Source organism: Bacillus sp. FSL K6-0073 (assembly GCF_038006085.1).
GTDB lineage: Bacteria > Bacillota > Bacilli > Bacillales > Bacillaceae_G > Bacillus_A > Bacillus_A cereus.
This window is the reverse complement of sequence record NZ_JBBOUN010000001.1, coordinates 742,501-800,171: the sequence shown is the minus strand read 5'-3', so window position 1 is coordinate 800,171 and position 57,671 is coordinate 742,501. Positions and strand designations below refer to the sequence as shown.

Here is a 57,671-nt window from a genome sequence, read left to right as displayed (position 1 = left end):
GCGATAACATCAATACGTTTATCTACACCGTCACACCCTAACGCCTGCGCCCCATACATTTTTCCGCTTTCTTTATTAAAAATTAATTTTATTAGCACTGGCGTAGCATTCGGATAATATCCTGCATGCGAATTCGCCTGTACATGTACTACCTCATAGGGTATATTTAATCGTTTTAATATTTTCTCATTTACTCCAGTCGAAGCAACTGTTAAATCAAAAACTTTAGCTACAGAAGTTCCCATCGTACCTTTATATAAAGAATCTGTATGGCCATGAATAATATCTGCTAACATGCGACCTTGACGATTAGCTGGCCACGCTAAAGGAATCATTGTCTCTGTTTCTGTAACAAAATCTTTCACTTCAATCGCATCACCAATTGCATATATGTGCGGGTCCGACGTTTGAAAACGCTCATCTACCTTTATCGTTCCTTTAACTCCTAGTGCTAACCCTGCATCCTTCGCTAAACTACTCTCTGGTTGCACACCAATTGCTAAAATAATCATATCTGTCTTTATGATTGAACCACTTTTTAAACGTACAACAGTCCCGTGCTCTTCTAACGCATCTACACCGTCTTCTAAAACAAGCTCAACATTGTGATTTCTCATATGTTCATGTACGTATGCTGCCATTTCATAATCGATTGGTGGCATTACTTGATTCGCCATCTCTACAAGAGTAACATCAATTCCTCGTTCTCTTAAGTTTTCAACCATTTCCACTCCAATAAATCCGCCACCAATAACCGTCGCATGACGTGGTTTCTTCTCATCAATATACGCTTTTATACGATCTGTATCAGGTACATTTCGTAACGTAAACATCGCCTTCGCTTCTTCAATACCCGGAATAGGTGGAACAATTGGTTTTGCCCCTGGTGAAAGAATTAAAATATCATATTCCTCGTTGTATGTTTCATTTGTAGTTACATTCTTTATCGTAATTGTTTTCTCTTCTTTATTAATCTTTACTACTTCACTCAATACACGTATATCTAGATTAAAGCGCTTTGACATTCTTTCAACAGTTTGTACTAATAACTTTTGTCTTTCTGTAATAACACCGCCAATATAGTATGGTAAGCCACAATTTGCAAATGAAATATATTCACCGCGCTCCACCATAATAATTTCATCTTCTTCACTTAAACGACGAAGCCTTGCAGCTACTGATGCCCCGCCAGCAACTCCGCCTACTACAACAATTTTTCTAGACATATTTCAAACCTCCATGTTATTTATTATTTGATTTCCTCATGCATTAAACAAAAACCTATACCCGTATGGGTATATGATAGAGTATAAAAAATTTAATTTCAATCAATATGTCTTTCTTTCACAAATTTGAAACAAATAAAGTGAAACTTTAATCATCCCTCACCAATCGGGCTTTTACGGACAGTTAATCCCCCACCTAACTTCTTTGCTTCCGCTGAATTTTGAGGTGGGGGTCTTACTGCCCGGCAAATAGCGAGATAAAAAAGAACTTAGATATCTCCAAGTTCTTTTACGTATAGTTCTATAACTTTCTGTACGATTAAACCAATGTATAAATACGTGTTTTGAAAATTTAAATACACCTGTATTTAAATTTTCAAAATCAATAGCTTCTTCACATAAGGTTAGATCCATTCCACGTAAAATTCTTTAATGCCACAACCTGAGAAAACGAATCCCAATGGACTCTTTTTCTACAATGATATATTTATTTTTTTCGTTGCACCTCTATCATTAATCATAACCATCTGTATCTCGTTATTTGGCAAAAATACGATATATTTTCCCGTTCTCACATTCCTCCAAATAACTTTTCCTTCTTCGTCTGTTTTCCCTATTGAGATCCCAATTTCTTTACTGGGTTCAGGTGATTCGTCTTTCATAAGTATAATTTCAAAATCTTTTATTGGCTGTTTTTCTTTATTTTTTACGTGAAAAGTTACAGAATTAACAACCTTACTAAACTTCTTTTCATTATTTGCTATAGAACTAGACATTATGATTATGACCAGTACACAACATAAAATCCATAAAAGCTTATTATATTTATTCAGACCATTTTTTAAGATTATTAAAAACATCGTCTGTCACCCGGTTTCCAGAATTCCAAGAATTACTTCCTACTGTATGGGTAGCTATTATTGTTACACCCGTGCGAGAATAGTCATGATATACGGGTGCTCCACTTTGACATCCATAAGTGTCCATCCTATATGTTAAAATTCTAGGACTAGTGCCTTCAATTGGTCCATAATCTGTCCACATAGTATATTTTTCATTTCCTACTTTATCACACGGATACCCTGGAACTACTGCGAGTAACCCCTTTGGAGACTCTACATTAGTAGTTCTATATCCTAACCACCCTGTATAATCTCCAGGAGATCCATTTAATTTAATGGCTCCATAATCAAATTCCGAATCTCCATCATCAGTCCATCCACTTACTGAATAAAGCTTTGTCCAACTATAAGGCAAATACGGTGCTTGGTTTCCATTTCTACCAGGAGTCACAATAACATTTTTTGCCCATCCACCAAGCTTTTTATTGTAAACACAGTGCCCAGCTGTAAATACTGTATCTTTACTAATTAGCGCTCCTGTACACCCATAAACCTCTTGTCCATTAAATTGAATTACTATGTGTACTATAGCCCTATAAGGATACAAAGTTGTATCAGTAACTCTAATTCGATCATCTCTTCCTATTATAGAATGTGTAAGGATATTAGATGGATAATTAAAATTACTGTCTCTTAATAAGTATCCCCAATCTTCCCCACCATGTTTACGCCCTTCAAATGAAGGTGAAACAAGATCTTCTCCCCTTCGATCATTACTATACAAAGATTGTTCTTGAAAAAGTACACGTTCTCCCTCATTTGAAACTGATGTCCACGGTACATCTTCTGCATACACCTTCTGATTCACCAAAAATACTATACAAAAAAAGATAAAAAGAACACCAAAACTATAAAGAGCCAACCTACATCTTATAGAAATAAAGCTATACAACATAACTTACCTCCTATACAAATGATAGCGAACAATTGAAGATCCCTTTATAAATTCTAGTTTTTCTTTTTTTTAAAGTCAACGTAATTAATAATGATAATCATTATTAATTACGTTGACTTAACAAAATCACACAATTAGTCATATTCTTTACTCTGCGTTCAAAAACCTGTCTCATTAAAGTTTCACCATATTACATAAATCCATAACCTTTTTCACAATCAACTCCGCAGTATTCTCTCCCGGTGGCATTAACAAATTTGTAACTGTTCCATACACAATAGGACTTAATTCTACTTCATATCCGCCATATGCATATTCGTCTTTTGTCGGTAAATAACCAAGATATCCGTTCATATATCCACCAAAGAAAGCCAATTCATTTTGAAGGCTCTCTTTCATTTCTAAGGCAGTTTCTGAAAAAGGTTCCATCGGTATACCTGAAAACATACCATCATTAACTTGAAACAGTTGCACTTCTAAATCAATACTTAACCGCCGAATACCTTGCCTATATTTCTCTAAAACGATAGTAAGCCATTCTTCCGTATTTACGCCCCACTGCTTCTCAGCTAATCGAGCCATGCTTCGTATCTCATCAATTTCAGGAATATCATTCAACTTCATTTGCACCGTACTTGAAACTGTCCTTAAATTTAAAATTGGGCTATATGTAACTGCTGGCAACATCGTTAATATATGTCCACTAAGTATGTAAGCCATTTGTTTTAACGCTTCACTTGAACCGCGATACTTTGCATTTACATTACCAGCAGCTCCTTGCACAATAATAACAGGACAGTTTACGATTTTCTCAAGAATCTCTCTCGTCATTCCAGGATAATCTGCTGATAATACATCGCTATCACCTTTTAAAACATTCGGATGCGCAGTACAAAATACTAAAACCCCAGATAACTCCTTCGTTTCAGCATCTCTTATTGCTAACATACCAATTCGTTTATCTACAACACCATCTATATTTGTTCCCATCTTCGCTTTTCCATCAGATGTTCTCTCTCTTCGATTGACCCCAATATCACCTGTCGTAACACTCCAGCCAACTTCACATCGCTTCAAGTTTTTATTAGCAGTAACAGCACCTTGCACCACATTATTTACTAAAATCGTTTTATACGACTGTACGAGCGAATTATCACCGACCGTTTCTGGACCAGAGTGGGTATGTGTATAAACAACTGTTATTCGCTCAAATGGAACATGAAGCCTACTTGCTACTCGCTCACGAATCATATTCGTATCTTCTACTAACATTCCAATATTATCAATACTTATAAACACAGTTTTCATTTCATCTTTTTCAAATACAAAAACTGTCCCATAAATACGCTCTTCAATATTATTTATTCCTGTCTCTCTATGATATCCGACAAAATCAATACCTACAGGCGGCGTAATATCAACCTTGCATACCCCTACTTTGCTCATTTTAATCGCTCCATTTCTCTATATAACTCCCTTTTTTCAAGAATAGCATATTTTTCCTATTTTAAATAAAAAAGAACGGACACAGTATCCTATGTCCGTTCTTCCCCTCACACATACTTCCGATGCACCATCTTCCCATCATAAGAAAACACAACGCCCTTACTCTCCACAATGGACTCCATATGCACCGTTCTTCCCCATAATTGATGAAGATATGGCAGTACTTTTTCTAAGTATTTTAAATCGAGTTCGATTCCTTCGTAACTATGTTTAATGTATAATTCTCCGTTCTTTAAGTAGTCTCCATCTTCTACTACTAAGTACGGGAACCCACCATTTGTCCGCATATTTACGAGTTGATCACGCACATTCTCCCATTCTTTATCTATTACTTTATATTCTTTTCCTTGGCGCTGGAATAAGTACATATCTTCTCGCATAACAAGATCTTTATTTAAGTAGTTTCTTAAGAACGATACGTCCCACTCAATTTCACGTACTTCAAAAATTTTGTCTCGACCAGATCCTGGTTTTACACCGCGTCGTTTCATTTCTTCTGTCGGGTTGTTGTAGCGCTCCTCTATATCTTCAAACATTTTAATACCGAGGTAGTATGGGTTAATGCTTGTTTTTGATGGTTGAACTACACCTGCATTAAGCTTTGCAAATTCAATCGCTTCAGAAGATGTTAAGTCCATTTCACGGAGTATGCGTTGATGCCAGAAGGAAGCCCAGCCTTCATTCATAATCTTCGTTTCAAGCTGTGGCCAGAAATATAACATTTCCTCGCGCATCATCGTTAATATGTCGCGCTGCCACTCTTCTAGCTCACGGCTATATTCTTCAATAAAGAGGAGTAAATCTTTTTCTGGCTGCGGTGGGATTTTCTTCTTTTTATGCATATTAGGTCGTTCCCTCTTTTTGTTTCGATCATCTAAATTCCATAAATCATCGTACTGTGATATCTTCTTCTTTTCTACATCCTCTTCTAAATCTCCAATACTCCAAGCAAGTTTCGGACGCATAAGCGATGGATCAATATGTTCTTGAATGGCAAGTACTGCATCCAAGAACGTTTCTACCTCTTCTCTTCCATACTTATGTTCATACGCCTTCACACGATCTGCTGTCGCTGCCATACTCTCCACCATATCGCGTTTCGTATTAGAGAAACGAATATTATTTTTGAAGAAATCACAGTGCGCTAAAACGTGCGCTACAATTAATTTATTTTGAATTAAAGAATTCGTATCTAATAAAAAGGCGTAACATGGATCAGAGTTAATAACGAGTTCGTATATTTTACTAAGACCTAAATCGTATTGTAATTTCATTCTGAAAAACTGTTTTCCAAAACTCCAATGTGAAAACCTCGTCGGCATCCCATATGCACCGAATGTATAAATAATTTCCGCTGGACATACTTCATAACGCATCGGATAAAAATCAAGCCCAAATCCAGTCGCAATTTCCGTAATTTCCGCAATCGCATATTGCAGTGCTTTATCGTCACTTGCTCTCATTATTTTCCCTCCTTACACTTTCCCTTAAGAAAGTGTATGATGAAGAACAAGCTTTCATGAGGATTGATTGCATAATAAAAAGACACCCCCGCAAAAACGAGAATGTCTCATCTATTAACCTTCAATAATCTCCATCTTCTCCGTAATCGGAGTACGAGCTTTTCCTTCTGGCGCTTTATCGAAATAGCCCAGGTGAAGAATTCCAACGATACGTTGACCTCTTGTTAAACCGATTCCTTCTATAAATAATGGATTGTAGTTTAATCCGCCTGATTTCCAAACGCAACCTAATCCGCGTTCCCAAGCAAGAAGTTGGAAGTTTTGCATAAATGCACATGTTGCAGCGTAATCTTCATCACGTTGAATTTGACGCGGATCTTCATTTATATATACAACGATTTGTGCAGGCGTGTTTAAGAAACGATCTGATAAAATTTTACCGCGTTTCGCTCTTTCTTCTTCTGTGAAAGAGTTTAATACTGCATCTACTAATTTCTTGCGGCCTTCTCCGATGTATAGTTTACAATTCCATGGTTCACGGTGCTTATGATTTGGTGCCCATGTTGCATCGTTTAATAGTTCAATTAATAGATCTTTTTCTACTGCTTTGTCTGTAAATGTACGAACAGAGCGCCTTTCTTTAATCACATTAGCGATGGAAGTATATGTAGTCATATTTATCTCTCCCTTATTTTTATCTATATGTATAATTTTATCTTCATTATTGATATTGATTTTCAATTTCGATTATACCTTAGTTTTTTACTATTAATCAATGTTTTATGTTGGAAAACTTCTAAAAACGTCATTCCATGCTGTGAATAAAAAAACTTAACTTGTTCACAAGTATTTCACATTTTATGGAAATGATATGTGTACAGTTTTCCACACTATCCATCTAGGAGGAGTTTACATGTACAAAAAAATCGCGGTAAGTATGACTATGACAGCATTATTATGCGGAGCAATTATCTTCCCGGCTTCCGCTGCCACACCGAAAGAAGTAACAATGCATCACCATAAACCAATTTCAGAAGAAGAAATGCAGTCGCTAGAAAAGCTCGGCTATAACAAACATGAAATTTGGAAAGCTGCTCACATTGCAAGAATCAGTAAACAAGAAATAAAAGATGTTTTATCTTACTATAAGCAAAATAAATCTTGGGAGAAAACAGCCGAGCATTTCGGTGTAGATCCAAGTAAGCTGAAAAAGCATCATATGAGTAAAGAAACAAAGCAAGCACTGCTACAACAGTTAGCAACTATGCAAAAATCCACACCGGATCAGCTAAAGCAAAAAATGAAAGAATATAACATCAAATTGCGTCATCTTACTGTGTTAACAATCATCTCTCAAAAAAGCAATACCCCTCTTGATGATGTATTAAAAATGAAAAAAGATGGAATGGACATTAAACAAATTGCCGAAAAATTAAATGTAAAAAGAGAAGATATACGAGCGGAAATGATGAAATTAGTGAAGTCTATTAAAGAACAAAAAACAAATTAAAATGCTAAAAAGGAAGAGCCATTCACCACTCTTCCTTTTCTTTATGAACTTTCAATTTTTAAGTATAAATTCCCGTCTTTCCCAAAAACTAACACAAGTAAATGATGTAAGTTAGGGGTGAGAAAATGTTCGGTTTATCATCTAAGAAATCAAAAAAGACTAATACAAAAACACTTTGTTCTATCCCAGAATTTATACAAACCATGAAAGAATCAAGCGATTTTGTCTCTTATAACATACTTAAAGATGAAACGTTGTGCTTATTTTATTATAAATCTGTCGTGGAAGCACTTATTATTAAACAATTCATTTTAACTCCTATAAAAAAGGAATCGGAACAAATCCAAAACATCTCTGATTTATGTAATATCATCTCTATTGAAGACATTATTACCTCCCCTTCTATTGATGATATTCGTGAAAAATTATTAGGTGGATATATTTTAATACGCTTAAAAAACAATTCGAATCCTGATCAATATGCTTTAATTCGTGCCGAAAGTACTGTTTTAGGAAAACGATTATATAACGATACAGAAAATGAGTATAGCGTAATCGGGCCTAAAATCGGTTTCGTTGAAAACCTTGATACAAATATCCACTTATTACGCCGAAATATCGTAACGGAGCAACTCATTTTTAAAGAAGTTACCGTCGGATCTATATCAAAAACGAAAGTAGCAGTTGCTTATATAGAAGGAATTACAAATGAACAATTTGTCAACACCGCACTTCAACGGCTAGAAGACATTGACTTTGATGTCCCATTTGATTCAACTATGATTGAGCAATTTATTAGTGATAATAGCAATTCACCTTTTCCTGTTCTATTACCTACAGAACGATTAGATCGAGCTGTATTTGCATTAATTAACGGGGAAGTTTTAATTTTAACAGATGGCTCTCCATATGCTTTATCAGGACCAACAACGTTACTGGATTTTTTCATTTCACCAGAAGATTATTATTTACCGTGGATGATTGGATCGTTCTTTCGTATTATTCGTTTTTTCGGAGCTATATTTTCTCTTTTTTCCTCCGCTATTTATACAGCGGCTTTAACATATCATTATCAAATGATTCCTGCCGATTTACTAGGTCCTATTATTTTCTCGAGAGCTAACGTACCTTTCCCTCCTATTCTAGAAGCACTCTTTTTAGAAATTACAATTGAATTGCTTCGTGAAGCTGGAGCGCGTTTACCGACAAAAGTCGGACAAACGATTGGGATTGTTGGGGGGATTGTAATTGGACAAGCATCTGTTGAAGCAGCTTTAACAAGTACAATTTTATTAATTGCAGTTGCTTTATCCGCCCTTGCATCTTTCACAACACCGACTGTAAAGATGTCTTCTACTATCCGGTTGTTACGCTTTCCGCTTATTCTTTTAGCTGGTGCATTCGGAGGATTAGGCCTCGCTGTCGGATTTGTATTTATTTTAGCTCATTTAATTAAATTAAAATCACTTGGATCACCTTATTTATTACCTTTATATCCATTTCGTGGTTTAGGTACAGCAGAAGGTTTTCTTCGATTACCATTTAGCCAAACGGCTCAAAGACCTTCTTTTCTTAGACCAAAATCAAAATGGCGCTACAATCCAAACAAATCGAAGCAAAAACGTGATGGTGAGAATGAATGAAGAAAATTTTATTGCACCTTATCATTATCTTCTTCGTTTTACAAACTGGCTGTACACAAACGTATATAGTGGATGCACAGCGTATTATTCATATTGCTGGATTTGACATCACAAAAAACAAAGGATTCCAAGGAACTATTCTGTTCCCAGAGTACACACATGGTGTAAAGTCTAAGCCAGAGACTCAAACAACATCTGCCCGTTCACTTGAAACAATTGCTTCACGATTGAATGCGAAATCTCCTCACAATGTTGTTGTAGGTCAAATGCGTGTCGTCCTATTTGGAAAGGCTCTAGGAGAACGCGGAATGGGAGAGATTATTACTAACTTACAACGTGACCCAAATATCGGGCGTGATGTACAACTAGCAATTGTAGATGGATCGGCTGAAGAGCTTTTAAATTACGGAAAAAAAAATGGGTCTTTATATATTGCTGATTTACTCGAGCAAAATATAAGAAATGAGAACATTCCACAAACTGAATTAAACATTTTTTTATATAATTATTACTCTTCTGTATGTGATGCCTATGTTCCTTATATTAAAATGGACGATAATCATTCCGTCGCTGTCAAAGGACTTGCCTTTTTAAAAGGCGATAAAGTCGTCATGTATACGGATAAAAGACATTCTGTTTTAGCAAAATTACTTATTAATCCTACGAAAAATGGACGTTACGAAGCAGCAATAAAAAAGGATAAGCATAAAGGTATGGTTGTTATACAAAACTTAGCCGGAGAAAATAAGTATGATATAGATCAAACTGGCGACATACCAAAAGTAAAAATCAATTTAAAATTAAATGGATTAATTAAAAACTCTCCTAATTGGATTGATCTAAGAAAAAAAACAAATATCAATTATATAAAAAAACAAATTGAACGAAATGTCGAAAAAGACTGTGAAGATTTAATAAAACAATTTCAAGAAAAGGAAATTGATCCGTTAGGAATACGAGATGAAATTAGAAGCCATACGAGAAAATGGAATATAAAACAAATTCGAAATATGTATAAAAATGTAGCGGTAGATATAAATTTAGATCTTAATATTGTACAATCTGGAATCGGAGAATAGTGAGGTGAAATGAGCAATGAATACAATGAATAAGACAAAAACTGTCTCTCCATATTTTGCATTTATTTTATTGCATTCTCTCCAAATCGGCATAGGAATTCTCGGATATCAACGTGTAATTTTGAAAAATGCAGGTTATGATGCTTGGATTTCTCTTATTATTGCGGGGATTGCAACTCATATTGTACTATTTTGTATGTTAAAAATGCTTGAAAAAGACGGAGATTTAATTAGCATTCATACAACAACTTTTGGAAAATGGGTTGGCTCTATATTTTCTGTAATTTTCACTCTTTATTGCTTATTATTTTGCCTTACTGTTCTTCGGACATATATGGAAGTAATACAAGTTTGGATTTTCCCTACCATTAAGTTATGGAAACTTACGCTTATGTTTTTATTAGTCACTTACTACATTATAAAAGGCGGCTTTCGCTCTGTGACAGGGATATGCTTTTGGGGTATTGTGCTGCCTATTTTCGTTGTGTTCTTTTTAATCTATCCGATGAAGTATGCACATTTTCGTAATATTTTACCTATTTTTACGCATTCACCTTTTGACATGCTTATATCTGCAAAACACTCCGCATTGGAATTTCTGGGATTTGAAACAATTCTTATCTTTTATCCCTTTATTGAAAAAGGAAAATCTTTAAAGCGATGGGCCCATGCTGGAATTGCTTTTAGCACTTTAATTTATGTGATTTTAGCTATCGTATCTTTTATGTATTATAGCGAGGGACAATTAAACCGTACTATTTGGCCTACTTTAACGATGTTAAAAATAATTAAAGTTCCTTTTATTCAGCGCTTTGAATATATTATTATTTTCGTTTGGTTTTTAATTATTTTACCAAACCTTTGCTTAACCATTTGGTCATCATGTCAAACGATGAAGCGTTCCTTTCATATTTCATTTAAATTTACATTACCGTTTTTTATTTTCATCATATTTTCAGCTTCTCTGTTTTTCACAAACCGTGAAAGTATCAATACATTAAATACCGTACTATCTCAAGCGGGTTTATATATTGTATACGCTTATATCCCGATTTTATTTTTGTTTCATTCACTAAGATGGCACTTCAAAAATCGTTCAAAAAAAACTTCTCCCTAGGTGTCCCTTAGTCTGATACAATTTGATTAATACATTTGTAAAGGGGACAAGCGAATGAAAAAGTATGTATTTTCTTTACTTGCAGTACTAAGCTTAATTCTTGCTGGATGCGGAAGTACAGGTACAAATGACCAAAAATCTTCTGAATCAAAACAAGAAGAACATGACCACGCATCGCACACTCAGCAAGCTGACATTCAAGAGAAAACAAAAGGAATCGACACACTTCCAACCTTCCTAGATAAGCTTGATCCACAAATGAAAGATATCTACACCGTCGCTGGACAAAATGCAGAGCTATTAGATTGGATTCCATGCTATTGTGGTTGCGGTGAAAGTGTAGGACATAAAAATAATAAAAACTGCTTTATCCGTGAAATTAAAAAGAATGGTGAAGTTGTTTGGGATTCCCACGCAACGACTTGCGTCAATTGCCTAGAAATCGCAGTTGAATCTGCTTCCATGAAACAAAAAGGAAAATCAACGCTTGAAATTCGCAACTATATCGATAATAAATACAAGGAAGGCTATGGCAAACCAACACCTACGCCAATGCCAAAAGCTTAAAAAACGAGGAAACTCCTCGTTTTTTCTTTTCATTCACTTTTTTTCTTAACAAATTCTTTCAAGTGTATTTCCCCTTACTTATCACACACTATATATAACTCTCGGTAAGGAGGGTATACAGTGCAAACATATAACGACTATGATAAAGCTCTCTATTACACGTATTGCTGTAATTGGGATAAATTACTCGTTCTCATGGTTCAAACGAACGATCAATTATTTTCTAAGCGTATTGAGCATTTTTTACACGCTTATCAATACAGTAAAGAACTACCAGAAGTTGATAAACAATTGCAGCTCCTATTTCAATATATTGACCACGCATCCCAAAAGTCGCATGTAGAAGAAGTAGAACAAATTCAAATGTAAAATATAGCGCTATTCTCTTTAGGAGGGTAGCGCTTTTATTAATATTAATACTAATAAAAGTTCCCTCTTATAAAACTTTTATTGATAAACATATTTTTTCTTTCTTTTCCATACCACTTCATACTATAATTTAGTATGTAACTATTATAAGAGAGGTATAAAATATGGGACGAGAAAAAAAGCAAGAATATGCTTTACTTACCGCATGGGGAGCTTCTTTTATCGCTACACTAGGAAGTCTGTACTTTTCCGAAATCATGAAATTTGAGCCTTGTGTTCTTTGTTGGTATCAACGTATTTTTATGTATCCATTCGTTTTATGGCTCGGTATCGCTGTAGCAAAAAAAGATTATCGCATCGCAAGTTATTCTTTACCAATTGCAAGTATTGGTGCTTGTATTTCTTTATATCACTATGCAATTCAAAAAGTCCCAGCGTTTTCAGCTGCTGGAGCAGCTTGCGGTCGTGTACCCTGCACCGGAGAATTTATAAACTGGTTTGGTTTTATTACAATCCCGTTTTTAGCACTTATCGGCTTTATTACAATCGCTGTTTGTAGCTTTATTGTCATCAAAAACAAATAAGGAGATGAAAGAATGAAAAAAATGCTTATATTTGGTGGTATTATTATCGCCTTGTTCGTAGCAATTTTCGCGGTCACACAAATGGAAGAAAAAAATGCTACTAGCCAAAAGATTGATAATCCTACTGAAAGTAAGACAAACGGTCCTGACTACTACACAAATAAAATTTCTCTTTCAGATCTTCAAAAGAACTTAAAAGAGAAAAAAGAAGAAACAGTATACTTTTATCAAACATCCTGCGTTCATTGCCAAAAATTATCTCCTGTCCTAGTGCCAATGGCTAAAGACTTAAACGTTGATATGAAAGTTATGGATATTGAAAAATTAGATGCTCCTTGGGATGAATATAAAATTCAAGGAACACCAACAATCATTCATTTTAAAGATGGCAAAGAAGTGAGCCGTATTAGCGGTGAACAGCCGAAAGATAAATTAAAAGAATGGCTTGAGCAAACGAAAAAGTAACGAGAAAAGGAAACTCCTTCTACACATGAAATGGGTGTAAAATCCCACACTAATGTATAAGGAGGGGGTTTTATGCCAGAAGTAAGATGTTCTGTTTCCAACTGTTCTTTTTGGGGACAAGGTAACTTTTGTCAAGCAAGTGCGATCATCGTTCAGCCTGATGCAGATGAAACTGGTCAAACTGAAAATGATTCATATACAGCTGCTGTTTTAACAAACGAGACACTAGAAAGTTCTGTAGCAACGAGTGTAGAGACTTGTTGTCATACATTTAAGCCTAAATATTAACAATTATTCCACCTCATATACGTGAGGTGGTTTTTTCTTTCCCTCTTCTTGTTTACGTCATCTCTAATTCTCCCTATAATAAAGTTAACATTTTTATGAATACGAAGGTGAAATACTATGGCTAAAACAATTGCAGATATCGCCAAATTGGCTGGAGTTGCAAAAAGCACAGTCTCTCGTTACTTAAACGGCGGATATGTAAGTGATAAAACAAAACTTAAAATCGAAGGTATTATTCAGGAAACAAATTTCTCTCCCAATACATTTGCTCAAAGTTTAAAAGCAAAAACAACAAATTTAATTGGTGTCATCATCCCCCGATTAGACTCCTTCGCTACAATGAAAACACTTATCGGGATCGATAAAACATTACAGGAAAATAACTATCAAATGCTTGTAGCAAATGCAAATCAAACAACCGAAACTGAAATACAAGCAATTGAAAACTTTATAAAACAAAAGGTAGCTGGCATTATTTTATTAACAAAAACATTAACGAATGAACATCAAAAAATTATGGCTAATTCAAACATCCCTATTTTATTCGTCGGGCAAGAATATAAAAATCAATATTGCCTCGTTCACGATGATTATGATGCAGCGTATGAGTTAGGGGCATACGTTTTATCACAAGGCCATCGACATATTGCCTATTTAGGGATAGGAAAAGATGATATTTCTGTTGGAATAAATCGAAAAAATGGTTTTCAAAAAGCAATTGAAAATTTAGAACCAACTTGCAACGTTTCATATTACGAAACAACTTTCCGCATAGAAGATGCCATGAAACAAGTACAACATATTTTAGATAATAATCGCCCAACTCTTATCGTATGTGCTACAGATAACATCGCTCTTGGCGCAATGAAAGTCATTCACTCCCACTCCCTTTCTGTACCAGGTGATATTTCTGTAACAGGATTCGGTGGATATGATATTTCAGAAATGGTACACCCTAGTTTAACGACAATTGCGTTTGACTATGAGTATGCTGGAAAGCTTGCTGCCACTTCTCTTTCACAGCTTGTTGAAAACAAAACTATACCAAAAATATTACACTCTCGTTATACATTAAAAATCCAAGAAAGCGTTGACAAAATATAAAGGCGCTCTATAATAAAATTAAAACCGGTTCCACATTTTAAAAACAGGATTTTCAACATCATTTCCCTGTTTTTTATTTTAGTTCCTTAAGGAACCGGTTCCATATAAGAAAATTTATAGTAAGGGGGAATTTTTATGGATATGAAACAAATTGCAACTCAAGTAATACAGAACATTGGTGGAAAGGAAAACATTGTCCGTGCCACACATTGCGCGACTCGCCTTCGTCTTATATTAAAGGATGATACGAAAATAAACGCTGCAGAAATCGAAAACATCGATGGAGTAAAAGGTGCTTTCGCAACGACCGAGCAATATCAAATTATTTTTGGAACTGGCATAGTAAACAAAGTATATGATGAATTCTCAAAACTAATTGGAATAGCCGAACTAGATTCTACAACATCAAACGATATACCTAAGAAAAAAATGAATCCTATCGCCCGCCTAGCAAAGACACTATCTAATATTTTTGTTCCAATTATTCCAGCTATCGTCGCAAGCGGTTTACTTATGGGTCTACTCGGAATGTTGAAAGCGTTTAAATTAGTTCCTGGAGATCACTCACTTATCCAATTACTTGATATGTTCTCAAGTGCAGCTTTCATTATTTTACCTATTTTAATTGGAGTTAGTGCCGCTAAAGAATTTGGTGGAAACATTTTCTTAGGTGCAGTTGTTGGTGGTATATTAACTCACCCAAGCTTAACAAATCCTTGGACTCTTTCAAATGCAAAACCAACTGTTTTACATTTCTTTGGTATGGATATTGATATGATTGGCTATCAAGGTACTGTTTTACCTATTTTATTATGCGTATATGTTATGAGTACAATTGAAAAAGAACTTCGAAAACGTGTTCCGAACTCTTTAGATTTATTAGTTACACCATTCTTAACAATTATTATAACTGGCTTTTTATCACTTATTATTATCGGACCAATTGGATATAAAATCGGTGACGGCATTACGTACCTTTTAAATACAATCTATCAATTTGCAGGACCAGTAGCTGGACTTATATTCGGCGGATTGTATTCAACAATCGTTCTTACTGGCTTACACCATAGCTTCCACGCTATTGAAGCAGGCTTACTCGCAAATAAAGATATCGGTGTCAATTTCTTACTCCCTATTTGGTCAATGGCGAACGTTGCACAGGGCGGTGCTACTTTAGCTGTCTATTTCAAAACAAAAAACAAAAAAACGAAAGAAATTGCAATTCCGGCCGCAGCTTCAGCATTTTTAGGAATTACAGAACCAGCTATTTTTGGTGTCAATTTAAAACTTGGTAAACCATTTATTGCAGCAGCTATTGGCGGCGCAATTGGCGGCGCTTACGTTGTTTGGATGCAAGTGGCGGCTAATGCATACGGTTTAACAGGTATTCCGATGCTTACAATTGTTGCACCTCTTGGCATGATGAACATGATTCACTATATAATTGGTTTCACTATTGCAGTTATCACTGCTTTTGTTGCCACATTCATTTTATATAAAGAAAGTAAATAATAACGGGGTGAAAACCTATGTCAAAATATAAAACAATACTGCAATCTAATAAAGACGAATTACATTCTTTATATGAAATTGCAAACCAAGATTCATGGAAACCAATTTATCATATCCACCCACCATTTGGATTAATGAATGATCCTAACGGTGTATCCTACTACAATGATGAATATCACGTTTTTTATCAGTGGTATCCATTTGGTCCCATTCATGGAATGAAGCATTGGGGGCATGTGAAGTCAAAAGACCTTATTAACTGGGAGCGTATGCCTGTAGCCATCATCCCTACTGAAAGCTATGAATCACACGGTGCATATTCTGGTAGTGCTATCGTAAAAGATGGCCTTCTTCATTTACTTTATACAGGGAATATAAAAAAGCCTGATGATTCCCGTGATGCAAAACAATGTATGGCAACAATGGATTCACAATATACGATGACGAAATATAGTAATAATCCTGTTATTGATATAATTCCTGACGGATATACAAAACATGTACGTGATCCAAAAGTCTGGAAACATAATGATATGTACTATATGTTACTCGGTGCCCAACGTGAAAATAAAACAGGAACTCTATTACTATACAAATCACAAGACCTATACAATTGGCATTTCCAAGGCGAAATTACAACAAATTTAAAAGAATTCGGATTTATGTGGGAATGCCCCGATTACTTCCAATTATCAGGGAAAGATGTACTTCTCTTTTCACCGCAAGGAATTGAAAAAGACGGCGAAAACTTTCACAATATATACAATGTCGTTTATGCCATAGGCCATTTCGATATTAAAAATTTATATTTCCATGTTGATTCCTATTACGAAGCTGATAAAGGATTCGATTTTTATGCCCCTCAAACTTTAGAAGACTCTACTAGTCGTCGCCTATTGTTTGCTTGGGCAGGATCAAGTGAAATCACATATCCTTCTGATGATTATATGTGGGCTCATTGCCTAACACTTCCACGTGAATTAACATTAGAAGATAACATCTTAAAACAAAAACCAGTTTCAGAATTAACAAAACTACGAACAACAAAAAAAGAAATTTCAGGAGATATAACAGCTGGATTAAATGTATTATCAACGCTTGATGATAAAGGCTCCTATGAATTAATTGTTACACTTAAAACAGAAGATGCAAAGCGTTTTGGGCTTTCTCTCTTCCACAATGAGGAGGAATGTTTCCCCATTACATTTAATCGGGAACAAGGTACTATTTCTATAGACAGGGGCAACTTCTACCATCAATTTGGCGGAGAATATGGATTTGAACGCTGTAAAAAAATCGATATTCAAGATACGATAGAACTACAAATATTTGTAGATAAAAGCATCGTGGAAATTTTCTTATACGATGGTTCAACAGTCTTTACGTCCCGAGTTTTTCCTCGAAAAGACATGAAACATCATATCGCAATCTTTTCAGATGCAAAACTAAACTTTATCATCACACAATATAAGCTGAAAAGAGGGATTGTATGAGAAATGTCTTTTGTATAGGTGAACTATTAATTGATTTTGTGTGCCGAAATACTAACGTTTCTTTAGTAAACGGTTCAGATTTCGAAAAAAAAGCTGGTGGAGCACCCGCTAACGTTGCTGCTGCGATTACAAAATTAGGTGGACACGCTACATTTATGGGGCAAGTAGGAAATGACCCATTTGGTGAGTTTCTTGAACAAACTTTACAGCGTGCGCAAGTCGATACATCCATGCTCATAAAAGATAAACAAACAACACTTGCATTCGTATCCATCGATCAAGATGGCGAACGTGATTTTACTTTTATGCGTGGTGCAGATGGTGAATATCAATTCAATAGCATTGATTTATCAAAAATACAAACGAATGATTTAATACATTTCGGTTCAGCGACAGCTTTACTATCAAGCCCATTAAAAGAAACGTATTTTCAGTTGTTACAATATGCGAAAGATAACGGCCATTTTATTTCTTTTGATCCAAATTATCGAAGTGCACTCATTACAAATACAGAACAATTCTCTCAAGATTGTCTAACCTTTATAAAACATGCACACTTCGTAAAAGTAAGTCAAGAGGAAGCTACTATGCTCTCTAAAGAGAGTGATTTACAACAAGCTGCACTCAAATTATTAAATTATGGCGCAAAAGTAGTAGCTATTACACTTGGAAAAGACGGTACACTTCTTGCGACAAATGAAGGTCAAACCATTGTCTCTTCTATTTCCATTCAACAAGTCGATACAACTGGTGCTGGTGATGCTTTCGTTGGAGCAATGTTATATCAGATTGCCCAAAGTGAACATACACTTTCGTATCATTTCAAAGACTTAACAGCGTTTATCTCCTTTGCAAATAAAGTAGGCGCTATCACATGTACAAATTACGGTGCAATTGCCTCTCTTCCATCATTAACAGATATAAAAGCATACGATTAATCGTATGCTTTTTTACATTCCCCTCCAAAAATCATGCATAATAAAAAAGTACAAAATAACGAGAACGGCCGTCCCGCATAAGGTAATGCGCCGATATATACTCTTCTCTCCTTCCCTCGCTTTCACAAACGCCCAAATAAATCCGAAGAACAATATTAAATCAACATATGGAACATAAAAAGAAAAGACGAGAAACGCATATAAATACACGATAAATAAACAGGTCGTTACTAAAAAAACTTTAAACGCAAATTCACTTTTCATAATATAACCGCCCCCTATCTGTACTGTATTATATTCAGCAAAATACAATAGTTGCAGTTAAACTCCAAGTATAAATAAGCTACCGTCTATAATACGGTAGCCATTACGGAACATTGTATTTCCGTTTATATATATTACTTAAAATCGAAGAAGGAATTTGCTCGTAACGAATTTTCTCTCCTGTTTCATCTATAATATACGAATTGTTTCCTATATAATATATTCCATCTTTTCGTTTTGAGTACACTGGATATCTTTCATTTGGCAATACCGTTTTCACTTTCGTTAACTGTCCATTTGGTTCTTGCCAATATATATCCGCGCGGTCTACTAGCGTTAGTACTCCAATTTGTTCTTCTTCTATTTTTCGACCATTCCAGCTCACAACGCGATAACCAAGCTTATTCGCTTCATATTCGGGGCTCGTATGAAAACGAGAAATGATTACTTTTGTTTGTAATTGTACTCTGTCATATAACCATTGTATATCCCTGTCATGCATGCGAATACAACCATTTGATTCCCTACTTCCAATCGTCCATTCCCGGTTCGTCCCGTGAATCGCATATTCATTCTTATCTAGTCCAAGCCACCTCGTACCGAGAGGGTTATTCGGTGCACCCCCAGGTATTTTTTTTCGATGGTATTCTTTATTTTTAAATTTAGTTATAATACAAAAGTTACCTTCAGGCGTAGGTGTACGATCTCTTCCAGTCGTTACTGGAAATGTTTTTGTATAATTTCCATTCTCAAAAAAAGACAACTGATTTGTCGTAAGATTCACTAATATTAAATGATCTGTATTAGCAAAAGCACTAACCGGTAGGATGAAAAATAATAGTATGACGAAACATAACTTTTTCAGCTATATCCCCCCTAGCGCTCACTATAATAAGTGGAATTAACATTACTTTGCTCTTATAAATGAAAACTATCCATTTACAATAACGCCCCCATTTACATGTATCATTTGTCCAGTAACATAAGAAGAATCACCAGACGCTAAATATACGTATGCCGGCGCTAACTCATATGGTTGACCAGGCCTTTGCATTGGGACATTGCTCCCAAACTGAGAGACTTTCTTCTCATCAAAGCTCGATGGAATAAGCGGTGTCCAAATCGGTCCTGGTGCAACACCATTTACCCGAATCCCTTTTTGCACTAACGATTGAGAAAGTGATCTTGTAAAAGCTACGATTGCTCCTTTCGTTGCGGAATAATCAATTAACGTTTCATTTCCTTCATATGCAACGATAGATGCCGTATTTATAATGACATCCCCTTTCTTCAAATGAGAAAGGGCTGCTTTCGTAACGTGAAAATAAGAAAAAATATTAATACGAAATGTTTTTTCTAGCTGTTCTGCTGTAATATACTCTAGCCCTTGCTGCGGATATTGCTGTGCAACGTTATTCACTAAAATATTTAAACTACCTAACTGCCGGGCGGTCTCTTCCACAATATCTTTACAATGCTGTTCATTACTCAAATCCCCCGGCAACAATACACACTTTACACCTTCTTTTTCAACACGTTGTTTCGTCTCTTTTGCATCTTCTTCCTCATCTAAATAAGCAATCGCAACATTTGCTCCTTCTTTTGCAAAAGCGATGGAAACTGCTCGTCCAATTCCGCTATCTCCTCCTGTAATTAACACATTCTTCCCTTTTAACTTTTCACTTCCTTGATAATTTGGATCTTCAAACTGCGGAAGGGGGCTCATTAATGATTCAATACCAGGCTGCTTATTTTGATGTTGCGCAGGCATTGTTATAAAGTTTTTTTGCTGTGGCATAGCTGCGAAAGGTTATCAAGACCTAATTTGTTAAAAGTCACGAAAATTAAAAGATGATACATGTTAGTCATGACTAACATGTATCATCTTTTATCTCTCATTATATTAGAATTTATAATTTATCGAGAAAGAAATTTTAACACTAGATGTACCTGTTCCGGCTCCCACAATTGCAATGGAATTTATATCATTCATCGTAATGGATCTACATTCACCTGGTGCAACTACAAATCCTCCAACAGCTGTTCCGTTTACAGTGAGAGCAGCTGTTGGTCCAACTCCAACTGTTCCGTTATTTTCCACCATAATTGTCCCATTTATTACAAAAGTAGTAGCATCATCCCAAATAGGTAAAGCGGTACCGCCGGTATCATCTAAAATAATAGTGCAACATACAGCATCATTTACACAGCATAATTGTTCAGTGCAGCAATTTCCTATTTGCGCCAACATGAACCCCTCCTAAATTTATGAACAAGATACACTATTATATGTTTGATTTTTCTATTTTGTTTGGACAATTAAATTTACGGTTTAAAAGAAGTTTTGTTAGAGATACATATTACGAAACCCTAATGATTGTTAAGGCAGCTCCAACCGATCCTCCAATCGACAGAAGTGTAGCAACTAAAAGAATACTACTAAATAATTGTAATTGGATTGTATCTCCAGCATTTAAATTAACTATAACATCATTGTTAAAAGCGGATACACTTAGAGCTGGTCTTAATATAGAAGCAGGAATAGGAGTAGTATTGTTTAATAAAATTCTTGAACCAGCACCAATACCTACTGCAGCTGTAGTATTAATTTGATAAGTAATATAATATCTCCCTGATTGAGGCACTGTAAAAGTGGTATTTGTACCATTGACTGTAAAACCATCTAAGTTTTGATTATTAGGAAGAGGAATACTCGTAGCGCTACCTAAAGCGACATTAATAACGCTACCAATTGTATTAGAGGCAAACATGGAGTTAGTGGTTACTGTTGGTCCAGTGGAACCTGTTGCTCCAGTAGGACCTGTTGCTCCGGTAGGACCTGTTGCTCCAGTAGGGCCTGTTGCTCCAGTAGGGCCTGTTGCTCCGGTAGGACCTGTCGCTCCGGTAGGACCTGTTGCTCCGGTAGGACCTGTTGCTCCAGTAGGGCCTGTTGCTCCGGTAGGACCTGTTGCTCCAGTAGGGCCTGTTGCTCCGGTAGGACCTGTTGCTCCAGTAGGACCTGTTGCTCCGGTAGGACCTGTTGCTCCAGTAGGACCTGTTGGTCCAGTGAAACCTGTTGCTCCAGTAGGACCTGTTGGTCCAGTGGAACCCGTTACTCCAGTAGGACCTGTTGGTCCAGTGGGGCCTGTTTTCCCACTAATACCACAACATCCAAGTGGTCCAGTGAAATTTAGTCTATTTGCCAATTTATAAACGCTCCTTTTTAATGAATAGTCCAATTAATTTATTAATAGTGTATGTCCTTTTTTAGATTGTGGACATGGATAAAATAAAAAACATAACAATTACAATAATTTGTAATTGTTATGTTTTTAGAAATAGTATTTTTCCTTATAACAATAATTAAGTTGTATTTGTATAGTACCCGCGACAAATTTTTGTGGAGTGAGAATTTCAATATATTTCAAATCTGATATAGTAAGAGATTGACAATGTCCTTTCGGGATAAACATTTTATAAGTTTTGGTTTTAGTATATAAAAACATTTGTAATTCTGAATCTGTTCCATAGTTATAAGAACTTGTTATAGTGGTAATATTATTTAGATGTTTTTTGCTTGTTTCCCATATGTTTTGAGGTGGACAATTTTGTGATAAACAAAAAGCTAAACAAAAGCTATCTTTTATCACTCTTGATTTTGTCAAATAATCGAAAACTGGAATTTCTACAAAAGTCAAACCACAAAAGTCAGCAAGATTTACAAATAATTTACTTTTTGTATGGAATAATTTTTTCACACAGCAAAATTTATTTAGCGGAAATTTTTGGTTGTGTTTATTTTCTATAATCGGAAATGGAAATAATAATTCCAGCAAGGCACAATTTTTTTTAGTATCTACTGCTTTGACTATAAAAAAAGGAGTAGTAAATTGGCCTTTCTTAGTGTTACCTGCTAAGGTTAATAATTTTCCATCATAATTAAATAAACAAAAAGGTGGCGTAGTTTGCCATTTTGCAGAATGAGGAGTTTTGTTAATTTCTACAAGTTTTTCTAATTCTAAAGCAAGCCATCTATTCATTTTTAAATCATCCCTTAAAATTTCAACTGTCTTTTGACGAAAACTAAATTTCATCAAAAGACAATGATAGGTACAAAACATTGTAAAAAATATAATATTTTCGTTACAGTATATGTTATTCAAGAAATTTAAACACAAATAAAATTAGGGCTAATATTAATAAAGGTATTCGAATTATGAAATAAAATAATATGACCCTATAAAGATTTAACTAATAGTAGAATTTCTAGTATGAAATAAGTATTATAATTAAATCTGAGTTTCGTAAATGTGCTTTAAAAATAAAATCTCTTTATCTTTTTATATCTGTTTATATATATCTCCGTATGCCACCTTTAGTTGATTTCTCAGTTGTTTATTTTCTTCTTCCATTTTTTTCAGTCTTCGCTTCAACGATTCAATAATTACATCTCTATTGCTATCACTTATCTCACGTTTTATTTGTTTCGATGTAAGGATTTTCGCTTGTTGTTGGCGTAGGATTTCAATTCGTTTACGAAATTTCTGATTATTATACAGGGTTGCTTTAGCGATACCTGCCTCATTTGCTACGCTATTAAAATTAATATTCTGATTGGCTCGTAAGAGCCTTTGAATCGCTTCATCAACCTTTTGAGAAGTAATTGCCTTTCTGGATGCATGAATTGCTTTTAACTGCTCTGTACGATCATAACTAGTCATGTTTCACACCATACTTTCGTTTTATGCGATTTTGTCGACCAAATATAATATTCCCTTCTCGAATATTGTTTAAAATCCTTTGATATCGGTGTAAATTTCGTTCATGCTTTTCAATCATATCTTCACGATTATGCTGTTTAGCTACTTCTACAGCTCTTGCTGTTGTTTTTATGTGTAACTCATATTTTTCAATATCCAGTTCTGAAAATCCAATAGCCAAGTCTTTGCAAGGGCTACCACTATTGCATGTCAAACAAGGTGGAGCTTCCATATGTGGACAATCTCCTTTTAATCGTGCATGACACGTTCCATAAGGATTATCCATTGCATTTAGTTTATGCTCTTGCCAGAGTGCTTGTAATATATCCTTAGGAATATCTTCACCAGCATTAATTTTTTGTACCTCACCGTTCAAGTCAAAGCTGAAGACTCCTTGATTTATAACAGATTCGAATGCTTTTCGTTTAGTTTCATCTAATAGCTTAGCATATCGTAAAGTCATTTCGGGGGAAGCATGAGCAAGTAATTCCTGTACCGTTAAAATATCTGCACCTCCATTCAATAACTTTACAGCATACGTATGACGAAATTGGTGGGTCTTAAAACGAAAGATATCACCATTTTCATCTACAATATTTTTCTTTTTTGCTAATTCATTCAAATGTTTTCGAATCCATGCTTGTGTATAGGGCTTACCTTTTCGTATCCCTTGATATCGTACAAAAATGTATTTTTCTGGATTATTATCTTGTGTGCTATTTTCTTTGGAATTTGAAATTAAAACCGAAAGAATTTTTGCGAGCTCCTCATCAATTGGGATTCGATGACCTTGTACAAACGTTTTTTCAATATCAGTTACAATAGAATATTTACCATTCAATTGTACAAGGCAATCTGTTGTAAGTTCTAATACATCTGAAATGCGAAGGCCTGTTTTAAACGCTACCCATACCACCGGTATGATGTCTTTATGTAGTTCGTTAAGATGAGCGAATAATTGTTCCAGTACAAAGTCAGGAATATAATCAATTTGCCCATAGGGCTTTTTTTTCACTTTTGGTTTATCTCCTGGGAAAATTAATAATCTTACATTTGTAGTTGGGGCAATGTCGTATTCGTATTTTTGAATATCTCCTAAAAACTTACTGATAATCTTTAAACCTTCTGATATATATCTTTCTGGATTTTCAATTTTTTTATTTTTGGTATCTTCATGAAACCATTGAATATATAGCTCCATGTGAGATCGTTTGAGACCTTTCAAATCATTCCATGTTGGTTCTAATGAAAATATGAAAGAAAAAAATTTAGTTAAAGTTCTTGAATAAACTCTTGCTGTAGCGAATGAAAGATCTTGTCGTCCCATTAAACGTTGCTTAATATACTTTTTGGTACTATGTCTTATTTTCATTGGTTCTATTCCAGTAAAATCAAGAAAATGTGCGGTTAAACTTTTGCTGTAGTATATCCCATATTGGCTATGTAATATCCGTACATCCCAACGATCTTTTTCCCATTCATTACGCGAATCTGCTAACACCAAGAAGTTGGAATGAATGATACGAAAATAGGTTGCTGCGGGGGATTTATGTGTATATTCGTCGAACATTGTGGTCTTTGATGTCTTTGTTGTGGGAATTCCATGTTGTTCTAACCAAAACAACCATTCCCGTTCAGCCCTCTCCATATCCAAATCAAATAAAGAGGGAAGGTAAGGGTACTTTTCGTTAAGAAAAATGGATAATTTCGTTAAAAGTGCGGCTTTTTGATTAAAACCGCTACTTAGTGCCCACTGTTCTTTGAATAATTTTTGATACCATACATATTTTATTTCAAGATTAACAGTTGGACTATTTATTCGAAAATGTACATTTCGACGTTTCCCCTTGTAATTATCCGCCATTTTCCGAAATTGAGGGATACTTTTTAAAAATTTGATATTCCAATTGTTATTCATTAAAAAATAGGGATTGTCCACACGGTTAGTGGTAACAGATCCATCAGATTGGATTGTTTTTTCTATATAACTAGAAAGCTCATACTTCAATCGTTCATGAAAATTTACTTCTCCTATATTTATTTGTCGTTTTCGCTTCATATTTACCACCTTCAGCTTTTTTCATCGATTTTAAATGCATATTGTGCTTTTTCCCAATCCTTACGGATATCTTCGTCCGAAGGATGGAGATACAAATTCATTGTTGTTTGAATTTGAGCATGTCCTAGTCTCTCTTGTACTTGTTTGATGTCCTTTGTCTCTTGGTAGTATATGGTGGCATGTGTATGTCGTAACAAGTGAGGATGAATATCAATTTTTGTTTTCTTTCGCAATCGTTTAAAGAGGGATTCTACATCGCTATAATTCATAGGTCTACCCATATTTCTTCCACGTAGCTTAATAAAGACAAAGTTTGTTTCAATATCCAGTTCATCAATAATTTCATATAGATAATCATCATACAAATCCATAAGGTGTTGTGATACAAATATCTCTCGTTCTCCTGTTTTGAGCTTTGCACCATTCTCTAATTCTCCTCGATCCCTCAAGCGAATCCGATGTCCTTTTTTGTAGTCAAATATAAAGTCTTCCAAATATAGAGAAAGAGCCTCTCCAATACGTAATCCCGTTTCAAACAAAAGTTGAATAAGAAAAGCATCTCGTATATTTGTAGTAGCTGTGAAAGTTTGTCGCACTTGCTCTTTTGTTAGTATTTGAATTCTTTTACGAGGCTCTTTTACTTTTAATACATTCCGAATAGAGGGCTTATTCTTATTAATATGATGTAGAAAACTCTTATATCGTGTTCTTCCTCCTGCATAAATCTGACGCATTAGTTTTTCATTCATGTCTTTTGATATTTCTTCGTTACGGTATAAATAATCATAGAAATTTGTAACAGCAGTAACGGTTAAGTTTACTGTTTTTTCAGTCTTTTTTGATTTCACAGGAGTAATAGATGCTACATTTAAACTAGTATACGGATGACGTAACCAACCAACAAAATCTGCTAAGTCTTCTAGTTTTATTTCTTTGTAATTTTTCTCGGTTTCTCTTAAATATAAAAAATATTGTTTTAAGGCATAACAGTATGTCTTTTGAGTATTCCTACTTTTACCTGTACTGTCCAAATATTTGAGATACTTTACTACTGGAACAATCGGAATCCCTTTTTCATCAATTAGCATATATTTCTTACTGTTCTCAAGCAAAATCTCTTGTACACGCATAGAATTCCTCCTCTAGATTTCATACTGAATCTTACAATTATTTTTACACCTACCTTATAGAAGTTATCCTCCGGTTACAAAACCCACCTTACATTTTAAACATAACATACTAAATTACTAACATATAGTTAATCATTATATAATGTGATAAAAAAGAATAATAGGCTCGTATATTAAACATACTATTCGCTTTTTATTATAGTAGAGTTAACTTTCAACTCCTTTTCCTTAGCATGTGCACAATAAAAAGCTGAAATTCACACATCGGTTTACGATTAATATTCGAATTTAAGACACAAAATATGAATTGTTATAAACTTTTTATGCAAAACTATTGCAAAATAGATAAAAAACGAATATTATATATAACTGTTGTGAAAATTATTCGTAAACAGAAAGGATGTTTATATGTTTAACCTTTCAAAACATAAAACTTCTATTAAAACTGAAATTATGGCAGGTATTATTACCTTCTTAACAATGGCATATATCATTGTCGTAAACCCTGTTATCCTTGGAGATGCAGGTGTTCCATTTGAACAAGCATTTACAGCAACAATTATTGCTGCTGTTGTCGGAACATTATTTATGGCAATCTTTACAAACTTACCAATCGCAATCGCGCCAGGTATGGGATTAAATGCTTACTTCTCTTACTCTGTTGTAAAAGCGCATGAAGGCATGACTTTCGCAATTGCATTCTCTGCTGTATTCGTAGCAGGTATGATTTTAATTTTGCTATCATTTACATCTTTCCGTACAAAATTAATGGAAGCAATTCCTGAAAACTTAAAACATGCAATTACTGCTGGTATCGGGCTATTTATCGCCTTTATCGGTTTACGTTTAACAGGTATCGTTACAAAAAATGATGCAAACTTAGTTGGACTTGGTGATCTTCACTCTGCTCCAGTTCTACTAGCATTAGCTGGACTTGGAATTACTATTATCCTTATGTCTTTAAATGTAAATGGCGCACTATTTATCGGTATGCTATTAACTGGTATTATCGCTTTCTTCACAGGACAATTAACATTCTCAAACGGTGTTACATCAATGCCTGGATTACCAGAAGGAATTATCGTTTCAAATCCAATTACTGCTGTATCTGACGTAATTAACTACGGATTATACGGCGTTGTATTTTCATTCTTCCTTGTTACATTATTTGATACAACAGGTACATTACTTGGGGTAGCTCAACAAGGTGGATTTATGAAAGACGGAAAACTCCCAAAAGCTGGACGAGCTCTTCTATCTGACTCATTCTCAGCAACTATTGGTTCTATGTTCGGAACGACACCATCAACAGCTTACATTGAATCATCTGCTGGTGTTGCAGCTGGTGGTCGTACTGGTTTAACAACTGTTACAGTAGCTGTTCTATTCGCACTAGCAGCATTCTTCGGACCATTAGTAAGTGCTGTCTCTGGTGTATCAGCTATTACTGCTCCATCATTAATTATCGTTGGTAGTCTTATGATGGGTTCAGTTCGCCACATCGATTGGGACACATTTGATGAAGCATTCCCAGCATTTTTAGTAATCTTAAGCATGCCTCTTACATCAAGTATCGCAACAGGTATCGCACTTGGATTTATTTCATATCCACTTATGAAAGTGGCAAAAGGTAAATTCCGTGCTGTTCACCCACTTGTATATGTATTTGGAATTTTGTTTGCTTATCAATTGATATTCTTACCACATTAAAAAAGTAGAGCATCGAAATCCGATGCTCTACTTTTCTTTTACAACAATCATTCAAACTATAAAGGCACCTCCAAAATATGAAGAAGGTTATAACCTTTTAATACTTCTCTTCTACCTTTAATTCTTTACTATACTTTTGAATGAAAACTGATGAAATAACCATTACTATGCCCACACTAAAACCAATAAGTTGATCTATTAACATTTCATCATGAATAAACCAGCGAAGTAAAAATACGCTACCAAAAATAAACATCATAATAAACCCAGTATGCCTAAGTCCTTTATAGACATTTTCCATATGTATCACCTCTTCACATAACATTATCCATATTATACCATACAACCATCAAGTAACCGTATCGTCCTCTGACAATATGCAGCTACCTTTTGATCATGTGTAACAACTAACACTGTTTTTCCTTCTTTATTAATCTCTTGTAAAATACTCATAATTTTCTCCCCATTTTCTTGATCAAGAGCACCAGTCGGTTCATCAGCAAGTATAATTTTTGTATCTTGTGCTAAAGCCCTTGCTATTGCTGTTCTTTGCTGTTCTCCTCCTGATAACTCGTAAGGATATTTGTTAATATGCCTCTCAAGCCCTACCATTTTCAGCATTTCTTTTGATATTTGCATACGTTTCTTATGAGAAATTCTTCTATATATAAGCGGAAGCATTACATTTTCAACAACTGTATAATCATCTAATAGCGAAAAGTTCTGAAACACAAATCCAACTTCCGTGTTTCTATACTTATGATAATTTGACTTGAATGTACTCGTATCCATTCCATCTAAAAAATACTTTCCAGTAGAGGGGCTATCAATTAAGCCAATAATGTTAAGCAAGGTTGATTTCCCAGAACCAGATGGTCCCATAATGGCTATCATTTCGCCTTTTTCTATTGTAAGATTAATATCTTGTAAAGCACTAAAATTACTCTTTCCGTATCCCTTAGCCACATTTGCGAGCTGAATCATCTATAACACCTCTTTCATATATGTATTTTTTATTTTTAGTACATTGAAATAAATGATTGCATATATAACGAGGATCATTACAATTGATAAAGCACCTATAACAACCAATGATTCTATAGAGACTTTTAACGTTCCAAAGAAAGATACTATACTATTTTCTAGCCCTTTCTGAATTTCAATTACTCCGCTATTCTCCCATTGAAAATACATTATGCCTATACATATCGCTAAAACGAATAGCAACATATACTCAATAATAAATGGAAGACATATTTGAAAAGTGCTTGCACCTAACGCTGATCTAATAGAAATATTTTTACGCTCCATATAAAGTGCTGCCATTGATGTTAATACAATAGATAGAAATGAAAAAAATAAGACTGTACCGCTTAATAATAAGGGGTATGACATATTATCAATACCTTGTTTTTCGTTTTCTAACAATTTATTCGGATTTGTAACATAATACGAATAACCCTTACCTTCTGTTACCTTTAATACTTTCTTTTGAAGTTCATTTATATTTATCTTATCATTTGTTTCTATAATTAACCCATTGTATAAAAGTTCTACACTATAGAACTCTATTTCTTCTGTTCCAATTGGTAAAATCGCCATGTCATCTAATAATGTAATACGATTATCCGATATTTCACCACTTCGAGGATATGTAAATGGTGAATTTTTTTCTAAAAAACCAATTACTTTTAGCTTCATTTTTCCAGATGGTATAACATCACCAATAGATACCTTTTCTATATAATTAGCCCCTAATATAACAGGTCTAATATCAAATACTGATTTATGAAATTCCGATTCCTCAAAATATCTTCCTTGTGAAATTCGTATACGAAAGTACTTATTAATATCTTTATCAACAATAAGAGTCTTTATCGTTCCATTTTCTTTTTTTAAACTAAGTGAATAGTTACGGAACAGATAATTAGTTTTATTTGTTATTGGTATCATATTAGATAACCCTTGCATGAAATGTTGATAATCATTTTTCGCTTTTTCTTCGCTAAACAAGGTTATATCTTGCGTCGCATAAAGTTCATAGAAATTTTTATGAGTCGATAAATTATTTGCTACCGTCATCATTTTTCGATATCCCGAAAGATTACTAACAAATTCTATTGCTGAAGAAAATGCAATAATTAAAGAAATTACTATAATCAAACTTGGTAACAACCGTTTTTTCACAGACCGTATAGAATCAAATATAAAAAACATGACGACCTCCTACGTTCTTAAATGTTTTCCGGGATATATATTTATAATGTGCTTGATTGGAATTACAGTAACAAAAATTGTAAGAAAAATTATAAAAATAACATTGCATATCAATACATATAGTGTTAACGGTTTTACTAAGTATGTCTGAAAATAAGTATGAATTGTTCCCGAAAATATTTCTAACGTAATAAAAACTAAGAACATCGCTGCTAGAGAAATAAACAAAATTTGAATATATAGTTCGCAGTAGATAGATATATTAGAAGCACCTACTGCTTTTTTTAATGAAATCTCTCTTTCTTTTTTATAAATCCAAAATAAAACCGCAGAAATGCCAGAAACAATTGCAACAAGAATAAATTTATAATAATACTTATTTGCTGGATCTATATGTGTCACATGTAGTTCTTGAAGATCTCGTTCATTCAGCATTTGAACATCTCCCGAAAGCACTTCTTTACTCCTACCCATAAACTTTTTTATTTCGTTATGAATAGATGATGTAGGATTAACAACTGTTAATTGTAATTGTTTACTCTCGATAATACCTTTTTTAGATATAGTAGGTAAGTTTTGAAGTGGAACGTATATGCCTGCTACACCGACGTCACTGTCTTTTCTTGATATAGTTCCTATTTTTTTATATGTATCATCAAATTCATATAACTCCTCTACATTCGTTTGATCGCCAACAACCATATCGTTTACATTTTCACGATGAAAATATTGTCCTTCAGAAATATATGGCTTCCAATAATAATCATCTTTTAAATTCACAGCTATGATCTTTGTTGCCCCTGAACTATTTAATGCTTTTAAATGCTCTACATAAATATCACTTTTAACAAAAGTATCTTGTATGAAAGGAATTATCTCTTCCAATTCAGTTGCATTCGCTATCGGAACAGTTAAAACTTGGTTCTTCTCTGGAAAACCGATTTGAAAAGCCGATATAAAGTTTCGTTTAGACTCTGTTAAAAGTGCGGCTATTGATATAGAAAGAAAAGAAATAAAAAATGACATAAGGAGAATTAAGAAAAACAGTTTATTGCTTTTTATATTTTTAAAAGCTAGGTACATGTCTGTGCTCCTTTTAAATAAGAAGGAGATGATGAACATCCCCTTCTCCTTATCTAAATATTTATAAAGACAACTGTTTAATGCTTTTTACCACTGTAATCGTAAGTTACCATTACTATCAAAAGTACCTTTGTGTGTATCTTCTTGATAGTCATTATTCTCATTTGCATAATGCTCCGAGTATAGTCCTTTTGCACCAAAGGCGTTATATGCACCATTACTCACAGTTGCGTTTAATGCTCTTCCAGATTCATGGGATCCTAATTTGTCTGAAGCGCTTTCAATATATGAATTATTTCCATTTGATTTAATAAAAGAAATTGCTACTGAACAACGAGATGCATTTTGATTCGTAGTAGTTTGAGCTCTGTAAGATAGTAGGTTACCGCTTTTGTGACCGCTTAGAGTTGGATAGAATGCACTTGTTGAGATTGATGTTGCTAATAATACTAAAGTCGTAATTGAAAAAACTTTTCCTTTCATTAACAATCACCTCATAAATTTAATAGTTTAGTAGCGCTACATCATCATAATATCCTTCAAATAAATTCTCCTCAACAAGAAACCCCGATGTTTTACAAACTCTTTAAACACTTAAACATTCATACATTTTTAAAAAGTAACGGATAAGCAAGCAATACAAAAAAAGGCTGCAGAGAACTCCCTCTCCGCAGCCTAGTACTTATTTTTGCAAAAACGCCTGCAAATCTGCAAACTGTCTCTTTGCATCTTCATAGCCTTGCTCATATAAATTTTGTAGTTTTGCTGTATCTTTTTCCATACGATCTACTTGAAGCGGCACTTCTGGGCGAATAACAAATAAATTACCCGCTTGTTCTTCTTTTTCGATGTAGTGAAGTGTTTCATTATACACTTCATAACGATTTAGCATCGTGTTAACAAGATTCGGATATTTTTTATAAGCTTTCGCAGCAACCCATCCAAACTTTGATTTTTTCTTCGCGTAGCCATGATTTCTCGTTAAAATTACGACTGATTTTTTAAATCCATCTTCCTGTGCTTTACGAACTGGAATCGGATCTGAAATCCCACCATCTAATAATTGCTTACCACGGTAATTTACTACTGGTGCAATGAAAGGCAATGAACTAGACGCTTGTAATAAATTTAGCGCATCATCATTCGTTCCTTCTTTTTCAAAATAAACAGATTGCCCAGTTTCACAATCCGTCGTTCCTACAAGGAAACGTTCTGGGCTATTAAAGTATGTTTCAAAATCAAACGGCACATGCTTTTCTGGAATTTCATGAAAAATGAAATCCATATCAAATAACTGCCGTTTTCTCCATAAGTTTTTATACGATAAATATTTCGGATGTGATGCATAATCAATATTGACCGTTTTATTTCTATTTCTTTGTCTGGAAAGATACGACGCTGCATGACAAGCACCAGCTGATACACCAATTACATATGGAAAATATAAATCTTGTTCCATAAAGTATTCTAATATCCCGCCCGTGTACACACCACGCATACCGCCGCCTTCTAATACTAACCCCGTATTTTCAAGCATGTTACTCTCTCCTCTATATATATTGACTCTTTAATTATTCACCATGTTAAGTATCTTTTTCTATTATATATGAGTTCTTTCAGAAATTATATTTAAAAGACTTGAGAAAAAGGAGTTTTTTCTTCCAATTATATTTCCAAATGACCGGAGACATCCTTTATAAACCTTCGAATAAAATCTTGCTCTTCTTTCGTATATCCATCTAAAAGTAACAACCACTTTTCTTCAGCTTGCTTATGCAATTTTTCATGAGCTTTATATATTTTATTCCCACTTTCCGTTAAGCGGAAGAAGATTTCTTTTTGATTATCTAACATTTGCATCTTCTCAACGAATTGCTTTTGAAACAACTTTGTACAAATTTTAGAGATTGCTCCCTTCGTCATGCCCATTTCTGTCGTAATTGCCGTTACATTTATCAAACCATTTTTTCCGATACATTCGATTACATGTAACTCAGATAAAGACATACTACTTACACCTGTCTCACGAAGAAACTTCTCATTTTGTCGTTTTAAATGTTCTTCTTTTTTATGCAAAAGTGTACGAATGTCCGACAGTATTTCCATTTGCTTCGTTGCATGCTTCAATCCGTTCGCCTCCTAAGTTTCCGAAGAAACAATTTAACTATATACCATTTTAAAATTATTTTTTCATCTTTACAAGTGAGAAAATCATGTTAAAATAAATTTAGTTTCCTAGGAAACTAAATTACAAGGGGGTTAACAAGATGAAAAAATCTAAACTAAATTTCATTTTATATGTTATCTGTATTAGTGCCTTATTCGGTTCCTTCGCTCAAAATATTTACACACCTATCTTACCGATGATTCAAAATTCTTTTCATACTTCTCTTTATCTTGTAAATGTAACAGTTTCACTTTTTACATTCGTTCTTGCGATTATGCAGCTCATATATGGCCCTTTAATTGATACAAAAGGGAGAAAATCTGTCCTTATTCCTAGTTTAATTATTAGTACGATTGCTTCAATCGGATGTGCTTTTTCGGCAAACATTTATTTATTTCTCTTTTTTAGAGCTGTTCAAGCTATAGGAATAGCGGCTATACCTGTAGTTTCAGCAACGATTATCGGCGATTTATTTGAAGGAAAAGAACGCGGAGAAGCGATGAGCCTATACCAAATGTTACTTGCCCTCGCACCTGCAATGGCTCCTCTCATAGGTGGTTATCTTGGCAGTATAAATGGTCACTTATCTGTATTTCTCTTTTTATCTACACTTGGCATTATCTTATTAATGATAAACATTTCACTACTTCCAGAAACAAAGCCAAATGTAATTAAGCAGTCTAAAGCACAAAAGAATTACTCTCTTATCTTAAAAAATAAAACTGGATTTTCTATTACTCTTATTGGCTTCATTCAATTTTGTATTTACTTTTGCTTTCTCGTTTTTTTACCGAGTATTTTAACAAATTCATTTCATTTAACTGTAAATAAAATTGGTCTTATGTTTGTACCAATGTCTCTTTCTATCATGCTAGGAAGTTTTTACTACAAGTTTTTGCAAAAACGCCTCACAACAAAGCAAGCTTTATTTATTACGAGTTTCTTCAATATTATATGTGTCGTTTTATTCTCTTTCACATATAGCATCAATATCCCCTTCATCATTATCGTTACATCTTTGTACGGTTTTAGTATGGGACTTTCTATGCCAACTCACACTACTTTATTAACAGAAGAATTCGTACAAGAACGTGCAACAGCTATCGGTATATACAACTTCATCCGCTATCTTGGTATGGGTACAGGGCCACTTATAGGTGGATTTCTTTTATTTAACCAAAATTACTTTTGGATTTTCTTCCTAGGCGCAATTATGTTTTTACTTGTAATCTTATATGCAATGAAAATGCTAAGTTTTCATGCTGTACAAAAATTAAAATAGAGCCCCCAAAATGTCGGCTCTATTTTACCCTCTTTGATCCGCAACAATATGAATATCAATATACTTTGTTTGTCTCATAATTTCATTTACAATAGAGCCTTTTCGTATTTCTTCCCACCTTGTTCTTGCAGATTGTCCAAGTAAAATTTGCGTCACTTGTAATCTTCTTGCGACTTCAATAATAACATCCGCTGGTTTTCTCCCTTTCGCCTCTTCTAATACAAAACTCGCATCAAATTGATTGGTTAACGATTTCCACTCTTCAATCGTCTGCTTTTTTCCAGCTGAAATAGAATCTATATTTTCCCTCTCAACGTTTAATACGTACAATTCAGCATTTAACCGATCAGCCATGCGCCATCCCCGTCTTATTAATTTCTCCGCTGTTGAACTGTATTGTACACAAACGAGAATTTTTTCTTTTACGCCAATTGGTTCTATTACTGTTTGGCTAATTTTCTCGTCCATATCATCAGCAACTTCTCGAAGTGATAATTCCCTAAGTGCTCCTAAATTATTAAGTGTAAAGAAGTTTTGTAAGCTTTGCTGAATTTTTTCTTCTTTATATATCTTTCCGTCTATTAGTCTCTTCCTTAATACCTCAGGCGTTGCATCAACGAGCTGAATTTCATTTGCTTTTTGTAAAATAAAATCTGGAATTCGTTCTCTTACTTTTACATTCGTAATTTGAGCTACAATATCATGAACACTTTCTAAATGTTGAATATTAAAAGCTGATAATACCGATATACCAGCCTCTAACAATTCCTGCACATCCATATAACGTTTCTTATATTTAGAACCAGGAACATTACTATGAGCAAGTTCATCCACTACGACTACTTGCGGCGCGCGTTTTTTTATTCCTTCCACATCAAGCTCATAAAATACCTTTCCTTTATACTGTATTTCTTTTAAAGGAACTTTTTCTAAATCAGCAATTGCTTCTTCCGTCTCTTTTCTTCCATGCGTTTCAATTAAACCAATTACAATATCAATTCCATCTTTTTTCATTTCTCTTGCATCAAAGAGCATTTTATAACTTTTTCCTACGCCTGGAGCTGCTCCGACATATAGCTTTAACTTTCCGCGATTTTGCTGACGAATATATTCTAAATATTCCTCTGGCGTTCGCCTTTGAAACTTCGGTTCATAATCATCTGCATACAAAATAAACACTACCTTTCATTCGAAACAACGCTACCTCAATCCATTAGATTGAGGTAGCACTGTTACTATTTCATTAATTTCTGTAATGCCAAATTTAGCTTTAAGACGTTCACTCGATCTTCTCCAAATAAACCAAGCGCAGCACCTTCTGTTTGATCTTTAATCAATTGATTAAGTTTTTCTTTCGGAATATTCGTTAATTTTGAGATGCGATTCACCTGCACCGAGGCCGCCTTTGGACTAATATCAGGATCAAGCCCTGAACCTGAATTTGTCACTAAATCTATCGGTACTTCTGTAACTGGAACAGCTGGATTTTTTTCCTTCCAGTCCGCAATACTTTTCTCTACTCGCTTTGCTAAATCTGGATTAGATGGTGCATAGTTATTTGAACCAGATGCTTCAGCCTTATATTCAATACTAGAAACACGCCCTTGAAAATAACGTGGATCCGTGAAGTTTTGACCAATTAATTTAGAACCAATCACTTCATTTTTATCATTATATATTAGACTTCCATCCGCATTATCCTTCATCACTGCTTGTGCAATACCAGTAACAATAAGTGGGTATACAAGTCCACACAATACTAGAAATGTAAAAGTAATACGGATAATTGGTGATAGTATACTTTGTTTCTTCTCCATCTTTTTCCCCTCTTCCTTATATAAACAAGCCGACAATCATATCAATTACCTTAATTCCAATGAACGGAACGATAACTCCACCAAGCCCATAAATAAGTAAGTTTCGGCTAAGCAATGCATTAGAACTCATCGGTTTATATGCAATACCTTTCATCGCTAACGGAATGAGTAATGGAATAATAACAGCGTTAAATATTAATGCTGATAAAATCGCTGACAGTGGTGATGTTAATTTCATAATGTTCAATGCTTCCATTTGCGGAATCGCAAGTGTAAACATTGCTGGAATGATTGCAAAATATTTCGCTATATCATTCGCAATACTAAACGTCGTTAAAGCACCTCGCGTCATTAACAATTGCTTACCGATTCCTACAACCTCAATAATTTTCGTTGGATTCGAGTCTAGATCAATCATGTTGGCCGCTTCTTTCGCTGCTGTCGTACCACTGTTCATCGCTAATCCAACGTCCGCCTGTGCCAATGCTGGAGCATCATTTGTACCATCACCTGTCATTGCTACAAGTTTCCCTTTATCTTGCTCTGCTTTAATAACAGCAATTTTATCTTCCGGTTTACACTCGGCAACGAATTCATCTACTCCAGCTTCTTTTGCAATCGTTGCTGCCGTTAACGGATTATCACCTGTACACATAACCGTTTTAATCCCCATTTGGCGTAACTGTTCAAAACGCTCACGCATACCCGGTTTTACTGTATCCTTTAAATAAATTAAACCATAAATACGATTATCTACTGCAACTACAAGTGGTGTTCCACCCTCTTTTGAAATTAAGTCTGCTTTTTGATTTACATCTTTCGGAATTATTCCGCCTTGTGACTCAACCCATTCAATAACGGCACCTACAGCACCTTTTCTCACTTTTGTTCCGTCTTGTAAATCAACACCACTCATTCTCGTTTCTGCTTTAAACGGAACAAACTCACCTTGTTCTGCAAGTTCCCTATTGTATGATATAGATTTTCCCTGCACATACTCGATAACAGATCGACCTTCTGGTGTTTCATCTAAAACAGAACTAATAGCGGCCCACTTTCCAACTTGCTCAATCGTTTCATTTCCTACAGGCAATAATGTATGAGCCATCCGGTTCCCAAAAGTAATTGTACCTGTTTTATCTAAAATAATTGTATTAATATCGCCAGCAGCTTCTACTGCTTTCCCCGACATCGCTAACACGTTAAACTTTGTCACACGGTCCATCCCAGCAATACCAATTGCCGATAATAGCCCACCAATTGTCGTTGGAATTAAACAAACTAATAATGCAACTAGCACAGCAGTATCAATTTGAAACCCTAAATAATTTGTAAAAATCGGCAACGTCACAACAACGATCAAGAAAATAAGAGTTAAGCTCGTTAATACTGTATTTAAAGCAATCTCATTCGGCGTTTTTTGACGAGCAGCTCCTTCTACTAAAGAAATCATTTTGTCGATAAATGATTCACCAGGATTACTCGTAATGACAATTGTAATTTCATCACTTACGACCATCGTTCCACCTGTTACGGAACAAAAATCACCGCCTGCTTCTTTTATAACAGGAGCTGATTCCCCTGTAATTGCAGATTCATCTACAGATGCTAATCCTTTGATTACTTCGCCATCATTCGGAATCATTTCTCCTTGTTTTACGATAACAACGTCACCTTTTCTAAGATCAGTTGCTGAAACTTGGACAATGTCTCCATTTTCTTTTACTACATTTGCAAACACATCTTTCTTCGACTGCTTTAAAGAATCGGCTTGCGCTTTACCACGACCTTCTGCTAATGCTTCTGCAAAATTCGCAAATAAAACTGTAAATAATAGAATGAGAGAAACTGTTATATTAAACCAATCTGGTATACTACTAGAACTACTTGGAAGAAAAGATAAAATGAACGTAATGATAAATCCAATCTCCACAACGAACATAATCGGATTCTTTATCATGACTTTCGGATTCAATTTCGCAACGGATTGCTTCATCGCATGTGTTACGATATCACGATCCATCGTTTTCGCTTGTCTAACTTCATCTTCTACAGCATGTATTTGTGACTCATTTAATTGTTTTTCTTTTACTACTACCGGTCTCATCATTTACCCTCCATTACTTCAATGTAAGAAATTCTGCAATTGGACCGAGTACTAACATCGGGAAGAATGTTAATGCACCGACAATTACAATTGTTCCGATGAAGATGCCACCAAATAAACTATTATCTGTACGGAACGTTCCAACTGTTTCTGGCACTACCGTTTTTTCTTTCAGCGAAGCTGCCACAGCTAACATCGTAATTAAACTGAAGTAGCGTCCTAAAAACATAACTAAACCAGTCGTAATATTCCAAAACGGTGTATTATCTCCTAATCCTTCAAATCCAGATCCGTTATTTGCAGCTGACGATGTATATTCATATACAACTTGCGTTAAACCGTGGAAACCAGAATGAGAAATAGCATCCGTCCCTAAATTTGTTGAAAGAGCTAATGCCGAAAAGCCTAAAATGAGCAATGGATGAAATAAAATCGTGACCGCAATTAATTTCATTTCCTTACCTTCAATCTTTTTACCTAAAAACTCTGGTGTCCGTCCAACCATTAACCCAGATATAAACACTGCAATAATTGCATACATAATAATGTTTACAAAGCCTGCTCCAACGCCGCCATACACTGTATTTAACATCATATTTACAAGTGGAACTAGACCGCCAATTGGTGTTAACGTATCATGCATCGTATTAACAGCCCCAGTTTCAGCAGCTGTCGTTACCGTTGCGTATAGTGAAGAAAATACTGTTCCAAATCGTACTTCTTTCCCTTCTGTACTTCCTTGTACATGTTCGATACCCATTCCATTTAATGCCGGGTTCCCGTTTAGTTCAGATGTCGTAATCGTTATAAACCCTAGTAAAAATACCATAAATAGTGACACGAAAAGGATGCGACCTTGTTTTTTATTTCCTACCATTCGTCCGTACGTAAATGGAAGTGCTGTTGGTAATAACATCATAAGCATCATTTGCAAAATATTACTCATTTGTCCTGGATTTTCAAAAGGATGCGTAGAGTTTGCTCCGAAAAATCCACCGCCGTTATTTCCAAGTTCCTTAATAGAAACGAATGATGCAACAGGGCCACGTAATATACTTTGCTTTGCCCCATCAATCGTTTGTGCTGTAACCGCCCCATCTAACGTTTGCGGTACGCCAAGTGCAACAAAAACTAGTGCCGCAATAAATGCGATAGGAAGAAACACTCTCGTTAACGCTCTTGTAAAATCAACGAAAAAGTTACCAAGTTCTTTTCCAGCAAGTCCTCTTATAAAAGCCATAACGAGCGCCAATGTCGTTGCTGGTGCCGCAAACATTAAAAATGTAATCCCGATTAATTGTGATAAATAGGATAAACCATTTTCACCGCTATAATGCTGTAAGTTTGTATCAGCCATAAAACTAATCGCTGTATTAAAAGCGAGCGTAGGCTCCATCCCTTCAATATGCGCTGGATTTAGCGGCAACACACCTTGTAATCTGAAAATGAAATATACAATAACAATCATAAATCCGTTGAGTAAAACTAATGATAATGCGTACTGTTTCCACGTTTGATTGTATTCTTTTACACCCATAATTTTAAAAATAAGTTTTTCAAAAGGCCCGAATACTTTATCTAGCATTTTGCTACCTTGAAAAGCTTTTTCTAAATAAATCCCCATTGGCTTTGCTACTAAAATAAACAAGAGCATTATAATAATGACTGCAACCCAAATCATAATGAATGATTCCCCCTAATTAAAACTTCTCTGGATTTAATAATGCATACACTAAATACACTGTAATTGCTGCGACAATAACCGATAAGACAATCATCATGATTGCTTTCCTTCTTTCACAACTTTATCTGACCAACTTGCAAGACTTGCCATTGATGCAACTAATAAAATAAAAATCCCGACCATTACAACATCTAACATAGCTATCCCTCGCTTTGTTTTTGTTAAAATTTACCATTTAATTATTAAAAAAGAACACTGAGCTCTACTCAGTGTTCAAAAAATGAACAACAAAAAGTAAACCTCCTCTCTAAACGCTTACGAGGTTAGCTGTCGGATTCGGGCCTAAAGAGTAGCCCTACTTTCAAAACTGAAAGATTCACCCCAAGTGACGATGCACAAAATTGGTTCCCCCGCTCCATTTCTGGAACTCAGCGATTTTAGGTTTTTTTGGAAATTTTATGAATGATTTATGAGAGTAAATATACTCCTCTATATTTCACTTGTAAAGGGTTAAATTACTGAAAATAATAATATTTATATTCATTTAAACGCTTACATTGAAGATTATTACTATTATTTCATCTATTTTCTTTATTTCTCTTCTCTTTTCTTAAAAATGACCTTTTAAATATGAAATAAAAAGAGCGAATGAGATGAAGTGCATAGCTTGTTGCACTCAGCATTCGCTCTTTTTTATTCAACCTTTATTCTCCTCGTAAAAATGCACGTAAATTTCTCCCGCGAATATAAACTTGTGTCAATTCTGCATGTAGCTGCTCATACTCGGTAATATCCACCTCTAAATACAAAGCATCTTTTGATGGTAATATAATATACGGCCCTGGAAAAAGGGGATCGATCTGAACCAATTCTTGAACTCGCTCTACCGATACTGCCCAACGATTTGCTATATCTCCAAGTAATAATACCTTCATCATTTCTTCCCCCGCCCTATTCAAAAAATAAAAAAGAAATATTATCACAATTTGTAAACACGACAAACTTAGCTCCAATTGTTTCATAGAGCCTCGCTGGATATCGTTTATTCCTTGTAACAACAGTAATAGGTGCTTGAAAAGAAAAGCGAATGTGTTCTGTGAAAAAACTAACGATTGGAAGCTCATCCCCTAGTAAAATCACCTTCTTAATACACTCACAAATACTAGTAAAGTCCTGCTCCTTACTGCAGCTATAAGTCCAATCAAACCCACAATTCCTAACTTCAGCCGCTATCTCTTCATTTGCTGTAAAAATAATTAACTTATGTTGAAATGGTACTAGATCTCTTAAACTATCTACCTTACTTTCTTCTCCAACACAAATAAGTGTTAGTTCCATGTACCTCATCCTCCTTAGTATAAAAGAAATCAAACATAGATTGATATTCCCCTATACTAATCAGATCGATGAAGTGATGTATCCATCATGGCACCGTCCTCTCTCAAGACGCTTACGAAGTTAGCTGTCGGATTCGGACTTTGAGAGTAGCCCTACTTTCAAACTTGAAAGATTCACCCCTAGTGCCTACGCACAAATTGGTTCCTCCGCTCCATATAATTGGACTCAGCGTTTACAAAAAAATGTATTCTGGCTGATATATTACTCCTGTATTTTGAAAAAGTAAACAGAAAAAAAGCCAGTTATAAAACTGGCTTTTCACTTACCTATGCACGCGTTCTATTCACTTTATATGCAAAATGATTCGTCGGTCCATGACCACTACCAATATTCAATGGCTCTTCAATTGCTATACTAATAAATCGTTTTGCTTCTTGAACAGCATCTTCAATTGAGTATCCTTTCGCAAGTCCTGCTGTAACCGCTGAAGCAAATGTACACCCACTTCCATGCGTTTGCTTTGAAGGAATTCGCTCGCTTCTAAACTCAATAAATTTTTCTCCATCAAAGAGGAAATCAATTACTTCATTCCCTTGATATTCTGCATGTCCGCCCTTCATAAGCACATATTTAGCACCTAATTCATGCAATACTTTTGCAGCTTCCTTACTATCTTCAACATTATGAATCTCCATCCCAGTTAACACTTCTGCTTCTGGGACATTCGGTGTTATAACAGTTGCTACTGGTAATAAATATTCTTTTAATGCTTGAACTGCTTCTTGCTGTAATAATGATGCACCGCCTTTTGCAATCATAACGGGATCTAGCACAATATTATTCCAGCCAAACTTTTTAATTTGTTCTGCAACAATTTGAATTATTTCACTACTAAATAACATTCCTAGTTTCACTGCGTCTGGTGTTAAATCCGTACCAATTGAATTCAGCTGTTCTGTAATACCTTCTAACGGAACAGGATATACCCCTTGAACGCCAAGCGTGTTTTGAGCAGTAATTGCCGTAATAGCCGTCATTCCGTATACACCAAGCTCTTGGAATGTTTTTAAATCTGCCTGAATTCCAGCACCGCCGCCGCTATCAGACCCTGCAATTGTTAAAGCTTTATTCACTTTCATCCCACTCATCCTTTTCTATCCAAAATAGCGATGATAAATCGTTTTTGCTTCGCTTATATCTTTCGTTCCATGTACGAGCACACGGCCATCTTTAAAGGCTACTAACCTCTTGTCTTCAACAGAAAATGATAATAAATATAGATTTATATTTAAATCATTCACGCGACCTTCCAGCAACTCTTTATATTGTTCAAAATTCATTTCATCTTTATAAGGTGGTCTAATTTGAACTGTATTTCGCCCGCATAAAACTGCTGTTTTTGATGTGTTCTCTTTATTTAAATACGGATATAATGCATTCTCTCCGCATGAAGGACAATTATGCTGGCGAAGTTTTTGCACATTCATACATGAATACTCATTCTTCCACATATCAAACGATACAAGCCCATCTCGAAGTGATTCGTAATCTTCTACTAACAGTTTAAGAGCTTCTGTTACTTGATGAGAAACGACAAGAGATACAGCAGGTGATATAATACCCGCTGTATCACATGTTGCCCCGCCAAGCGGAATCGACTGTAATAAACATGATAAACATGGTGTTTTACTAGGAAGGATTGTGTAAGAAAGACCGTAACTACCTACACATGCACCGTAAATCCATGGAATAGAATATTTTTGTGCTATATCATTCACAATAAAGCGTGTTTCAAAATTATCAGTCGCATCAATAATTACATCAACATTTGTAACAAGTTCTTCTAGCTCTTCAGCTGTTACATCTTGAACGAGAGCTTCTATTGTTACATCACTATTAATCTCTTCTAAACGTTTTTTAGCCGCTATAGCTTTTGGAAGATTATTCTTTACGTCGCTCTCTGCATACAATTGTTGTCTTTGTAAATTACTCCAATCTACATAATCACGGTCAACAATTGTTATCTTGCCAACACCTGCTCTTACAAACATCTCTGCATTTGCACTACCTAATGCACCCGCACCGATAATAAGCACATGCTTTTCTCTTATCTTTTGCTGTCCTTCTTCTCCAATTGGAGAAAATAGTTCTTGGCGAGAATATCGATTATTCAACTACGCTCATTCCTTCTAAAGGACTACTTGCAGTTGCACAACGCTTACGTGCAATACGACCTGCTTCAAATCCTAAACGGCCTGCTTCAATACTTAATTTCATTGCTTTTGCCATTTTAATAGGATCTTTTGCTCCTGATACAGCTGTATTTAATAACACGCCATCTGCTCCTAATTCCATTGCAAATGCCGCATCAGCTGGGCTACCAATACCGGCATCAACGATAACTGGTACTGTCGCTTGTTCAATAATGAAGCCCAAATTTAATGGATTTACAATACCAAGTCCTGATCCGATTGGAGATGCTCCTGGCATAATCGCATGCACGCCAAGCTCTTGTAATTTACGTGCTAATACAACATCATCAGATGTATACGGAAGTACGATAAATCCTTCTTCCAGTAACATTTCAGATGCCTTTAACGTTTCTACCGGATCAGGTAATAACGTTCTATCATCACCAATAACTTCTACCTTTATCATGTCACAAAGCCCAGAAGCTTTTGCTAATTTTGCAATACGAACAGCCTCTTCAGCATTTTTTGCTCCTGCTGTATTTGGTAATAACGTATATTTTTTCACATCAAGTTTCTCTAATAAATTAGGTTGCTTTGCATCAAAGATATCCATACGACGTACTGCAAACGTTAAAATTTCAGCTTCAGAAACGTCAATTGCCTTTTGCTGTACGTCAAAATCAGGGAATTTACCTGTTCCTAATAAAAGTCTAGAATGAAATGAAAATGGTCCAATGTTTAACATAATCAACCGCCTCCTACGAAAGTTACAATCTCAATTTGGTCTCCATCAAAAACAGATGTATCTGTATGATCATCTTTTTGTAAAATATCTTTATTACGCTCTACTACAACAATTCTGTTATCTAACTCTAAATGTGTAAGTAGCTCAGCTACTGTTTTTACACTCGCTGGCACTTCAATTTGGTTACCATTAATTTTTAAATTCAAACTTCCATCCCCTTTCTAAACTCTTCTAGAAAGCAATGAATCTAGCAAATGATTCTCTTGCTTTCCTTCTATTAAATCAGCCATATATTGGCCAGAAATAGGACTTAATAAAATACCGTTTCGATAATGGCCCGTGCAAGCATATAAACCTTTTATTTCTTCATGCTCTCCCATATAAGGAGCTTCATGATTCGATTGTGGTCGTAATCCTGCCCACGTGCTTTCCCATTCTGCTTCTTTTAAAGCTGGCAATATTGTATAAGCACGCTCTAATATAGAAGTTATACTTTCTGGCTGCACAGTTTTATTGAACGTATGTGGCTTCATTGTTGCCCCAATTACGTAACGTCCACCGCGCTTTGGAGTAATGTAAAATCTTTCTTGAAAAATAGGTGCTTTTAAAAGTTGTTTTCTACTTCTTACCGCAACCACTTCTCCTTTAACTGGATATGTACCCCAATCACGGTGAAAATAACTGAGTAACTTCGTGCTCCATGAACCTCCTGCAATAACGACTTTCTCACATGTGACAATACCTTCACTTGTAATAACTCCAGTCACTTTATTATTTTCAATACGGATATCAAATACTTCTGCCTGTTCATATATATCAGCACCGGAAATTGCCGCAGAATGTGCGAATGCTTTCGTAAGCTCTGGTGCAATAACATGACCGTCTTTCGGATAATATACTGCTCCTATAATAGATTCGGATAGATATGGCTCTTTTTCCCGTACATGGTCTCCCGTTAGAAAATAAGAATCTTCACCTGTTTTCTGCTGCCAATCCATAATGTGAAGAATTCTTTCCTTCTCATCTTCATTTTGAGCAATACGATAAATTCCTTTTTCTTCATATCCAATATCAATACCCGTCTTTTCACGTAAAACTGCTGCAAGTTGTGGAAATATAGCTCGGCTTTCTCTAGCAAGTTCAAATAGCGGATCATACACATCCCATTCTGCCTGAACACCAAGTAAACCAGCAGCTGCTTTGGAAGCTTCCGATGCAATACTTTGCTTCTCCACAATCGCTACTTTATGTCCTCTTTCTGCTAGAAAATGTGCAACTGAACTGCCAATTACACCACCACCAATAATCGCTACATCATACTTCTCACACATGTTTTTCCGCCCACTTTCTTATTGATTCCTTATAAGATTTCGCTTTGCTATACGGGTTACTACTACTTACAATTCCAGACATAACTGCTATACCACTTACACCGTTAGTAAGAACATCCACTGTGTTTTCTGGGGTAATTCCTCCAATTGCTGTAATCGGTATAGATAAACACCTTGCAATGTCTGAAATTTCTTCAAGCCCTCTCGCTGGCACACCTTTTTTACAATCTGTCGGAAATACATGGCCATAAACGAGTGAATCCGCTCCATTTTTAAAAGCTACTATTGCTTCATCTAGCGAATGCACAGAATAACCGACATGCAAATACGAAAACTTTTCTTTCACTGACTTTACATCTGTACTTCGATATCCTAGTTGAACACGAGGTATATTTAATAAAATTGCAATATCAATTCGATCGTTTATGACAATTTTAGAAGCCGGAAAGCCCTCCATTAATAGACTTTCCACACCTTCATATAATTCCTTCGTACTCTTCTCACGCTCACGAATATGCAAATAATCAATCTCACTCTCAATTTGCATCGCTACATTCACTAACTCTTCGAATGGCATATGGCCATTTGAGATTACGTGGAGCTCATTTTTCATATTCATTCGCCTACTTTAAAATATTTTCGAATAGTTCATCGGCTGGGACGGTTTCTTTCGTCATTCCTTTGTCCTTCAGCCACTTATTTTGTTTCTCCCAAGATTCTTTTGAATCTGATAAAAATGGCTCATCTTTCGTTTCCATCTTCTCTAATAAAATTTTCATACTTTCCTTTTCAACTTCTGGCACAAGTGGGAAGTTTTCTTTTTCTTGATGATTTAATAAAATATTCAATGCTTCATCTGGGTTTTTCTTCATGAAATCATAGCCTTTTTTCGTACCACGTAAGAAAGCTTGCAACGCTTCTTTATCTTTTTTCAACGTTTTATCACCTGTTACAAACACAAGCTCATGGTAGTTTGGTACTCCGTAATCAGCTGGATTAAAGTACGCTGGTTCATGGCCTTCATGACGCATAACAGGTACTTCATGGTTAATGTATGCCCCTGTTACCGCATCTACTTTCTTCGTAATTAATGCTGGTACTAAATCAAAGCCAACATCAACTACTTTCACTGTATCAGGATTACCACCAGCTTCTTTTACCATCGTTTTTAAATACATCTCACTTAAAGGTGTTCCAGAGTATCCTACTGTTTTTCCTTCTAAATCTTTCGGTGATTGAATGCCCGCTGATTTCAGTGATACAACATGATTTAATGGTGAACGTACGACAGCTCCAATTGATTTCACTGGAATTTGCTCATTCGCTCTCGCCATAACAACATCTGGCTGATAATACAAGCCAACTGTCACCTTCCCTGCTGCTGCCAGCGTTAATGGATCAGTCGGATTAGAAGGGAATTTAATATTTACCTTTACACCTTCTTCTTTAAAGTATCCTTTTTCAATTGCTGCATAGATAAAGCTATGTACCGCATTTGGATACCAATCTAACATGACTGTTATTTCTTTCTCTTTTTTACTTTTGTCTGATGCTGAATTACTCGAACATCCTGCAATTATTGCAATTATTAATGTAAACACAAAGATGCGCTTTAAAAATTTCATGAATACTTCCTCCAACTAATGAATTTCTTTTCTAATATGGAAATAATTACGACGAAGAAAATAGCTAATAATGATAACAATACAATAGGTGCAAATACGCCAGCTCCATCTAACTGCGTCATCATTCTCTTACTGAAATATCCAAGCCCAGCTTGTGCACCGAGCCATTCTCCAATTGCTGCTCCGATAACACTAAGCGGAACTGCAATTTTTAAAGCTGAGAAAAAATAAGGAAGAGCAGATGGCAACTTTAATTTAAGAAAAATATCTCTTTTTGTTGCTCCATATGTAACTAAGAGCTCCTCCCATTCTTTTTTCGTACTACGCAGTCCATCATACGTATTGACCGCAATTGGGAAAAACGTAATTAAAACTGTGACAACAACCTTACTCCAAATTGTGTATCCAAACCATAAAACAAATAGCGGAGCAAGCGCAGTAATCGGAATCGTTTGTGAAGCAACTAATAATGGATAAAACGCTCTCTCCATCCATGTACTCGCATTCATTAACATCGCTAGCCCTACACCTAATACGATAGAGATAACAACACCTATTAAAACGACGTATAACGTTGCAGGTAAATGAACTGTAAATAATATGTCTTTTAGTTTCCATATCTTCATTACAATCGCAGAAGGTGACGGTAAAATGTACATCTCATCTACAATTCTTGCTCCTATTTCCCACACAGCTAGTAAAATACTAGAAAGTGTAATAGCAGGAACTAATTCTTTCAATCGGTTCATCACACAAGTACCTGCCTTTGTAACATACTAAGAAGCTCATCTTTCAGCGCTAATACTTCCGGTTTATATAAATCTTTTCGTGTTCTGTTATGATCAAGCGGTACAGTCCGCTCAGTCAAAGTCGTTATCGGCTGCTGTTCCACTACTAAAACTCGGTTTGAAAGAAATAACGCTTCTTCAACATCATGAGTAATGAATAAAATTGTTTTTTCCCACTCTTGCCATTGTTCGAACAACCATTCTTGCAAAGAGGTCTTCGTTAAAGCATCCAACGCACTAAATGGTTCATCTAACAGCAATATTTCCCCGCCTGTTAATAAAGTTCGAATAAAAGATACACGTTGTCTCATACCACCAGATAAATCTTTCGGATATTTTTTCTCATACCCTTGCAAACCAAATTTATGTAACAGTTCCTTTGCCTTTACTTGTGCTTCTTTCTTCTGTACACCTTGGCACTCTAGCGGCAGGGCAGCATTCTCAATAATTGTTCTCCACGGCAAAAGCATATCTTTTTGCGGCATATATCCTACAGGATGGTGCTTTGTTTCTGTCAGTTCTATCTGTCCAGTACTTACCTTTTCTAGACCTGTAATAAGGCGAAATAAAGTACTTTTCCCACATCCACTCGGTCCGATAATACTGACAAACTCTTTCTCATGTATAGAAGCATTTAATTCATGGATGATTGGTTTCTCATCGTAATGAAAAGAAACATTATGAAACTGTAGTATGTTCTTGCTCCTCAAATCCCCACATCTCCTTACGATAGGACATATCCCAGAATAAATATTCAAATCGACTGGAATATAAGAAAATCTCCTCTAATCTTTCTAGTTCTGTCTCAGACTTTCCAACTGCCATTTTATTTAATAAATCTATTAACCAAATACAAAGATTACCGTATTCTTCCGAACTATATCCTTGAATCCACTCACCAAAAAACTCATGATCTCTTGCTCCAGGAATATCATTTAAACGCTTTCCAATTTCCCAATAGCTCCACATACATGGAAGAAGCGCTGCTATTAATTCCGCAAGTGTGCCATTTTGAGATACAGACATCATGTAATTTGTATAAGCTAAATTTTTAGCAGATGGTTTCGCAGACTCTATCTCCTCTATAGAAATTCCAAGTCTTTTTGCATATTGTTTATGGATTGTCATTTCGCCATTTAATATTCCATCAATTTGTTCAGCGAACTTTCCCATTACTTGTGGATTCGTTGCTTTTACAACACCAATCGCATATAACTTTGCATAATCTAGCAGATATAAATAATCTTGAATAATATAATACTGGAATTTATCTTTTTCTAACGTGCCATCTCCCATACCCACTACAAACGGATGATTATGACTCATCTCCCAAACCGGTTGCACAGTTTCTAATAATCTATCGCAAAATTTCATTTCTCTATCCCCTTTCAATATATGTATCTAAATAAAAAACCACTTCTATATATAAGAAGTGGTTACAGCAAATAAAGTTATACATTTATTCGATGTTCCACTTCCCTTCGCTAGTATTACCTAGATCAGGTGTTGTAAGGGTTAAGGATTATTCCTCTCTCAGCAAATCAAGCACCCCTAGTGGTTTCAATATGAAATTTTCAAATAAAAAAGCCCCGTTTCTATACGCAAAGAAACGGGGACTCATTGTTAGTGTCCGAATTGCTTCCCTACGCTAGCATAATCTAGATCAGGTAATAAAAAGGATCAAAGGCTTACGGCCTACTCTCAGCTGGCAACACCAGCTCTCCTAGCAAACTATAAAATTATCACTGTCAGTATAACACCCTAATAAGACATCATCAACTTTTTTAATTTTCTTAATTATTAACAAAATATCAAAGTTATACAATACATACATTCTATTTTAGAAAATAAAACCCCAATTAATTGTATAAAAAGGAATCATTATCCTCAAAAAATTTATTTTTATATTGATTTCATATTACATTTATGTGAATACACCCACTATATTATATCTTTATACTATAATAAAATTACAACTATACAACTAGAGGAGGTCTCTATTCCATGAATATGAAAGCTGCTGCTTTAACAGCAACTACTGTAGCGATTGCTTCTTTACTTCCTTCTATGGGTGAAACAAATGTACAAAAAGCAAACGCTGAACAATTATCTAATATTAAAACTGGGTATGTCAAAGTCGATCAAGTAGCATTACATACAGAAGATAACGTAAAAAGCACATCAATTGATACAATTCGCTTTAATACAAAAGTGAACATCCTTGAAACAACTAATGAGTGGTATAAAGTATCTGTTCATAATAAAGTAGGTTATGTACAAAAAGATGCTATTTTACTAAAAAACAAACTTCATTCTAATGATCAATACATCGTTAATGCTAATGCATTAAACGTTCGCTCTGAACCTAATTTAGAATCTTCCATTTTAGATGTATTACCAAATGGCAAGTTTATTACCGTTCAAGAAGATCAAGGCGAATGGTATAAAATATCGCATAATGGCCAAACAGGTTACGTACAAAAAGCATTCATCTCTAATGGTTCACAACCCTTAGTAAAAGGAATCACCGTTCAAAATAATACAAAATATACTGTTGCAACACCTAATCTAAATGTACGTAGCAACGCTAGTACAAGTAGCGCTCTACTCGGTTCATTACAAAACGGTACACAAGTACAAGTAGTAGAAACTGTAGGAACTTGGTATAAAATTCGTTTTGGCACAGGATACGGATATGTAGCAAAACACTATGTAGTACAAAATCAACCACAAGCTAAAACAGATCAACCTTCATCAATTCCAGCTGCTTTCAAATTCCCTGCTCAAGGAAGAATTAGCTCAACCTTTGATATACGCTGGGAACAAATGCATTATGGTATAGATATTGCCGCTCCAGGAAACGTCTCTATCCAAGCTGCTGCTGCAGGTAAAGTTGTGAAATCTTATTATTCAGCTAGCTATGGCAATGTTGTTTTCATTGCGCATCAAATCAATGGGAAATTATATACAACTGTTTATGCTCATATGAAGGATCGCACTGTACAAGCTGGTGATCAAGTACAAACTGGACAATTAATAGGTCATATGGGAAACACAGGTCATTCATACGGGCAACATCTTCATTTTGAATTACATAATGGAGAATGGAATTTTGAAAAAACAAATGCAGTAAATCCACTGCCATATTTAGTTAGGTAAATTGTATGCCACGCAATATACCTCTTATAATTGAATACGTAGCCTTTTTAGGTTTAATCTGCTGTTTAATCATTTACAATACAAACATTGTATTTTTATCTATTATTATTGCTTTTGTTGCATTAGAAATTATGATGGAATCATTTCAAGTGCAACTAAAACAAAAAATTGCCCATATTTATAATGCTATTTTTCTTTTGAGTGCTCTCATAACAAATATAATTAGTAATGGCTTTTATTTATCTACTGTATTTCCAGTATTCTTTATGGCTGTTTTATTATTTGTAGCTAGATATATTAATGTCCCTTATAAACAAAAACAAGAACAAGAAGCTTAGAAAGAGGAGACACTGTGTACCAATCTTTCAAAGATACTCCAATAAAATACATATTGAATTTGTATAAGAAAGCCAATACTTTTTTTGGTATACAAGGAAGTTATACTGAACAACTTCTCCTATATGGAATGTTGTTTCTTGTCTTAATCACTTTCTCCTTGTTTTACTAACAAAAAAGGATCTCACATAAACTGGAGATCCTTTTTAATTTATATTAATTTTTCATATCGGAAATATTGTTTATCCACAAGCATATTTTTCATAAATAAAGCTCAGATTATATTTTTTCTCTAAGCTCATTCTTTGTTCGTCATCGCACCAATAGAAAAGAATATCATGAATCGTTGCGTAACGCTTATTTTTAAGAAATAGCCTAAAGAATGATGGTAAACAATCATGTAATTGTATAAATATATAATTGCGTAGTATTTCTTCTTTATATTCAATGCCCTTACAAATATACAGTAATTCTTCACAATAATATGCATGCTGTGGAACTTGTATCATTTCGAAAAATGGCACATAAGATAGTAGCTTTCCAATAAAATGACCGTATCGATCCATTACTCCTATCGTCATATGCTCCATCATTTCTTTCATCACATATAAATAATCATCTACATGCGTTGTCTTTAATGGGTCTAAGCGATCGGAAATTTGAGATAATACAGCTCTTTGACATGCTAAAACTGCCTGACTAGGTCCATAATATGATAGGAAATCTGTACACTTACGATATTTCCGTAATAAATCATGTGTATACAAATCATATACAAAAGTATTACAATACATTGCTAAACTCATCATATCACTATTTAATTGCTCTTTTGATAATGATTTCGCTCTCTTGCACATATAAAAGAATGTAAATTCCAATACTTCTTTATGAGATAATAAATGTTTACAATCGGTTATACACTTCTCATTAAATTTAACTCTATCCCAAATTTCAATATCCCTATCTGTCAATTCACCTATACGATATTTAATAATTAAATAATTTAAAGCAACTGATTGTGTCAAAAGATCCCATGTTTCATATTCCAATGAAGTATGAACAAACTCAGCTAATCCTTGCGCTATCATAAAATCATTTGCCTCTTCATACCAACCAATCTCTTGGCATAAGCGAAGAATACGCACTAAAGTTGGAATTTCATCTTTATGAAACTGCGGTAATTTCTTTGCTTTATTCATGCCATATACGATAAATGCCGCTAAATTTTCTTCTTTATAAAATTCTTTTTCTTTCCATACTAATATAGTTCGTTCTTTCCCCTCACCTTTTGGGTGACAAGGTACAAGCAAAGAAAATAATTCAGCGAAATTATTTGGTTCTATATATGTATCTGTAACCAAATTCCAATTTGGATCGCCCTGTACAGCCTTCATATAATTCCCCTTCCCTTTTCATCTATGTAGGAAATATTAATTTATTATCGCATCACTAAAAATTAATATTGTTATATTCAAAATCCCTCATAATACTTATATCTATCAGTATATCATCTTTTCTCTTATTAAAAATGAAGAATAACAAATTAAAAAAAACTGTCGAAATTATTAACCGTATCCTTATTATATAATGTCTCAGATACATCACGCTAACATATTAGTTTAATCCATATATGCTAGAATAATGTATCTGAACTTTATATATAATTTAGCTCTTTATGAGTGACCATTAGACTCTCGGTTAATTAAAGTTTCAATTTACTCTGTATGCTCTGAGATTTCGCTCAAGGCAAATCCAGCTTGATCATCTGCTGATTCCCTTATAGCTAAATCTCCTAGTGCTAACATGCCAATAAGTTGACCACTATCAACTACTGGTAATCGTCTAATTTGATGCTGTGCCATTAGCTCTGTAGCTTTTTCAATAGAATCATTTGGAGAAACTGAGATAATATTTGTTGTCATTACATTTGTAATTTTATTAGATCCAGGATGTTTTTCAGCAATCCCTCGAACGACTAAATCACGATCAGTAACAAGCCCAACAACTTGCTCATTTTCAACAACAGGAATTAATCCAACTGATTCTTCCTTCATTTTAACAGCTGCCTCATATACATTGTCTAGCGGTGTACAATGTACAATATGGGTACTCATTAAGTCTCTAACTCGTGTCATTATGATTTCCTCCTTTTTATACATACCATAGCTTTTCCAAAATTCCTTTATTTATTTCTGGAAAGTAACGTAATAAAAAGGATTAACAAAATAAAAAAGAGTCAGCATTATGCTGACTCTTTTTTGTATGACCCGTACGGGATTCGAACCCGTGTTACCGCCGTGAAAGGGCGGTGTCTTAACCACTTGACCAACGGGCCATGGCTCCGCAGGTAGGACTCGAACCTACGACCGATCGGTTAACAGCCGATAGCTCTACCACTGAGCTACTGCGGAATAATATATGGTGGGCCTAAATGGACTCGAACCATCGACCTCACGCTTATCAGGCGTGCGCTCTAACCAGCTGAGCTATAGGCCCATATACTTTACAGGGGCAGTAGGAATCGAACCCACACTGGAGGTTTTGGAGACCTCAGTTCTACCTTTAAACTATGCCCCTAAATGATGCCGGCTAGAGGACTTGAACCCCCAACCTACTGATTACAAGTCAGTTGCTCTACCAATTGAGCTAAGCCGGCATAAAAAAATGGTGGCTCGGGACGGAATCGAACCGCCGACACGAGGATTTTCAGTCCTCTGCTCTACCGACTGAGCTACCGAGCCAACATAAATGGCGGTCCCGACCGGGGTCGAACCGGCGATCTCCTGCGTGACAGGCAGGCATGTTAACCACTACACCACGGGACCATTTGGTTGCGGGGACAGGATTTGAACCTGCGACCTTCGGGTTATGAGCCCGACGAGCTACCGTGCTGCTCCACCCCGCGACAATATAAATTTTTAAAAAATGGAGGAGGTAGAGGGATTCGAACCCCCGCGCGACTCTCGCCGCCTGTCGGTTTTCAAGACCGATCCCTTCAGCCGAACTTGGGTATACCTCCATGAAGGAAAAAATAAATATTTTATTATTATATGTCTAAACCATTAAAGAAAAAATGGAGGAGGTAGAGGGATTCGAACCCCCGCGCGATTCTCACCGCCTGTCGGTTTTCAAGACCGATCCCTTCAGCCGAACTTGGGTATACCTCCGAGACATATATTAAATAAAGTGGAGCCTAGCGGGATCGAACCGCTGACCTCCTGCGTGCAAGGCAGGCGCTCTCCCAGCTGAGCTAAGGCCCCATGTTTTTTGGGAATATCGGGAAGACAGGATTTGAACCTGCGACCCCCTGGTCCCAAACCAGGTGCTCTACCAAGCTGAGCCACTTCCCGTTAATAAAAGCGCGCCCGAGAGGAGTCGAACCCCTAACCTCTTGATCCGTAGTCAAACGCTCTATCCAATTGAGCTACGGGCGCATATGGTGCCGAGGGCGGGGGTCGAACCCGCACGGTGGTCACCCACCGCAGGATTTTAAGTCCTGTGCGTCTGCCTGTTCCGCCACCCCGGCATGTCATATTGAAAATTGGAGCGGAAGACGGGATTCGAACCCGCGACCCCAACCTTGGCAAGGTTGTATTCTACCACTGAACTACTTCCGCAAGACATGTATGAGTTATTTTATTAAAAGTGCGGGTGAAGGGAGTCGAACCCCCACGCCAAAGGCGCTAGATCCTAAGTCTAGTGCGTCTGCCAATTCCGCCACACCCGCATATTTCATTAAAATGGTGAGCCATGAAGGACTCGAACCTTCGACCCTCTGATTAAAAGTCAGATGCTCTACCAACTGAGCTAATGGCTCTTAATGGCTGGGCTAGCTGGATTCGAACCAGCGCATGACGGAGTCAAAGTCCGTTGCCTTACCGCTTGGCTATAGCCCATTAATTAAGAATGGTGGAGGGGGGCAGATTCGAACTGCCGAACCCGAAGGAGCGGATTTACAGTCCGCCGCGTTTAGCCACTTCGCTACCCCTCCGACATATATGGTGGAGGATGACGGGATCGAACCGCCGACCCCCTGCTTGTAAGGCAGGTGCTCTCCCAGCTGAGCTAATCCTCCATTTTGCCTGGCAACGTCCTACTCTCACAGGGACAAGGTCCCAACTACCATCGGCGCTAGAGAGCTTAACTTCCGTGTTCGGTATGGGAACGGGTGTGACCTCTCTGCCATCATTACCAGACTGTATTCATTTAAGACAAGAATCATTTTAACTTATTTAACTTTTAAAGTCAACAAGTTTTTTATATTCTTTCAAAACTAGATAACATTGCTTCATATTATATGGTTAAGTCCTCGATCTATTAGTATTCGTCAGCTCCACATGTCACCATGCTTCCACCTCGAACCTATCAACCTGATCATCTTTCAGGGATCTTACTAGCTTACGCTATGGGAAATCTCATCTTGAGGGGGGCTTCATGCTTAGATGCTTTCAGCACTTATCCCTTCCGCACATAGCTACCCAGCTATGCCCTTGGCAGAACAACTGGTACACCAGCGGTGCGTCCATCCCGGTCCTCTCGTACTAAGGACAGCTCCTCTCAAATTTCCTACGCCCACGACGGATAGGGACCGAACTGTCTCACGACGTTCTGAACCCAGCTCGCGTACCGCTTTAATGGGCGAACAGCCCAACCCTTGGGACCGACTACAGCCCCAGGATGCGATGAGCCGACATCGAGGTGCCAAACCTCCCCGTCGATGTGGACTCTTGGGGGAGATAAGCCTGTTATCCCCGGGGTAGCTTTTATCCGTTGAGCGATGGCCCTTCCATGCGGAACCACCGGATCACTAAGCCCGACTTTCGTCCCTGCTCGACTTGTAGGTCTCGCAGTCAAGCTCCCTTATGCCTTTGCACTCTACGAATGATTTCCAACCATTCTGAGGGAACCTTTGGGCGCCTCCGTTACACTTTAGGAGGCGACCGCCCCAGTCAAACTGCCCACCTGACACTGTCTCCCGGGTCGATAAGACCCGTAGGTTAGAATTTCAATACAGTCAGGGCGGTATCCCACCAGCGCCTCCACCGAAGCTAGCGCTCCGGTTTCAATGGCTCCCGCCTATCCTGTACAAACTGTACCAAAATTCAATATCAGGCTACAGTAAAGCTCCACGGGGTCTTTCCGTCCTGTCGCGGGTAACCTGCATCTTCACAGGTACTATAATTTCACCGAGTCTCTGGTTGAGACAGTGCCCAAAT

60 protein-coding genes, 20 tRNA genes, 2 rRNA genes and 4 riboswitches (2 of these 86 only partly in view) are annotated in these 57,671 nt (G+C 35.8%); of the genes, 17 read left to right on the top strand and 65 right to left on the bottom strand.

Annotated features, from left to right (window positions below; all coding sequences use genetic code 11):
* The 6 genes from cdr to MHB52_RS04095 all read right to left on the bottom strand — a co-directional run.
* Nucleotides 1-1,226 carry the 5' portion of a CoA-disulfide reductase gene (cdr, locus tag MHB52_RS04120; RefSeq protein ID WP_061664798.1) on the bottom strand. The gene continues 439 nt to the left of window position 1, outside the view, so only the first 1,226 of its 1,665 coding nucleotides appear in the window; it begins with the start codon at nt 1,224-1,226; its stop codon lies off the left edge, out of view.
* Nucleotides 1,227-1,699: 473 nt separating this feature from the next.
* Nucleotides 1,700-2,086, bottom strand: a complete 387-nt coding sequence (locus MHB52_RS04115; protein WP_000478585.1) for a DUF2606 family protein — start codon at nt 2,084-2,086, stop codon at nt 1,700-1,702.
* On the bottom strand, nt 2,052-3,023 hold the full coding sequence (locus MHB52_RS04110) for a trypsin-like serine peptidase (RefSeq protein ID WP_000966972.1): 972 nt from the start codon (nt 3,021-3,023) through the stop codon (nt 2,052-2,054). The genes MHB52_RS04115 and MHB52_RS04110 overlap by 35 nt, the downstream gene beginning before the upstream one ends.
* Nucleotides 3,024-3,197: 174 nt before the next feature.
* Nucleotides 3,198-4,469, bottom strand: coding sequence for a neutral/alkaline non-lysosomal ceramidase N-terminal domain-containing protein (locus tag MHB52_RS04105; RefSeq protein ID WP_000048708.1), 1,272 nt, complete (start codon nt 4,467-4,469; stop codon nt 3,198-3,200).
* A 107-nt stretch (nt 4,470-4,576) separates the two neighbouring features.
* Nucleotides 4,577-5,992: a stage V sporulation protein SpoVR gene (gene spoVR, locus MHB52_RS04100; protein WP_001202724.1), complete on the bottom strand. Its 1,416-nt coding sequence runs from the start codon at nt 5,990-5,992 to the stop codon at nt 4,577-4,579.
* Between the two features lie 114 nt (nt 5,993-6,106).
* Nucleotides 6,107-6,667 carry a nitroreductase family protein gene (locus MHB52_RS04095; protein WP_000214816.1) on the bottom strand — a complete coding sequence of 187 codons (561 nt, stop codon included), beginning with the start codon at nt 6,665-6,667 and terminating at the stop codon, nt 6,107-6,109.
* A gap of 238 nt (nt 6,668-6,905) precedes the next feature.
* Between MHB52_RS04095 and MHB52_RS04090 the strand changes: the two genes are divergently transcribed.
* From MHB52_RS04090 to MHB52_RS04030, 13 genes are all read left to right on the top strand, one after another.
* Entirely contained in the window at nt 6,906-7,502 is a 597-nt protein-coding gene (locus MHB52_RS04090) for a hypothetical protein (RefSeq protein WP_000276998.1), read from the top strand.
* A gap of 125 nt (nt 7,503-7,627) precedes the next feature.
* On the top strand, nt 7,628-9,145 hold the full coding sequence (locus MHB52_RS04085) for a spore germination protein (protein ID WP_000467493.1): 1,518 nt from the start codon (nt 7,628-7,630) through the stop codon (nt 9,143-9,145).
* A complete protein-coding gene (locus tag MHB52_RS04080; protein ID WP_000722243.1) occupies nt 9,142-10,224 on the top strand; it encodes a Ger(x)C family spore germination protein in 1,083 nt (360 codons plus the stop codon). The genes MHB52_RS04085 and MHB52_RS04080 overlap by 4 nt, the downstream gene beginning before the upstream one ends.
* A 16-nt stretch (nt 10,225-10,240) precedes the next feature.
* The gene (locus MHB52_RS04075) at nt 10,241-11,341 is read left to right on the top strand and encodes a GerAB/ArcD/ProY family transporter (protein ID WP_001095036.1); all 1,101 of its coding nucleotides are present in this window, start codon (nt 10,241-10,243) and stop codon (nt 11,339-11,341) included.
* Between the two features lie 54 nt (nt 11,342-11,395).
* Nucleotides 11,396-11,908 (top strand): PCYCGC domain-containing protein, encoded by a 513-nt coding sequence (locus MHB52_RS04070; RefSeq protein ID WP_000761028.1) that lies wholly within the window; start codon nt 11,396-11,398, stop codon nt 11,906-11,908.
* Between the two features lie 120 nt (nt 11,909-12,028).
* Nucleotides 12,029-12,277, top strand: coding sequence for a YhdB family protein (locus tag MHB52_RS04065; RefSeq protein WP_001195459.1), 249 nt, complete (start codon nt 12,029-12,031; stop codon nt 12,275-12,277).
* A gap of 164 nt (nt 12,278-12,441) precedes the next feature.
* Entirely contained in the window at nt 12,442-12,861 is a 420-nt protein-coding gene (locus tag MHB52_RS04060) for a disulfide formation protein C (protein ID WP_000532264.1), read from the top strand.
* A gap of 12 nt (nt 12,862-12,873) precedes the next feature.
* Nucleotides 12,874-13,326, top strand: coding sequence for a thioredoxin family protein (locus MHB52_RS04055; protein ID WP_000738450.1), 453 nt, complete (start codon nt 12,874-12,876; stop codon nt 13,324-13,326).
* 72 nt (nt 13,327-13,398) lie between these two features.
* Entirely contained in the window at nt 13,399-13,614 is a 216-nt protein-coding gene (locus MHB52_RS04050) for a DUF1540 domain-containing protein (protein ID WP_001115481.1), read from the top strand.
* 117 nt (nt 13,615-13,731) lie between these two features.
* Nucleotides 13,732-14,718: a LacI family DNA-binding transcriptional regulator gene (locus tag MHB52_RS04045; RefSeq protein WP_001140398.1), complete on the top strand. Its 987-nt coding sequence runs from the start codon at nt 13,732-13,734 to the stop codon at nt 14,716-14,718.
* 135 nt (nt 14,719-14,853) lie between these two features.
* Nucleotides 14,854-16,230: a sucrose-specific PTS transporter subunit IIBC gene (locus MHB52_RS04040; RefSeq protein ID WP_061664799.1), complete on the top strand. Its 1,377-nt coding sequence runs from the start codon at nt 14,854-14,856 to the stop codon at nt 16,228-16,230.
* A gap of 17 nt (nt 16,231-16,247) precedes the next feature.
* Entirely contained in the window at nt 16,248-17,723 is a 1,476-nt protein-coding gene (gene scrB / locus MHB52_RS04035; RefSeq protein WP_000049743.1) for a beta-fructofuranosidase, read from the top strand.
* On the top strand, nt 17,720-18,661 hold the full coding sequence (locus tag MHB52_RS04030; protein ID WP_001246642.1) for a carbohydrate kinase family protein: 942 nt from the start codon (nt 17,720-17,722) through the stop codon (nt 18,659-18,661). The genes scrB and MHB52_RS04030 overlap by 4 nt, the downstream gene beginning before the upstream one ends.
* A gap of 12 nt (nt 18,662-18,673) precedes the next feature.
* On the opposite strand, the gene MHB52_RS04025 is transcribed toward MHB52_RS04030, so the two are convergent.
* The 9 genes from MHB52_RS04025 to MHB52_RS03985 all read right to left on the bottom strand — a co-directional run bounded on the left by MHB52_RS04025 (nt 18,674) and on the right by MHB52_RS03985 (nt 26,874).
* A complete protein-coding gene (locus MHB52_RS04025) occupies nt 18,674-18,925 on the bottom strand; it encodes a hypothetical protein (protein ID WP_000834195.1) in 252 nt (83 codons plus the stop codon).
* Between the two features lie 103 nt (nt 18,926-19,028).
* Nucleotides 19,029-19,790: a L,D-transpeptidase gene (locus tag MHB52_RS04020; RefSeq protein ID WP_033682769.1), complete on the bottom strand. Its 762-nt coding sequence runs from the start codon at nt 19,788-19,790 to the stop codon at nt 19,029-19,031.
* A gap of 66 nt (nt 19,791-19,856) precedes the next feature.
* Nucleotides 19,857-20,723: an SDR family oxidoreductase gene (locus tag MHB52_RS04015; protein ID WP_001136266.1), complete on the bottom strand. Its 867-nt coding sequence runs from the start codon at nt 20,721-20,723 to the stop codon at nt 19,857-19,859.
* Nucleotides 20,724-20,828: 105 nt separating this feature from the next.
* Nucleotides 20,829-21,173 (bottom strand): DUF3992 domain-containing protein, encoded by a 345-nt coding sequence (locus tag MHB52_RS04010; RefSeq protein ID WP_017562367.1) that lies wholly within the window; start codon nt 21,171-21,173, stop codon nt 20,829-20,831.
* Nucleotides 21,174-21,285: 112 nt separating this feature from the next.
* Entirely contained in the window at nt 21,286-22,131 is an 846-nt protein-coding gene (locus MHB52_RS04005; protein WP_144557202.1) for a collagen-like protein, read from the bottom strand.
* 126 nt (nt 22,132-22,257) lie between these two features.
* Nucleotides 22,258-22,965: a CotZ-related putative spore coat protein gene (locus MHB52_RS04000; protein ID WP_001082942.1), complete on the bottom strand. Its 708-nt coding sequence runs from the start codon at nt 22,963-22,965 to the stop codon at nt 22,258-22,260.
* A 300-nt stretch (nt 22,966-23,265) separates the two neighbouring features.
* Nucleotides 23,266-23,646 (bottom strand): DUF6262 family protein, encoded by a 381-nt coding sequence (locus MHB52_RS03995; protein WP_000205101.1) that lies wholly within the window; start codon nt 23,644-23,646, stop codon nt 23,266-23,268.
* Nucleotides 23,639-25,744, bottom strand: coding sequence for a tyrosine-type recombinase/integrase (locus MHB52_RS03990; protein WP_000824133.1), 2,106 nt, complete (start codon nt 25,742-25,744; stop codon nt 23,639-23,641). Before MHB52_RS03990 ends, MHB52_RS03995 begins: the two co-directional genes overlap by 8 nt.
* Nucleotides 25,745-25,755: 11 nt before the next feature.
* On the bottom strand, nt 25,756-26,874 hold the full coding sequence (locus tag MHB52_RS03985; RefSeq protein WP_001265872.1) for a tyrosine-type recombinase/integrase: 1,119 nt from the start codon (nt 26,872-26,874) through the stop codon (nt 25,756-25,758).
* Between the two features lie 408 nt (nt 26,875-27,282).
* Between MHB52_RS03985 and MHB52_RS03980 the strand changes: the two genes are divergently transcribed.
* Nucleotides 27,283-28,584 (top strand): NCS2 family permease, encoded by a 1,302-nt coding sequence (locus tag MHB52_RS03980; protein WP_000482711.1) that lies wholly within the window; start codon nt 27,283-27,285, stop codon nt 28,582-28,584.
* Between the two features lie 97 nt (nt 28,585-28,681).
* Here the strand turns inward: MHB52_RS03980 and MHB52_RS03975 are convergent, their stop codons facing one another.
* The 7 genes from MHB52_RS03975 to MHB52_RS03945 all read right to left on the bottom strand — a co-directional run bounded on the left by MHB52_RS03975 (nt 28,682) and on the right by MHB52_RS03945 (nt 34,011).
* On the bottom strand, nt 28,682-28,885 hold the full coding sequence (locus tag MHB52_RS03975; RefSeq protein WP_000432806.1) for a hypothetical protein: 204 nt from the start codon (nt 28,883-28,885) through the stop codon (nt 28,682-28,684).
* Nucleotides 28,886-28,917: 32 nt separating this feature from the next.
* A complete protein-coding gene (locus MHB52_RS03970; RefSeq protein ID WP_000615295.1) occupies nt 28,918-29,568 on the bottom strand; it encodes an ABC transporter ATP-binding protein in 651 nt (216 codons plus the stop codon).
* Nucleotides 29,569-30,801, bottom strand: coding sequence for an ABC transporter permease (locus tag MHB52_RS03965; protein WP_016117188.1), 1,233 nt, complete (start codon nt 30,799-30,801; stop codon nt 29,569-29,571). It abuts the gene before it with no gap.
* A 9-nt stretch (nt 30,802-30,810) separates the two neighbouring features.
* Nucleotides 30,811-31,884, bottom strand: a complete 1,074-nt coding sequence (locus tag MHB52_RS03960) for an ABC transporter permease (RefSeq protein ID WP_000280228.1) — start codon at nt 31,882-31,884, stop codon at nt 30,811-30,813.
* 87 nt (nt 31,885-31,971) lie between these two features.
* Nucleotides 31,972-32,367: a hypothetical protein gene (locus tag MHB52_RS03955; RefSeq protein ID WP_000676983.1), complete on the bottom strand. Its 396-nt coding sequence runs from the start codon at nt 32,365-32,367 to the stop codon at nt 31,972-31,974.
* 199 nt (nt 32,368-32,566) lie between these two features.
* Nucleotides 32,567-33,421, bottom strand: a complete 855-nt coding sequence (locus MHB52_RS03950) for a patatin-like phospholipase family protein (RefSeq protein ID WP_000892677.1) — start codon at nt 33,419-33,421, stop codon at nt 32,567-32,569.
* Nucleotides 33,422-33,549: 128 nt separating this feature from the next.
* Nucleotides 33,550-34,011: a MarR family transcriptional regulator gene (locus MHB52_RS03945; protein ID WP_016117187.1), complete on the bottom strand. Its 462-nt coding sequence runs from the start codon at nt 34,009-34,011 to the stop codon at nt 33,550-33,552.
* A gap of 140 nt (nt 34,012-34,151) precedes the next feature.
* Between MHB52_RS03945 and MHB52_RS03940 the strand changes: the two genes are divergently transcribed.
* Nucleotides 34,152-35,333, top strand: a complete 1,182-nt coding sequence (locus tag MHB52_RS03940) for an MFS transporter (RefSeq protein ID WP_061664461.1) — start codon at nt 34,152-34,154, stop codon at nt 35,331-35,333.
* Between the two features lie 24 nt (nt 35,334-35,357).
* Here MHB52_RS03940 and kdpDN read toward each other — a convergent pair whose 3' ends face one another.
* The 19 genes from kdpDN to tenA form a co-directional block, all read right to left on the bottom strand.
* The gene (gene kdpDN / locus MHB52_RS03935) at nt 35,358-36,512 is read right to left on the bottom strand and encodes a KdpD-like non-kinase potassium sensor (protein ID WP_001999108.1); all 1,155 of its coding nucleotides are present in this window, start codon (nt 36,510-36,512) and stop codon (nt 35,358-35,360) included.
* A 56-nt stretch (nt 36,513-36,568) separates the two neighbouring features.
* Entirely contained in the window at nt 36,569-37,150 is a 582-nt protein-coding gene (kdpC, locus tag MHB52_RS03930) for a K(+)-transporting ATPase subunit C (protein ID WP_016117185.1), read from the bottom strand.
* 16 nt (nt 37,151-37,166) lie between these two features.
* The gene (kdpB, locus tag MHB52_RS03925) at nt 37,167-39,257 is read right to left on the bottom strand and encodes a potassium-transporting ATPase subunit KdpB (protein ID WP_001247997.1); all 2,091 of its coding nucleotides are present in this window, start codon (nt 39,255-39,257) and stop codon (nt 37,167-37,169) included.
* Nucleotides 39,258-39,270: 13 nt separating this feature from the next.
* Nucleotides 39,271-40,938, bottom strand: coding sequence for a potassium-transporting ATPase subunit KdpA (gene kdpA / locus MHB52_RS03920; RefSeq protein ID WP_061664462.1), 1,668 nt, complete (start codon nt 40,936-40,938; stop codon nt 39,271-39,273).
* 19 nt (nt 40,939-40,957) lie between these two features.
* On the bottom strand, nt 40,958-41,035 hold the full coding sequence (kdpF, locus tag MHB52_RS03915) for a K(+)-transporting ATPase subunit F (protein WP_223153441.1): 78 nt from the start codon (nt 41,033-41,035) through the stop codon (nt 40,958-40,960).
* The gene (locus MHB52_RS03910) at nt 41,035-41,139 is read right to left on the bottom strand and encodes a SipW-dependent-type signal peptide-containing protein (RefSeq protein ID WP_000887894.1); all 105 of its coding nucleotides are present in this window, start codon (nt 41,137-41,139) and stop codon (nt 41,035-41,037) included. The genes kdpF and MHB52_RS03910 overlap by 1 nt, the downstream gene beginning before the upstream one ends.
* A 100-nt stretch (nt 41,140-41,239) precedes the next feature.
* A riboswitch (cyclic di-AMP (ydaO/yuaA leader) is annotated at nt 41,240-41,385 on the bottom strand.
* A gap of 134 nt (nt 41,386-41,519) precedes the next feature.
* Nucleotides 41,520-41,642 (bottom strand): hypothetical protein, encoded by a 123-nt coding sequence (locus MHB52_RS03905; protein WP_001999105.1) that lies wholly within the window; start codon nt 41,640-41,642, stop codon nt 41,520-41,522.
* A 3-nt stretch (nt 41,643-41,645) separates the two neighbouring features.
* The gene (locus tag MHB52_RS03900; protein WP_001985933.1) at nt 41,646-41,879 is read right to left on the bottom strand and encodes a hypothetical protein; all 234 of its coding nucleotides are present in this window, start codon (nt 41,877-41,879) and stop codon (nt 41,646-41,648) included.
* A gap of 13 nt (nt 41,880-41,892) precedes the next feature.
* Nucleotides 41,893-42,279 (bottom strand): hypothetical protein, encoded by a 387-nt coding sequence (locus MHB52_RS03895; RefSeq protein ID WP_000424066.1) that lies wholly within the window; start codon nt 42,277-42,279, stop codon nt 41,893-41,895.
* A gap of 93 nt (nt 42,280-42,372) precedes the next feature.
* A riboswitch (cyclic di-AMP (ydaO/yuaA leader) is annotated at nt 42,373-42,520 on the bottom strand.
* A gap of 85 nt (nt 42,521-42,605) precedes the next feature.
* Nucleotides 42,606-43,418, bottom strand: a complete 813-nt coding sequence (gene thiD / locus MHB52_RS03890) for a bifunctional hydroxymethylpyrimidine kinase/phosphomethylpyrimidine kinase (protein ID WP_000867379.1) — start codon at nt 43,416-43,418, stop codon at nt 42,606-42,608.
* Between the two features lie 15 nt (nt 43,419-43,433).
* Nucleotides 43,434-44,453, bottom strand: a complete 1,020-nt coding sequence (thiF, locus tag MHB52_RS03885; protein ID WP_001065423.1) for a thiazole biosynthesis adenylyltransferase ThiF — start codon at nt 44,451-44,453, stop codon at nt 43,434-43,436.
* Entirely contained in the window at nt 44,446-45,216 is a 771-nt protein-coding gene (gene thiG, locus MHB52_RS03880) for a thiazole synthase (protein ID WP_061664463.1), read from the bottom strand. Before thiG ends, thiF begins: the two co-directional genes overlap by 8 nt.
* 2 nt (nt 45,217-45,218) lie before the next feature.
* On the bottom strand, nt 45,219-45,422 hold the full coding sequence (thiS, locus tag MHB52_RS03875) for a sulfur carrier protein ThiS (protein ID WP_001049502.1): 204 nt from the start codon (nt 45,420-45,422) through the stop codon (nt 45,219-45,221).
* 15 nt (nt 45,423-45,437) lie between these two features.
* Nucleotides 45,438-46,547: a glycine oxidase ThiO gene (thiO, locus tag MHB52_RS03870; RefSeq protein ID WP_000333315.1), complete on the bottom strand. Its 1,110-nt coding sequence runs from the start codon at nt 46,545-46,547 to the stop codon at nt 45,438-45,440.
* Nucleotides 46,540-47,160, bottom strand: coding sequence for a thiazole tautomerase TenI (gene tenI / locus MHB52_RS03865; protein ID WP_000787170.1), 621 nt, complete (start codon nt 47,158-47,160; stop codon nt 46,540-46,542). The genes thiO and tenI overlap by 8 nt, the downstream gene beginning before the upstream one ends.
* 10 nt (nt 47,161-47,170) lie before the next feature.
* Entirely contained in the window at nt 47,171-48,172 is a 1,002-nt protein-coding gene (locus MHB52_RS03860; RefSeq protein WP_000670412.1) for an ABC transporter substrate-binding protein, read from the bottom strand.
* On the bottom strand, nt 48,169-48,921 hold the full coding sequence (locus tag MHB52_RS03855) for an ABC transporter permease (RefSeq protein ID WP_001080856.1): 753 nt from the start codon (nt 48,919-48,921) through the stop codon (nt 48,169-48,171). Before MHB52_RS03855 ends, MHB52_RS03860 begins: the two co-directional genes overlap by 4 nt.
* Nucleotides 48,921-49,670, bottom strand: coding sequence for an ABC transporter ATP-binding protein (locus tag MHB52_RS03850; RefSeq protein WP_001256793.1), 750 nt, complete (start codon nt 49,668-49,670; stop codon nt 48,921-48,923). Before MHB52_RS03850 ends, MHB52_RS03855 begins: the two co-directional genes overlap by 1 nt.
* On the bottom strand, nt 49,639-50,334 hold the full coding sequence (gene tenA, locus MHB52_RS03845) for a thiaminase II (RefSeq protein ID WP_000666830.1): 696 nt from the start codon (nt 50,332-50,334) through the stop codon (nt 49,639-49,641). The genes MHB52_RS03850 and tenA overlap by 32 nt, the downstream gene beginning before the upstream one ends.
* 85 nt (nt 50,335-50,419) lie before the next feature.
* A riboswitch (TPP riboswitch) is annotated at nt 50,420-50,523 on the bottom strand.
* Nucleotides 50,524-50,583: 60 nt separating this feature from the next.
* Nucleotides 50,584-50,695: riboswitch (TPP riboswitch) on the bottom strand.
* A 269-nt stretch (nt 50,696-50,964) separates the two neighbouring features.
* Here tenA and MHB52_RS03840 point away from each other — a divergent pair.
* Together MHB52_RS03840 and MHB52_RS03835 are read left to right on the top strand one after the other, a co-directional pair.
* Entirely contained in the window at nt 50,965-52,119 is a 1,155-nt protein-coding gene (locus MHB52_RS03840) for an SH3 domain-containing protein (protein ID WP_001056015.1), read from the top strand.
* A gap of 5 nt (nt 52,120-52,124) precedes the next feature.
* The gene (locus MHB52_RS03835) at nt 52,125-52,457 is read left to right on the top strand and encodes a hypothetical protein (protein ID WP_001137821.1); all 333 of its coding nucleotides are present in this window, start codon (nt 52,125-52,127) and stop codon (nt 52,455-52,457) included.
* 240 nt (nt 52,458-52,697) lie between these two features.
* Here the strand turns inward: MHB52_RS03835 and MHB52_RS03830 are convergent, their stop codons facing one another.
* The 24 genes from MHB52_RS03830 to MHB52_RS03715 form a co-directional block, all read right to left on the bottom strand.
* Nucleotides 52,698-53,849 (bottom strand): DUF3965 domain-containing protein, encoded by a 1,152-nt coding sequence (locus tag MHB52_RS03830; RefSeq protein WP_000648911.1) that lies wholly within the window; start codon nt 53,847-53,849, stop codon nt 52,698-52,700.
* 321 nt (nt 53,850-54,170) lie between these two features.
* On the bottom strand, nt 54,171-54,590 hold the full coding sequence (locus MHB52_RS03825; RefSeq protein ID WP_000199010.1) for a CBS domain-containing protein: 420 nt from the start codon (nt 54,588-54,590) through the stop codon (nt 54,171-54,173).
* Nucleotides 54,591-54,718: 128 nt separating this feature from the next.
* A tRNA-Glu gene (locus MHB52_RS03820) sits at nt 54,719-54,790 on the bottom strand.
* Nucleotide 54,791: 1 nt separating this feature from the next.
* A tRNA-Asn gene (locus MHB52_RS03815) sits at nt 54,792-54,866 on the bottom strand.
* A gap of 8 nt (nt 54,867-54,874) precedes the next feature.
* Nucleotides 54,875-54,951: transfer RNA gene (locus MHB52_RS03810), tRNA-Ile, on the bottom strand.
* 10 nt (nt 54,952-54,961) lie between these two features.
* Nucleotides 54,962-55,032 (bottom strand) — tRNA-Trp (locus tag MHB52_RS03805).
* 6 nt (nt 55,033-55,038) lie between these two features.
* Nucleotides 55,039-55,111, bottom strand: a tRNA-Thr gene (locus MHB52_RS03800).
* A gap of 9 nt (nt 55,112-55,120) precedes the next feature.
* A tRNA-Phe gene (locus MHB52_RS03795) sits at nt 55,121-55,196 on the bottom strand.
* A gap of 8 nt (nt 55,197-55,204) precedes the next feature.
* Nucleotides 55,205-55,280, bottom strand: a tRNA-Asp gene (locus MHB52_RS03790).
* A gap of 3 nt (nt 55,281-55,283) precedes the next feature.
* A tRNA-Met gene (locus MHB52_RS03785) sits at nt 55,284-55,360 on the bottom strand.
* Between the two features lie 21 nt (nt 55,361-55,381).
* Nucleotides 55,382-55,474: transfer RNA gene (locus MHB52_RS03780), tRNA-Ser, on the bottom strand.
* Between the two features lie 55 nt (nt 55,475-55,529).
* Nucleotides 55,530-55,622 (bottom strand) — tRNA-Ser (locus MHB52_RS03775).
* Nucleotides 55,623-55,642: 20 nt separating this feature from the next.
* Nucleotides 55,643-55,715 (bottom strand) — tRNA-Ala (locus tag MHB52_RS03770).
* 16 nt (nt 55,716-55,731) lie between these two features.
* Nucleotides 55,732-55,805, bottom strand: a tRNA-Pro gene (locus tag MHB52_RS03765).
* A gap of 10 nt (nt 55,806-55,815) precedes the next feature.
* A tRNA-Arg gene (locus MHB52_RS03760) sits at nt 55,816-55,889 on the bottom strand.
* 3 nt (nt 55,890-55,892) lie between these two features.
* Nucleotides 55,893-55,981, bottom strand: a tRNA-Leu gene (locus MHB52_RS03755).
* Nucleotides 55,982-55,997: 16 nt separating this feature from the next.
* Nucleotides 55,998-56,072 (bottom strand) — tRNA-Gly (locus MHB52_RS03750).
* A gap of 29 nt (nt 56,073-56,101) precedes the next feature.
* Nucleotides 56,102-56,182: transfer RNA gene (locus tag MHB52_RS03745), tRNA-Leu, on the bottom strand.
* Nucleotides 56,183-56,196: 14 nt separating this feature from the next.
* A tRNA-Lys gene (locus MHB52_RS03740) sits at nt 56,197-56,272 on the bottom strand.
* A 4-nt stretch (nt 56,273-56,276) separates the two neighbouring features.
* Nucleotides 56,277-56,351, bottom strand: a tRNA-Gln gene (locus tag MHB52_RS03735).
* Nucleotides 56,352-56,362: 11 nt separating this feature from the next.
* Nucleotides 56,363-56,446, bottom strand: a tRNA-Tyr gene (locus MHB52_RS03730).
* An 8-nt stretch (nt 56,447-56,454) separates the two neighbouring features.
* Nucleotides 56,455-56,530 (bottom strand) — tRNA-Val (locus MHB52_RS03725).
* A gap of 5 nt (nt 56,531-56,535) precedes the next feature.
* Nucleotides 56,536-56,651, bottom strand: a 5S ribosomal RNA gene (gene rrf / locus MHB52_RS03720).
* Between the two features lie 101 nt (nt 56,652-56,752).
* Nucleotides 56,753-57,671 (bottom strand): 23S ribosomal RNA (locus MHB52_RS03715) (it continues 2,004 nt past the right edge of the window).

Bases quoted from the DNA above. Each gene is read 5' to 3' on its own strand.
- MHB52_RS04115 (WP_000478585.1), bottom strand. From the start codon at position 2,086: ATGTTTTTAATAATCTTAAAAAATGGTCTGAATAAATATAATAAGCTT.
- MHB52_RS04110 (WP_000966972.1), bottom strand. From the start codon at position 3,023: ATGTTGTATAGCTTTATTTCTATAAGATGTAGGTTGGCTCTTTATAGT.
- MHB52_RS04105 (WP_000048708.1), bottom strand. From the start codon at position 4,469: ATGAGCAAAGTAGGGGTATGCAAGGTTGATATTACGCCGCCTGTAGGT.
- spoVR (WP_001202724.1), bottom strand. From the start codon at position 5,992: ATGAGAGCAAGTGACGATAAAGCACTGCAATATGCGATTGCGGAAATT.
- MHB52_RS04095 (WP_000214816.1), bottom strand. From the start codon at position 6,667: ATGACTACATATACTTCCATCGCTAATGTGATTAAAGAAAGGCGCTCT.
- MHB52_RS04090 (WP_000276998.1), top strand. From the start codon at position 6,906: ATGTACAAAAAAATCGCGGTAAGTATGACTATGACAGCATTATTATGC.
- MHB52_RS04085 (WP_000467493.1), top strand. From the start codon at position 7,628: ATGTTCGGTTTATCATCTAAGAAATCAAAAAAGACTAATACAAAAACA.
- MHB52_RS04080 (WP_000722243.1), top strand. From the start codon at position 9,142: ATGAAGAAAATTTTATTGCACCTTATCATTATCTTCTTCGTTTTACAA.
- MHB52_RS04075 (WP_001095036.1), top strand. From the start codon at position 10,241: ATGAATACAATGAATAAGACAAAAACTGTCTCTCCATATTTTGCATTT.
- MHB52_RS04070 (WP_000761028.1), top strand. From the start codon at position 11,396: ATGAAAAAGTATGTATTTTCTTTACTTGCAGTACTAAGCTTAATTCTT.
- MHB52_RS04060 (WP_000532264.1), top strand. From the start codon at position 12,442: ATGGGACGAGAAAAAAAGCAAGAATATGCTTTACTTACCGCATGGGGA.
- MHB52_RS04055 (WP_000738450.1), top strand. From the start codon at position 12,874: ATGAAAAAAATGCTTATATTTGGTGGTATTATTATCGCCTTGTTCGTA.
- MHB52_RS04050 (WP_001115481.1), top strand. From the start codon at position 13,399: ATGCCAGAAGTAAGATGTTCTGTTTCCAACTGTTCTTTTTGGGGACAA.
- MHB52_RS04045 (WP_001140398.1), top strand. From the start codon at position 13,732: ATGGCTAAAACAATTGCAGATATCGCCAAATTGGCTGGAGTTGCAAAA.
- MHB52_RS04040 (WP_061664799.1), top strand. From the start codon at position 14,854: ATGGATATGAAACAAATTGCAACTCAAGTAATACAGAACATTGGTGGA.
- scrB (WP_000049743.1), top strand. From the start codon at position 16,248: ATGTCAAAATATAAAACAATACTGCAATCTAATAAAGACGAATTACAT.
- MHB52_RS04030 (WP_001246642.1), top strand. From the start codon at position 17,720: ATGAGAAATGTCTTTTGTATAGGTGAACTATTAATTGATTTTGTGTGC.
- MHB52_RS04025 (WP_000834195.1), bottom strand. From the start codon at position 18,925: ATGAAAAGTGAATTTGCGTTTAAAGTTTTTTTAGTAACGACCTGTTTA.
- MHB52_RS04015 (WP_001136266.1), bottom strand. From the start codon at position 20,723: ATGCCACAGCAAAAAAACTTTATAACAATGCCTGCGCAACATCAAAAT.
- MHB52_RS04000 (WP_001082942.1), bottom strand. From the start codon at position 22,965: ATGAATAGATGGCTTGCTTTAGAATTAGAAAAACTTGTAGAAATTAAC.
- MHB52_RS03995 (WP_000205101.1), bottom strand. From the start codon at position 23,646: ATGACTAGTTATGATCGTACAGAGCAGTTAAAAGCAATTCATGCATCC.
- MHB52_RS03990 (WP_000824133.1), bottom strand. From the start codon at position 25,744: ATGAAGCGAAAACGACAAATAAATATAGGAGAAGTAAATTTTCATGAA.
- MHB52_RS03985 (WP_001265872.1), bottom strand. From the start codon at position 26,874: ATGCGTGTACAAGAGATTTTGCTTGAGAACAGTAAGAAATATATGCTA.
- MHB52_RS03980 (WP_000482711.1), top strand. From the start codon at position 27,283: ATGTTTAACCTTTCAAAACATAAAACTTCTATTAAAACTGAAATTATG.
- MHB52_RS03975 (WP_000432806.1), bottom strand. From the start codon at position 28,885: ATGGAAAATGTCTATAAAGGACTTAGGCATACTGGGTTTATTATGATG.
- MHB52_RS03970 (WP_000615295.1), bottom strand. From the start codon at position 29,568: ATGATTCAGCTCGCAAATGTGGCTAAGGGATACGGAAAGAGTAATTTT.
- MHB52_RS03965 (WP_016117188.1), bottom strand. From the start codon at position 30,801: ATGTTTTTTATATTTGATTCTATACGGTCTGTGAAAAAACGGTTGTTA.
- MHB52_RS03960 (WP_000280228.1), bottom strand. From the start codon at position 31,884: ATGTACCTAGCTTTTAAAAATATAAAAAGCAATAAACTGTTTTTCTTA.
- MHB52_RS03955 (WP_000676983.1), bottom strand. From the start codon at position 32,367: ATGAAAGGAAAAGTTTTTTCAATTACGACTTTAGTATTATTAGCAACA.
- MHB52_RS03950 (WP_000892677.1), bottom strand. From the start codon at position 33,421: ATGCTTGAAAATACGGGGTTAGTATTAGAAGGCGGCGGTATGCGTGGT.
- MHB52_RS03940 (WP_061664461.1), top strand. From the start codon at position 34,152: ATGAAAAAATCTAAACTAAATTTCATTTTATATGTTATCTGTATTAGT.
- kdpC (WP_016117185.1), bottom strand. From the start codon at position 37,150: ATGGAGAAGAAACAAAGTATACTATCACCAATTATCCGTATTACTTTT.
- kdpB (WP_001247997.1), bottom strand. From the start codon at position 39,257: ATGAGACCGGTAGTAGTAAAAGAAAAACAATTAAATGAGTCACAAATA.
- kdpA (WP_061664462.1), bottom strand. From the start codon at position 40,938: ATGATTTGGGTTGCAGTCATTATTATAATGCTCTTGTTTATTTTAGTA.
- kdpF (WP_223153441.1), bottom strand. From the start codon at position 41,035: ATGATTGTCTTATCGGTTATTGTCGCAGCAATTACAGTGTATTTAGTG.
- MHB52_RS03910 (WP_000887894.1), bottom strand. From the start codon at position 41,139: ATGTTAGATGTTGTAATGGTCGGGATTTTTATTTTATTAGTTGCATCA.
- MHB52_RS03900 (WP_001985933.1), bottom strand. From the start codon at position 41,879: ATGATGAAGGTATTATTACTTGGAGATATAGCAAATCGTTGGGCAGTA.
- MHB52_RS03895 (WP_000424066.1), bottom strand. From the start codon at position 42,279: ATGGAACTAACACTTATTTGTGTTGGAGAAGAAAGTAAGGTAGATAGT.
- thiD (WP_000867379.1), bottom strand. From the start codon at position 43,418: ATGAAAGTGAATAAAGCTTTAACAATTGCAGGGTCTGATAGCGGCGGC.
- thiG (WP_061664463.1), bottom strand. From the start codon at position 45,216: ATGTTAAACATTGGACCATTTTCATTTCATTCTAGACTTTTATTAGGA.
- thiO (WP_000333315.1), bottom strand. From the start codon at position 46,547: ATGTGTGAGAAGTATGATGTAGCGATTATTGGTGGTGGTGTAATTGGC.
- tenI (WP_000787170.1), bottom strand. From the start codon at position 47,160: ATGAAAAATGAGCTCCACGTAATCTCAAATGGCCATATGCCATTCGAA.
- MHB52_RS03860 (WP_000670412.1), bottom strand. From the start codon at position 48,172: ATGAAATTTTTAAAGCGCATCTTTGTGTTTACATTAATAATTGCAATA.
- MHB52_RS03855 (WP_001080856.1), bottom strand. From the start codon at position 48,921: ATGAACCGATTGAAAGAATTAGTTCCTGCTATTACACTTTCTAGTATT.
- tenA (WP_000666830.1), bottom strand. From the start codon at position 50,334: ATGAAATTTTGCGATAGATTATTAGAAACTGTGCAACCGGTTTGGGAG.
- MHB52_RS03840 (WP_001056015.1), top strand. From the start codon at position 50,965: ATGAATATGAAAGCTGCTGCTTTAACAGCAACTACTGTAGCGATTGCT.
- MHB52_RS03835 (WP_001137821.1), top strand. From the start codon at position 52,125: ATGCCACGCAATATACCTCTTATAATTGAATACGTAGCCTTTTTAGGT.
- MHB52_RS03830 (WP_000648911.1), bottom strand. From the start codon at position 53,849: ATGAAGGCTGTACAGGGCGATCCAAATTGGAATTTGGTTACAGATACA.
- MHB52_RS03825 (WP_000199010.1), bottom strand. From the start codon at position 54,590: ATGACACGAGTTAGAGACTTAATGAGTACCCATATTGTACATTGTACA.